The following is a 49,217-nucleotide window of genomic DNA, read 5'->3' as shown; positions in this document are numbered from 1 at the left end:
CGTATTGGGTTTATCGACTTGTAACGACAATCCCATAATAGCTTTCTCACCAATTACATCAGGTAAGGTTTCTTGTCTGTGGTGTTCACTTGCATGAGTGTGTAAATAAACAGGATTCTGATATGGGTCATTCTCCACAAAATACCGAGCCATAGCTCTCACCTGCTCTGGTTTTTGTCCAACGGGAGAAAAATCAACCGGTCCGTTTTCTTCACCCAAATTCCAAATTAGCGCTAAATGATGACCAAAGCGAGCTATTAGTTCTTGATAATAAAGTTGGCGATGAAAGCCAACATCACCACCATCAAGCATGGTTTCATTTTCAGTTTCTTGCGTAATAACATGCAAGGCTAAGCCCTTTTGCTGCATATGCTCAAACAAGACATTCCACTGTTCTAATTTACTGACATCAAAACGTTCTCTTTCATCATAATCAGTGTAAGGCCATACATCTTTGCCATCTCCACCAATATTCATAGTCAGAAAATAAACCGCATTCATACCGGTGCTTGCCAAATAATTCGTCGCACCGACAATATTCTTACCCTTGCCTTGACCCCAAGTCGTGTCACCTTCTTGCCAATCATGGGCATGTGGCTGATATTTGTGTAGAACATCAGCCTGCGGAGCATCTTCATGTTGGTGCTCTAATGCCCCGCGATAAGTGCCATCAAACTCTTCGTAGGCAAGAAAATTCTCAGGACTGTTAGCACCGGTTTTTAACCAGACTTTTTCTTCACTAGCAAAACCTAAATATTTACCTTTTCGAACTAATTGACCTTTGGCTCGAAAATCTCGACCATTCTTGTCTGAGGGAGTGACCGAAAACGCACCTGTACTGTTTTCTAACTGGGTGGCAGTTCCTTCTTCGAGTGATTGGCTAATGGCAATATTCTCTCCTGTATGAAAAAAAGCATCATATTTCCAATCACCTAACAAATCCGGGGTAAACCTAACTTGCCAAACCGCCCCACTATCAGCACTTGTATTTGCAGCATTACCATCAGCTGCATAAAAGCCCCTAATTAAGTAACTTTTATCTTGATGGGTAAAACGCACTAAAAGCCTAGCATCGGTAAAAGGATTTACTTCAGCGCTTTCACTGATTTGCTGTGCATTAAAAGAAGGGGCATTAAAAGAAAGCGTCATGGTATGCCACTGTTGATGTTCAACTTGTTCTTTTTTCACCGTATCGCAAGCTGTCATGATCAGCGCAATACATAAACCAGTAAACAAGCTACCCAAATTATTTTTCATGACACTCCTACCAATTATTATTTTTATTAAAGGCTACAAGTCGCGTTACTTTGATTATCAACTAACTTCACAGCACTTAATTGAATTGTTAAACCAGCATCTGAGGTTAGCAGAAATGGAAAGTTAACGTCAGATAAATTACTTCCTTTATCAGTAAAACAACTTAACTTTATTTGTGCTGTTTGCCAGTCACCGGCCACATTAGCTTTTAGTCCTTCAGTCACGTCAATTGCACCTTCACAGTCCTGACCACAACCTACTGCCAAAGTGACTTTGCTAGCTGAATGTGCAACCACCTTGTAATCGAACTCTAATACTTTTCCCTCTTCGGCTAAACCAGTTAAATCCACAGGGTTACCCTGTACAGACAAATTGGCGTCACCCGTCCAAACAGCTTCAATGATATCTTCTTGTGCCTGATAATCGGTTGCTTTCACCAATAATTTAGACATCGAACTGGCTTGAACATTTGAGCTGACCTGAGTATTTCCACCTTGGTCGTTCAACACCAAGCGCCAAGGTTGGACTGGATCACCAGCAAATAGAAATTGAGAGTTATTCACTTTTATCACTGAAGAATCTAAGGTTTCATCCACGCTAGCTAACTGCCCGTCTTCTTCAACAGATAAACCATAACCATAGGCAAACAAAGGATCATATGGTTCATTTCCATGATTTAATTCAACATCTAGAGGATCCTTTGGCCAAGAAAAAGACAAACGACCTACAAAATCGTATTGTAATTCATCATTCTTATCTTTAAACAAAACATCTGCTACACCAGCCCCCTCAGTGCCAGGTAACCAAGCAGCAACAAAGGCGTCTGAAGCATTTAGTTCCGGGTTTACCCACATAGGACGACCTGACAAAAATACGCTAACAGTTGGAATACCTTGTGATTGCAATTGTTTTAAGATTTCTAATTGTTTTTCTGGTCTAAAATCTAGATCAGTCACGTCACCTTGGAATTCCGCATAAGGTTGCTCACCAAATACCACAATTGCCACATCTGGTTTTTGCTCATATTCTCCATCAATATTAAGCTCTACTGAGCCACCTGCTGATTCAACAGCTTGAGCGATACCTTGATAAATAGAATCTCCATTTGGAAAGTCTGAGTTCTTATTGCCTGTGCCTTGCCAAGTTAAAGTCCAGCCACCTGATTGTTGACCAATATCGTCAGCCGCATCACCAGCCACTAAAACCTTTTGTTTAGCAGACAGAGGTAAAACCTTATTATTATTTTTTAACAGAACAAGAGATTTACGAACAGCTTCGCGAGCGACTTCTCTATGTGATGCCGACCCCAGCAACTCAAATTGTCCAGCAAACTTTCGACTAGAAGGTAAACCTGCTTCAAACAACCCTGCACGTAGTTTCACTCGTAAGATACGAGACACAGCTTGATCTAATCGAGCCATGCTAATTTCACCCGACTTAACTTGTTTTAAAGTATTTTTATATAACCCTTTCCAACTATCTGGAGCCATAAACATGTCTAGGCCGGCATTAAATGCTTTGGCGCAAGAAATATTTGAACACCCTTTAACTTGACCATGACCATTCCAATCACCTACAACAAAGCCGTCAAAGCCCATACGGTCAACCAACACATCACTTAGTAAAGGTTTATGGCCATGCATTTTTTCGCCAAACCAACTATTGAAAGACGCCATAACCACCAAAGCGCCACTTTGAATTGCTGGCGGGTATCCAGCGGCATGGACATCCCTTAATTCTTCTTCAGTCACCAAAGTATCACCTTGGTCTACACCATCTTTTGTTCCACCATCGCCTACGTAATGCTTAACGTTAGCCAGTAAATGCCCACCGGTTAAAAAATCAGGTGCATTCACTTTACCTTGAATGCCTTCCACCACTCTTCCAGCATAACTCGCCACTATGCCTGGTTTTTCAGAATAACTTTCAAAAGTACGACCCCAGCGATCATTTTGTACCACTGCAATAGTCGGAGCAAAAGTCCAATCAATACCAGTAACCAATACTTCTTTGGCTGTCACAGCGCCAATTTTTTCCATTAGCTCAGGTGAATTAGCTGCACCTAAACCAATATTGTGAGGAAATACAGTTGCGCCAGATACATTATTGTTGCCGTGCACCGCATCAATCCCCCACAAGGCAGGAATCCCCATAAAACCATCAGACGTATCAGTTGAGGCCAACCAAAATTTGTCGGCTAACTTTAACCAGTCTTCAGCTGGAGAACGGTTGTCGCCGTTTGGTGCTGAATTACCACCATTTAAAATAGAACCTAAATGATATTTTTTGACATCTTCTGGCGTTACAGAAGCAATATCACCTTGAATAACTTGCCCGACTTTTTCTTCTAAGGTCATTTTCCCCAACATTTCAGCAATTTTAGCTTCTTGTTCAGGATCGCGCTTTAGAGGCGAAGATTGTTTAGGCCAAAGCTCCGGATGGATAACCCCATTTTCAGAATTAACTTGTTGGGGTGTATCTTTCTCTGACGTATTTTGGCTAGGCTGACAGGCAACCAATACTGCGAAGAGCGGAACGATGAGATGTGTTTTCATTTTATTATTCGGCCTATTTATTTGGATTAACAAAGTTAAAAATTTACCAACTATTTTCTAGTCACTATTTACCGTTACAGATATGTCTTAGATATTCGTCATGTGAAGGCATAACTTCCGCACACCTTTGAGTAGCACGATGCAATTCAGCCATTCTCTTCTCCAATCTGTCATCATCAAGTATGTCGGCCAAAGGGTGGTAACGTTCGGGTTCGATATTTTGACCACTAAAAACTGCAAACCAACTTACTGAACTAAATAATTCTAAATCTTCTCGATATAAACGCGCATTTTGTTTGTATATCGCTATTCTCTCTTCAAGAGTTTTTGGAATTTCCATGGTTCGACAATAATTCCAAAAAGGACTGTCATCACGTTCAGTGGCACAATAATGCAAAATCAAAAAGTCACGGACTTGTTCGTACTCGGCTTGTGTTTTCCTATTGAAATAATCAATATCTGGTTGATTAAATGATTTATCTGGCCAGTTAGTCATCAAACGCGCGATAGCACTTTGAATCAAATGAATTGAAGTGGATTCTAGAGGCTCTAAAAAGCCAGCCGAAAGCCCAATAGCAATTACGTTTTTATTCCAAGTTTTCTTGCGCACGCCAGTGTTAAATCTCAAAAATTTGGCCTCTGCTATGGCCGGTGTATCTAAATCTTTATTGAGGCTAGCTAAGGCTTCTTCGTCACTTATGTATTTACTGCAATATACGTAACCGTTCCCTGTGCGTGACTGCAACGGAATACGCCATTGCCACCCAGCTTCTTTAGCAACGGCACGAGTATAGGGAGGAAGCACATCTAGTCGTTCAGTCAGTCTCGCGACCGCTCGATCACAAGGTAAATAATGAGACCAGTCTTCATAACCAGTCTTAAGTGTTTCTTCAATTAATAAACCTTTAAAACCTGAACAATCAATAAAAAAATCACCGCTGACAATAGTGCCATTTTCAAGCTCTAAACTTTCGATATGTCCATTTTCAGCGTTTTGATTAACTTTTACAATTTTACCTTCTGTGCGTTTAACGCCGCGCCCTTCTGATACTTTACGCATATAGTTTGCGTACAAAGCTGCGTCAAACTGATAGGCATAGTCCATTGTGGCCATAGGTGATGCTTTTAAATCAGGACGAGGATGTTGAAACTTGCCTGCTTTAGCCGCTATACCAGGTAAACTAAATTCAGCTATTGGTTTTGCCGTTCCCTTATGTTTTTGACGAAGCCATGTATGATGGAAATGCACGCCTTGCATGTCCATTCCATAAGGTCCAAAGGGATGAATATAACTTTCACCAATATTCCCCCAATTGACGAATTCAATACCCAATTTAAAGGTTGCATTTGTATCTCGAAGGAACTGTTTTTCGTCTAACCCCGCTAACTTATTAAAATATTTAATGTGAGGGATAGTTGCTTCACCAACACCAACTGTTCCAATTGCTTCTGATTCAATCAATTCGATGTTTATGTGGTTTGTACCAATTGTCTTTGAAAGTGCTGCGGCCGCCATCCAACCAGCAGTGCCGCCCCCAACAATAACGACATTTTTTATATTGTTGTGATTCAAGATCTTACTCCGTTCGCATATTTTTGAATGAATTGGGCGTGGGTAGGCATTCTACTCACCGCTTGCCCCATTGCATGATTCATCGAATCAAGACTATGTTTAATTTCGTTAATAGGTATACCCAATAAAATAGGTTCGTATACTTGAGGTTCGATATTTTGACCAAGCATTACAGCAATCCAGTTTGATTTTGCAAATAACTCTTGGTCATCTCGAAAAACTCTGCCTCCAGCTTCAAATAACTCAATTTTGTGTTTTAAACTATCGGGTATAGACATGTTTTTACAGTAATTCCAAAACGGGCTGTCATCTCGTTCGGTGGCGTGATAATGCAAGATTATAAAATCTCTGACTTGAGTAAACTCTCTCGTCATTAAACGATTATATTCGTTTTGTAACACCGCAGACTTATTGTTATCCGGATAAAGTGAAATAAATCTCGAGACACCTTGTTGAATTAGAAAGATCGAAGTTGATTCTAATGGTTCAAGAAACCCACTAGACAAACCTATTCCAATGCAGTTTTTGTCCCAAAATTTTTCACGACAACCTGTTTGAAAATGAATGGTACGTGCATCACCCAAAGGTTTTGCATCTAGCCCTTCAAGCAAGACCTGATTCGCTTCGTCATCAGAAATAAAATCACTGCAATAAATATGACCATTTCCGGTACGCTCTTGAGTAGGAATGCGCCATTGCCAACCAGATTTTTTCGCACTAGAAATAGTATAGGGTAGCAATGGTTCGGTTCGTTCACTCGCCACTGCTTGAGCACGATTACAAGGCAACCAGTGACTCCAGTCTTTAAACTTCACACCAAGTGTCTTATCTAATAATAATGCTCTAAAACCACTACAATCAAAGAAAAAATCTGCTTCGATCTTCTGTCCGCTTTTTAAAATGACACTTTGAATATTTCCAGTTTCATTATCTGTTGCCACATCTTCAATTAAGCCTTCTATTCGAATAACGCCTCGCTTTTCAGAAAATTTACGTAAAAATGCAGCATAGGCCGTCGCATCAAAATGATAGGCATAGCGTAAATGAGACAAAACCGATTTGGGGTTATTGTCTGGCAAAACAAACTTTGCCTGTTTAGCCGCCATTGCACAGATACTATAATCTTCTAGCTTGGCTTTATTGCCATTTTGTCTGGTATGCAACCAATACTGATGAAAGTCGATACCATTCATATCAACACCGTGTGAGCCGAAAGGATGAAAGTATTGGTCGCCTAACTTTCCCCAATCACGAAATTCAATACCTAATTTAAATGTTCCGTTAGTCTCAGCAAGAAACTCTTGCTCATTTATGCCTAACATAAGATTAAAATTAGCAATATCAGGAATAGTCGCTTCGCCCACACCAACGGTGCCGATTTGTTCAGATTCAACCAGTATTATCTTCACATTTTCCGGTAACAACATGCGTGAAAGAGCAGCGGCAGTCATCCAACCTGCAGTGCCACCGCCAACTATGGCGATAGTTTTAATAATATTATTGGCCATGCTGTTGGCTTTTCCTTAGATAACTGATGAATTTTTCTAGATAAATGTGATGAGGCGGCATACTTGACGCAAGGTGAGCGATACCCGCTCGCATCTTATCTAATTGGTTTTGCATTTGATCAAAATCAACTTGATCAGCCATCCTATCGTAGCGCTTTGGTATTCTTCCAAGCCCAGCATGCAGAATTGCCCAGTCTTGTTGATTGAAAGGTTCAAAATCATAACTGCTTAGAATCCCTCGATGTAAATACTGGACTAACTTTCTGTCAAGTTTGTCGCTAGCACTAAAACCTACATCTCGCTGCTGAGCATATAGAGCCTGAAGAAATAATTCTGCATGAATGACATCGTTTTGGAAACGACGATTGTACTCTTGCCTTTCAACTTGAGTATTTGAGTTGACTGGGAACAGTTCTAATAAACGCATGATATCTTTTTTAAGCAGGATATAAGCCGCGGGGGTGCAAGGATCAAAAGCGTAAACAGAATGCCCTATACCGACACAATTTCCCTGCCAAGCAGATTTACGATACCCCAATTCAACTTTACATGCGTCTACATGCTCGTAACCCAAAGAAGATTCGTGAAGTGAAAGTACACTATTTTTTCCTCGTAATGGCGTTATCGACTGCCAACCAAATTTGGTTCCAGTAATATTCCGATTTGAGGTGTTTTGGTCTTTTTCTGAAAACGTTTCATATACAAACTCAGCATTGCGCTGGCAAACAAAGTTTTGACTGAGTTTTGACATTAATTCACTATCAGTGCCGGTACAATCAATAAACAAATCGGCTTCTAAAATTGTGCCATCTTCAAGTTCTACTGATTCAATCTGATCACTAGCATATTTAACCGACTTTAACTCACCACTGACAATTTCAACTCGAGCTTTATCTACTTTTTTGCAAAAAAGGGCTGCCCATTCTGCCGGGTCAAAGTGATAGCCATATTCAGCCCTTGATAAAGCTGATTTTAAATTATCGGTTGGAGGGTGAGCAAATGTGCCTTTTAGAACCGCTTGTGCACTAATTAGAAAGTCGCCTAATCTAGCATTATGCCTGGTCAAATAATGATGTAAATCTACTCCAGAAATGGTTGAAAAAGGTAAATGAAAACATTGTATCCAACTGCGTTCAGACTCCCCCCATTCTTTGAAATGGGTTCCGAATGTAAAAGTGGTATTAGTATTAAGAAAAAGTTCAGGCTCAGTTACACCGTACTGAATATTAAACTCATAGGCTTCAGGTGACGTGATACCACCATATAACAAATCACTTTGGCAAGGCTCTGCTGGTTTAACCCATACAACCTTCACCCCATTGGGAAGAGATTTACTTAATGCCAGAGCCGTCATACTGGCTGCAAATGTGTTACCTAAGATTAAAACTGTTTGTGAAAGTTCTTGCGACATTAATTCACTCTTAACTGTTTGGTGTTTGAAGCAGCATCAATCGCCGCGAGAAAATCAGCATGTGTTTTGGCGCGACCGACTGAATTAGCAATGTCGGTACGCATACTATTAAATTGCTGCTTAACTTGTTCGATTTGGCTCTGGTCTACCCTAGGATCATAATGATTGGGAAACAGGTTTTGACCAATCATTACTGCGATCCAACTTGGGGGTAAAAACGCCCCAAATTCGTAGCGTTGAACATATCCTCTGTGCATCCAACAGTCGATTTTTTCTTGTAAACTATCCGGCAAGGTCATGTTTCTAAAATAACGCCACATCTCACTATCATCTCGTTGAGTCGCTACATAATGCAGTAACAGAAAATCCCGAACCCTTTCATATTGCAAAGACATACGTGAATTATATTCTGCGGCATCTAATGCACTAACGGCATCATGTGGAAACAATTCCAGTAAATTTGTAATACCTTCTTGGATCAGGTGAATCGAAGTGGATTCAAGTGGTTCCAAAAATCCACTGGCTAAACCAATTGCTACTACATTATTTTTCCAAAAGTGATTACGGCGCCCGGTTTTAAAATATAACTGCTTAGGTTCATCAAGTGCTGGACCATCCAAATTATCTAAAAGTAATGACGTGGCTTCATCTTCAGACATAAACTCATCCCAGAAAACATGACCATTTCCTGTTCTGTGTTGTAGGGGGATACGCCATTGCCACCCTGCTTTTCGAGCAGTCGCCCTAGTATAAGGAGTCAAACCTCCTTGCCTTTCGCAAGGTACTGCCACTGCTCTGTTGCAAGGAAGCCACTGTGACCAATCTTGATAACCGGATTTTAACGTTTGTTCTATCAGTACCCCCCTAAAACCTGAACAGTCAATAAATAAATCAGCTTCGATCTGTTGACCATTTTCTAAAATAACAGTCGTTACGTCACCAGAGTCATTATCTTGAAGGACTTCAACTACTTTTCCCTCGACTCGATTGACACCGTTGCCCACCGATAAATCCCGCAAAAACTTAGCATAAAGTGAAGCATCAAATTGATAGGCATAACCAAATGCTTGCTGCAACTCTGTTTTTCCATCACTAGGATATTGAAACTTCTCATTTTTTGCAGCAACTATACCGTAAGCATACTCATCTAATCTGCCAGCATGACCTTTTTGATTCAATTTGAGCCAATGCTGATAAAACTCAACATGGTTAATGGATTGACCAAAATCACCAAATGGATGTACATACTGCTGACCTAACGATCCCCAGTCGCAAAATTCAATACCGAGTTTAAATGTGGCTTCCGTGGCCTTCATGAAAACGTTCTCTTTTATTCCAAGCCCTTCATTGAAAAATTTTATATGGGGTAAAGTCGCCTCTCCAACACCTACAATACCAATGTCTTCCGACTCCACTAAAGCCATTGTTTTTATTGATTTTTTTAACTTTACAGAAAGCGCTGAAGCAACCATCCAACCGGCTGTTCCACCACCAAGAATGCATACTCGCATACAAATATTTTTCCTTACAATTTCAAAATATGTTTCAATTTGTTTACAATTGAGCAACAATAGCACAACACCAGATTCGAAAACCACCCGTAAAAACATAATATTTAGTTTATTTACGGTCAAAAATGTAAACGTTTTCTAAGAGGTGATTTGGCACCTGTAGTTAAACTTATAGGTATTGTAGCAAGGCAAAAATTTTGTTCAGCCCATGTTGCCGCTATTTAATACCGCTTTATCGAAATTATGAGTCTTTACTCTCGATAATATATAAATTAACAACTTGTTAACCAACACAAACAAAGATTAACAACCACAACACAAAAACACACTGGAGAAGACATGAATATGCAAAAAAAATCGTTCCTTGCTTCATCAATGAAAGTAGCCCTATATGGGACTACTGCATTAATGGCAACAGTAGCGGCGCATAATGTATCAGCACAAACTGCCGAAGATGAGTCTGCTGATTCAACCGAAGTCATTGAAGTTACTGGTATCCGAGGCGCTTTAGCCAACGCTGCTGAGCTAAAACGTGAAGCAAATACCTTTATGGACTCGATTACCGCATCGGATGCCAATGCACTGCCTGACTTATCTGTTGCAGAAGCCTTATCACGGGTACCGGGTGTAACCGTAACTAAGTTTGACATTGGAGCCGACGGTGGTGATTTCCCGTCTGCTGAAGGTTCAGGTAACCTAGTTAGGGGATTGGGTTTAATCCGCTCTGAATTAAATGGCCGTGATGCTTTCACAGCTGATGGTGGTCGCGCTTTAGATTGGTCAAGTATCCCTCCGCAAATGATTGAAGGTGTTGACGTTTATAAAAACCAAACGGCAGATCTTATCGAAGGTGGTATTGGTGGTAGCATTAACCTAAGAACTATCGAACCTTTCGACCGTGAAGGTTTTTACGGCGTAGTATCTTTAGATGGCACCTATAGTGACTTGAGAGAAGAAACTACCCCTACTTATAGCGCAATTTTAAGTAACCGCTGGCAAACAGATAGTGGTGAATTTGGATTATTAGGTTCTTTTTCAAGATCTGAATTAAAGTCGTTGTTTAATGGCTATCAGTCTGGTGCGATTGTGCCGGTTCCGGTTGGCTCTGTTGGTGGCGATCAGTTTCCTGATTTTGATGTAGAAGACTTTACAGGTGGTGTAATACCTCAAGAAGGTCAAACAGTGGGAATTGCCAATGGCTTCCAGCTTAGACAAACAGAAGTAGACCGTGAGCGTTCAAATGTCTATCTAGCGGGTCAATGGAAAAGTTCTGACGACTCAGTTAAAGCAACGGTTAAATATGTAAAAGTAACCAATGAAACATTTGATTTAGAGCGCACAACAGAGTGGCATGATGGTGGTAACGCTTACGAATATACTACGGGTGATAGCAATATTATTGCCAGTGATATAACCCTTAGGCCTTTCACATCACCAGGCGTTCCGCGCTGTGGTAGTGGTAATACCGGTGATGACCCATCTAATTTTTGTAGTCAGCTAATTCCTATTGATGGCGGCTTGTTTGAAGAAGGATTAGTATCGTCTAACCTTCGTTCATGGGCTGGCACACCTGGTTTAGAATTGGGTAACCTTGGTATCGGCAGACACACAGAGTCTGAATCAGATGACCTAAGTATTAATGTTGAATGGCAAGTAGATGACCAGTGGTTTGTTGAGCTTGATGCTCACCGTACTACTGCAGAATTAACTAGAAGGGACCAGTGGATAGGTGCATTCCAATACGTTGATGCTATTACTAGACCTGATCTCGACAACCCAACTATTGAGTTTATGCAAAACTCTGGAGTATTAATAAATTCAGGTGTTGATGCTGGTAGTAATGTAGTCGCTGCCGTAACGCCGACTTCAACCTCAGATCCATTAGGTGCCATTGCACCATACGCTGCAGATGATTACCGCGACGGTAGTGGTGACTCTGTTGGCATTAAATTGGATGCTACATACGAGTTTGAAGATAACGACTGGTTCAAATCTGTGAAGTTTGGTGCGCGTCGTTCTGAGCGTGAACAAATGTACCAATCAGCTGGATTAAACTGGCAACAAGTAGCACCAGCTTGGGGTGGAAGTGCACGTTATGGAGCGTTTGATACTGTTGCTCATGAGTTAGTGGACTTTTCTAATTTCCAACGTGGTGGAGTGGTACTAGGTGACGAAACATCTTTCGTTTACGCTCACTCAGACTTTTTAAGAGATCCTGATTCATATTATGACTTCTTAGCCAGTGAGCCAGATTTAGCTGGAGCGGGTTATTCACCATTTAGCAACGACCGCAGAGATGCTAATTACAATGAAAAATACACCGATGCCCAAACCTCAGATTTAGATGAAACTATCACTAACTTTTATGTTCGCCTAGACATCAGTCATGCTTTAGACAACGACATGTATCTTGACGGTAATATTGGTGTTAGGTATGTCAAACATCAAATCGACTCGGTTGGCTCATACCAGTACTCTCCATTTGGTGAAGATGAACAGACTAACCCAGTTGAAATTGAACCGTTTGATAACGTAAGAGATTTTCTTCCTGAAACGGCAGCATTCTTTGACCAAGCACCTTTAGATAGAGTGGTTAGTATCGATGACGATTATTACCTGCCCTCGCTCAACCTTAAGTTGGAACTAAATGACGAGATGCTCATTAGATTTGGCATAAGTCGAGGACTCACCTTACCTAATGTTTCTGATTTAAACGCATCACAAAGTATTGCGGCTCGTAGTAGCGTATTATTTCCGTCTACGGATGACCTAGATCCAGACGGCGATGTTACAGATTTACTTGCAGGCCTAGGTGCAGAAACAGAAGGTATCTACATTACCGGCGGTAACCCAGATCTTAAGCCTACGATTTCGACCAATATTGATTTATCGTTTGAGTGGTATGGTGAAGACGACGCAACATTTAGTGTTTCCTTATTTAACAAGAGTATAAAAGATCTTGTTCAATCGAACACAAATGTTCAGGTTGATGCATATTCATTGGATGGTGACACTATTCCTGTATTCTTTGCTGGCTCCATTAATCAAGCTGAAGCAGATATTACCGGGGTAGAAATTGCTGGACAGTACTTCTTTGATGAGTTAGAAGGCATTTGGTCTAACTTTGGTGTGCAAGCTAACTATACTCACCTAGATGTAGATGCCAATCCACCTAGTACTTTCCTAGATGCAGATGGCGATGGTGAAGCTGATAGTTTTGATGGCATTATCCGAGTCGATAACCTTAACGGGATTATTGGTCAATCAGAAAACTTTGCGAACTTAGTTGGTATCTATCAAGATGATAAGTTCGAAGTGCGTCTAGCCTACCAATACCGTGACGAGTTCTTGAATTCGTACGAGACTTACATCACTGGTAACCCTAATATTCAAGATGATAACTTCTCAATCGACTTATCGATGAAATATCAAATTAATGATAATTTGAAGGTCAGTCTACAAGGCACTAACTTGACTGACGAATTACAAACATCTCAGGATATTCTGAATAACCAAGGACAAAGATACCAACGTTCAAGCTTTATGTTTGACCGTAGATTCCAGTTCGGTGTGCAATACACATTCTAAAATAGGTTAAATTTAGAAATGTAAAACTAAAAACGCCAAACATATTGTTTGGCGTTTTTTTATTTAAACCATCGCTGGCTCATGATCACACGCCAAATCAATACTTAACCCTAACTCAGGGTAAGCTACACCTTTCAATAACGCTATTTGTTCGATCGCGATACTGAGTATCCAACAGCCCAAACCAAAAAAAGCGACTAAATAGCCGCTCTTTTTTGATAGTAAAAACTAGATTAACAAAGGATCAATCCATTTATTTACCTCGCCGGACCAGGAATGGCTACCGCCTTACCCATTTCTACAGTAGGGCGAGTTAACTTTTCCACTTCACGGCGTTCACGCTCTTCAATAAATATATCTACGCCCTTTGCATACCCAGTACCAAAATCTTTATAATCCTTACAAGCCATATAATATTTGCCACTACGCTTTCCTAATTCAACGCCATTGTCATAGGTACAATAAGTCACTAGACCATCTTGAAAGCCTGAATAATAAGCCTCTTTATCTGGAACAACATTCTCCGTTTCACATGCAGCGACGTAATTATTGAACTCTAAAACATCGACACCACTTGCCCCATCCTTAAGGCCTTTTTGTTCCCAATTAGTCGACTTACATTCAGATACCTCTAATTGAGTACTGCCGCAACTAGACAAAACAATTACCATTGCTGAAACAACCATTAATATTTTCATAAACTCTCCTTCTTAAAATCCACTTAACTACTCGTTATAAATGATGTTGCGGTAAAACGCCCCAATTGGGGGTGAGCAACAAATTGATAATCTTTACTTATGTTCCCAGAATGCAAATTTGCACAAGGGTAAAAAACGGCTCGATTAAACTTAGCTTCTACAGAAACAATACGCTCATAGGTTTCTGTATCCCCATTTACGTATCCTTTAGGTTTACCCAACTTGCTAAACTCTTTCTGCTGAGTGTGTAAGTATTGCTCTAGTCTTGTGTTATCTACAAATTCAAACCCCGTTGTTTTATGTCGATATAATGATGTGCCACCAAATTTTTCATCGCATAAATAATGAACAACAGCGATATCAGAGGCGATAGGCCTGTCAAAATGAGGCACCGACTGTTGCACAGTTAAACTCTCCACTGGCGTCGTCACCATGGAAAAACAACTATCACATGAAACAATTTTTTCGGCTGACAAGCCAAAATGAGCATGTGCTTTTTGACGAACGAATTCTAGTAGAAGTTGAGCATATCCAGGAGGAGCGGGAGCTCGTACACCAGGATAATAACCTTGAGCCGGTGCATCGCCACCATTTTGCATTGCATATTCAATCAAATGCTCAGGGTGAGAGGCAAAATTGTCAACGATGACCAAAGGGCATCGCTCTTGACCCACTTCTAAGAATTGGATTTTCATGGTTGGAGAGAAGTGTATTTCATCCATACTCATCTACCTATTACCATCAATATAAGACTTCGCCTTTGCAAAGGCAGCCAGACCTATTTTTTCACCAATTAAACGTCCTCGTATGTCATCAATAGGCGGATGAATTCCCCCCCAAATTCTAGATAGACTGCATTGGTCAGAGGCATCTTGATAGGTAGCCCATTGCAGAGTCATGTTCACACTTGGCCCTTGCTCAAAAACCAAGAATTCATTAACTTCTATCTCAAAACCACTCATACCACCTGGAAAAAATCGACTGCCTGTTAACGCGGTTAATACCTCTGCAGCAGCTCTAGAATAAGTTGAATGCCCAGACACATAACCTGCAAAGGGTGGGGTTACAAAAGAAGGCCTTTGATAGGGCCACCAGTTTTCTGCAAGGATCCACCCAACCCCTGCTGTTTCTTGAACTGGGTCGGCAATATAGTCAGGTCCTTTCCAAGCAAACAATTTGATTTTTCCAAGATGTTCTTGATTGTCTCCCGCCAAAGGGTCATCTACTGTGATCAACTCAATCAATCCGGGACTTAATGGAATCCCATCCACATGATAGGAAGCTTGCGTAGGAAAGCTACTTTGTCCTATGTCTGCCATCGCTCGGATTGCAGATACAGGCCGAATATAGTCGTACCAACCTTTAATACCCCATGCTGCCACAGCCGAATCATGCATAGCTCCAGCCAGAGTAAAATACGCTTTTACATCCCATTCCATAGAGCCTAATAACTCCCCTTTTCCTTCAAACTTAGCTTCAAATAAAGCATGATCTGCCACCTCGTTCAAGATCACAAACCAATGTCCTGGAGGTGTTTCTGAATCAGGACCATCGGCCCAAAATTCAGCTAAGACTCGTGCATAATCTCCTCTTGGCACAATTTGTTCAGCATATGGTGCATTGGTAATAGGATTTACTTCATACCCCACACTGGCATCACCACCTTGTAAGTCATTATAAAATTGGTCATATTGCTCAAAATGAGTAGGGTATGAGTTAATGTTGCCTATACTCGCCGGTGATATATCTATTGATACATTATCATCTGGGCTTAAATGTGATGACCACTTAGCCACTAAAGAGAACCCCCATTTGTATTCTTCAGCAGTATCACCGTTAGCAAATACTGGGGCGCCTGGGTCATGGTACACCTGGTATTCGTATCCATCACGTTCGTAAACAGTTTTATCTTCATCTGTTAATGCAAACGGTTCAACATTTCCCCATTCAGGTCCTAAAAAAGTTGCGCTTCCACCAACGTCTGGATTGCCTGCTTGGTCAATAAACTCGATTAACGCCAGTGGTTGCCATCTATCTCTATCGACAATATCAGGATTGCCAGGTTGAGCCATAATTAAGTTGGGGTTCACATGTTGGTAGTACACATTCTCATAATTAATACGCTCATTTGCCCCATCTTGCATACCATAATTAATGATGCAGTCTGCGATATGGTTTCCTAATCCAATAGCTGAGCCATTCGAATAAAGCCGACTTGTTTGGTTAACATCTAACTTAAGAGTCCTCATTAATTCATCTGCCAAACCATATATATAATCAACCCCAGGAGAATCTCTAAAGCGATGACGAATCAATCTATATACTGCATAACTTAGGGCTTGCTCTCGTGCAATTTGCGGATCTCCAACCAACACTGAACGATTAAATTCACAACTAAAATCATTGTGAGTTTTACCTAACATATATGTACTCGAACTACTGGTATAGGCTGCCCAAGCGTCATACATTGCCATCGAGATGTGATACAAATTTCTAGCATGAATGGTAGGCCGAGCGTAATCGTTACGTATACCTTCTAAAACAACTTCGTTCCACATTCGAGCCACTGATTTAGGCCGGTCATCAGCTACGACTTCTTGAACTGTTTCAATGATAACTCTATTTTCACCACCATCACTGCCACCAGATCCACAGGCCGCTAATAACGAACAAGAAACTAAAAATATGCCCAATCGATACAATTTCGTTAACGTCATAAAAGTGGTCATTCTGATTTACTAATAGTTAAATGTTGATTCGCCACAAGATCAGTTTGCACGGTTTCACTGCCATCTGGCCATACAATCCGAACTAGAGACGCTTGCATATTTTGCCCTAACCCAAAAATCTGCTTTACCGCAGTCTGAGAAGTAAAGTGGCTCCCTAAATTAACCTCGCGCATTTGTGTTTTATTCTCTGTGGTGACATAAACCCTAGCACCAATAGCTTGTTTATTTTTCAGTAATGGCTGACTCAAACTAATCGCGAGCCAATTATTCTGCCCAATGTCATTACGATAAAAACTTACCGCATTATCTTCATTTCTATGAAGTTGTAATAAATCTATATCACCGTCATTATCAAAATCGGCACATAGAATTGCTCGACTACTTTGTCGATCATCTAATCCAAGTAACGCAGCAGATTCCTCAAAAGTGTTGTCACCTAATCCCATAAAAACCCGGGTGGTATCGGTCTCGAAATCAAAATCAATATTGGCGTCTTGGTAAGAAAACGTAAAACCATTACTCATGTAAATATCAAGATTGCCGTCGTTGTTAAGATCTGCAGCACACGCTCCCCACCCCCAACTAGACCTCGCCTGAGCTTGACCAAAAGATGGGTTGACGGCAGCTAACACACTATTATCTGAAAATGTTCCACTTTCATTTTGGTAAAAACGATTTCCGATCTGCCAAAAAGTACCTGTAATGGCTGATACAAACCAATCTAAATCACCATCATTATCATAATCAGCAATGGCAGCGCCCATACCACTATCATCAATTATCACTTCATCATCGGTCACATCTTCAAAGGTGCCATCTTGCTTATTAAGTAAAACACGAGTTAAACCAAAATCTGCAACCACCAGCAAATCTGCATATCCATCATTATTAATATCCGCAAAGTTAGGCGTAAAGGTATAATCATGGTCTTCGCCCAAGGCACTATTTTGGGGTTGTTTTAACAAGGCTTGAGTTACGCCTGTTGCCGCACTTACATCGGTAAATTTAATTTGCGTGTTGTTACTGTCATTACGCCATAAATGCTCAGACTCGCGAGGGTTTTCAACGTCAATTTCCGATCCCCAATGGGTTAGAAACATATCGAGATCGCCATCTTTATCAAAATCCCCAAACGCAGAAGAAAGCGTAAACTCAGATTGTAAAGAGTGTAACCCTGAGGTGGCCGTGACATCATAAAAGATACCGTTGCCTTGATTTTGGAATATGAGGCTGGGATCTCCATTAATACCACCAATAAACAAATCTAGATCTCCGTCACCATCTAAATCAGCAAAAGATGGTCCTGAATGGCGATAGTTATCCGTGTCGGAACGTGTAAATTTCAATCCTGCTTGTGCTGCCACTTCGACAAAGACACCTTCCCCGTCATTTTGGTATAACAAATTTCCACCTAAATCCCCTCGTACAATAAAGACATCTAAGTCACCATCGCCATCATAGTCTCCTAACGCAGCGCCACCAGCAAAAGCTTCCGGATGCTCAGGCATATTACCTGTTTCATCTACATTACTTTCCGGTGAAATATACCCATATTGAAAAGCAATATTAGAGTCCAATAATTCACTAAAGCCCCCACCAAAAGTTAAATCCTCTTCAGGCTCTGCGGGGGGCAAAGGAGGCGTTACCGGCGGTAGTACTTCTACTTTGGTTGTTGTGGTAGGCTGAGTTGAGCTAGATCCTCCACCACAACTAACAATAATCAGCGATAGGCACACCAGCATTAAACACAAACACTTTTTAAAAATATAACCGTTATCCCTCCTCATACAAAACACTCAAATACAAACATGTTAATTATCATTACATGTTTCCTTTAAGTGCTGATACTAAACCGCTATGTTGCATAAACTCTTGCTGTGAAGGCATGGCATCAACGGATTTATCAATGACTTTTTTGATATGTTCTAAACGCCTAGTTAACTCATCATCCGGAACAACATCAACCAGTGGGTGATATCCCTTTGGATGAAAACCTTGTCCGTGAAACACTTCTAACCAACTTGTGTCGTTGAATAGTTCCATATTCGTTCGATGTATTTGTCCATTTTCCATAAACTGAGAAATTTTCTGGTTTAACGTATCTGGCACGGACATAGTGCGGCAATAATTCCAAAACTCAGAATCATCCCGTTGAGTCGCTTTATAGTGCAAAATGATAAAATCACGAATACGTTCATACTCAAAATCGGCTTGTGAATTAAATAAATCGATATCGTGCTGATTAAATTCTCGATTCGGGAACAAGCTCATTAACCTTGCTATGGTACTCTGAATTAAATGTATGCTGGTTGATTCAAGAGGCTCCATAAAACCACTCGATAGACCCACTGCAATACAGTTTTTATTCCATATTTTCTTACGCTTACCCGTAGTAAATTTTAGTAACTTAGGATCTGCAAGGGCTTTAGCGGGTAAATTATTTAATAAAGTGTCTAATGCCTGATTTTCATTCATATATTGGCTAGCAAACACATGACCATTTCCTGTTCTGTGCTGTAATGGAATTCTCCATTGCCACCCCGCACTGTGAGCCGTTGAACGTGTGTATGGCAACAAAGGTTCGGTGCGCTCACATGGCACGGCCCAAGCACTGTCGCAAGGTAACCAATGCGTCCAATCATCAAAACCTGTGTTAAGGGCTTTTTCTATTAACAATCCTCTAAACCCGGAACAATCGATAAACAGATCGGCTTCAATCACTTCACCATCGTCTAGTACGACTGATTCAATAAAGCCATCCGAGGCACGTAATCGGCTTTCGACTACTTTGGCTTGGGTCCTTTTCACATCGTGTTTCAGTGCAAACTCACGTAAAAACTCAGCGTACAAACCCGCATCAAATTGATAAGCGTATACAATATTAGACAAAGGCGAATTACCGGCATCCACTGAGCGCATAAATTTACTTTTTGGAGCCGCGACGGCGTTTAGCGAATAGGCGCCGATATCAGGTGCTTGGCCTTTTTGACGCATCTTCCACCAATAGTGGTAAAACTGCACCGAATCCATGTCGTTACCCACATCACCAAATGCATGGATATAGCTTTCACCAATTTTTCCCCAATTTTCAAATTCAATTCCTAATTTAAAAGTACCTTGGGTACGTCTAATAAATTCATTTTCATCAATACCTAAAGTGCGATTAAACACCTGAATTTGCGGAATAGTCGCTTCACCAACCCCGACTGAAGGAATATCTTCTGATTCAATGAGTCTAACTTTACAAAAGCTATTTTTTAAAAAGCGCCCCAACGCTGCAGCAGTCATCCAACCTGCTGTGCCACCACCAACAATTACAATGTTTCTTAAGTTTTTATCAGACACCAGACTTATCTCTCCGATAACAATAGGTTTGTATATAATCCTTATGGCTCGATGCCGCAGAACAAGCCTGCTGGATACGATGTACGATTTTATCTTGGATATTTAGGATCTGTTCAATAGGCACTTGTCGGGCCATTAAATCAAGTTGTTTGGGCTTATCTGTCATCCCCATTAATAATGAATACTGCTCCGGAATTGGCAATACTTCATTAGCATAACTTGGCATTTTTCCACGATTTTGATAGGTAATAAGTTTGTAATCTAATGATTTGGATACCATTACCTTATTGACCTGCTGCCAAAATGTGCTGCCATCTTGTTCAGCCATATAAAAATGCATCACACTTGCTTCTTTAGCATTATTGTAACGAGCAGACATTAACTCGTTATACTCTTTAACCAGCGCCTCTGAAATATGCTTGGCTGGTAATTTTTGAATCAGTTCTTTTAACCCTATCCAAGCCAAATCCAATTCACTAAAACACATTGGCGGGAGTGACAAACAACCATATCCGATGCTAATACAATTACCTAACCAAGGTTTTGTAAATATTCCAAAAGATAGGCTTTTAGTCGATTGACTAGTTATCTTTTCTTTTGTTTTAGGTACCTGCAAACTAGCATTTTTCGCCGAGTAATAGTGCCGAGTTAATTTTTGTTGAGAAGGTATTTCTTGCTGCCAACCAAAAGTTGTTGCCTTAATTAGGTTATATGTTTGCTCTTTGCTGACTAGCTTACAATCAACACTTTTCACCTCGCAATCTGGTAGCTGTGATGACCATGAATGCCACTCGTTTTGTAACGAATGCATTAAAGAATGGTCAACACTGCAGTCGATAAATAAATCAGCATTCAATATTTTTTCGTGTTCAAGCTGTAATGAAGTAATGACCGAATTTTTACTATCCGTTTCAACCTTAGACAAAGCTTGTTCATGTATATGAATACCTTGTTCAGAACAATATTGCTTAACCGTCAGATAAAAAGCCTCAGCGTTAATATTCCAGCCATAAGATAAGGTCGATAATATTGACATTGGATCGTCATCGGGATGCACAAACTTATTATGTTTAGCTAATTGTGCTCCTAAGTTAAAGGAATCAGCAAAACTGATTTTATTCTGTTCACACAAACGAGCATAAAACTGAGAGAACTGAATATTTTTAACTGTGGTACCACATTCACCAAACCCATGGTAATAGTCTTTGTTGTGGGTATTCCAATCTTGAAAACAATTAGCCAATTTGAAATTCGCTGAACATGTCTGCATGAACTCTGCTTCAGATATACCAATCAATTTTATAAAATCATCAAATTCTGGGCGCAATGACATGTTACCCAAATTATCAGGGACCTCAGCTAAAGTACAAATACTAACTTGAGTACCAAATGGCCTAGTGGCTCGATTGATTGTAGCTGCACTTAACCAAGCACTTAACGAATTACCCACCACCACTATACTTTTTAACATCTGCGTCATGAGTTTGTATTTCCATACAAATTCAGATTTGCTTTTTGGGTGCCTACTTTACCTTGCATCAAAGCACTAATACTGTGTTGGTGGGTACCAATTTCAGCAGTTTTTTGCTTTAAATAACTTCGCATGTTATTCAAACCGGCTTTAACTTCTCCCACATTTTGCATCTCAACTCTTGGATCGACTTTCTTTGGAAGATACCCCTGACCAATAAAGACAGACAACCAACTAGGGGTTAAAAACAGGCCTTCGCTATATTCTGAAAAATAACCAGTTTCTTTAAATAGAGACATTCTTTGTTCTAATGAATCTGGAACAGACATATTATGGCAATAGCGCCAAAATTCACTCTTTTCAGGGTTACTTAACTTGTAATGAAGTATCAAAAAGTCCCGTACTTTGACATATTCATCCTTTACCACTCGATTAAACTCATCGCCGTCTTCTGGACTGAAGTGCATATCAGGCAACATTTCCATTAATTTGTATATGCCCAACTGGATTAGGTAAATACTGGTAGATTCTAACGGTTCTAAAAAACCGCTAGATAATCCAATTGCTACACAGTTTTTTTCCCAACTTTTGTTATACATCCCCGTTCTAAACATTAACTGTATGGGGTCTTTAAGCGGTTTAGCGGGCAAGTTATTTAACAAAATAGATTGAGCTTCATCATTTGACATAAACTCAGAACAAAACACATGACCGTTGCCAACTCTATGTTGTAAGGGGATTTGCCATTGCCAACCTGCATCATGAGCTATGGATTGGGTATAAGGTGCTGGTCCGGTGTTTTTATTCTCACAGGGCACCGCAATCGCTCTGTCACAGGGCAACCAATGAGACCAATCATCAAAGCCGACATTAAGTGCTTTATCCATTAATAGTGAGCGAAAACCTGAACAATCCACAAAAAAATCGCCGTTAACTTGCTCACCATTATCAAGAATAACCGAAGAGATAAAACCGTCTTGTAAGTTTTTAGCCACTTCTGAAATCAAACCAACCACTCTTTTAACACCGCGTTTTTCACTGTAACTACGCAAATATTTTGCGTACAAACCTGCATCTAAATGGTAAGCATATGAAAAGTGAGAAAAGACAGAGGAAGGATCTGAATGAGGAAAACAAAACTTATCTTGTTGAGCTGCTACAACAGCAACTGAGTAATCATCATAGTCACTAGTATCGCCATGATTACGAGCGTGCAACCAATGGTGATGAAATCCAGTATTGTTAATTTCGTAACCATGGGCACCAAAAGGATGAAAATATTCTCCACCGTTTAGACCCCATCCAGTAAATTTTATGCCTAATTTGAATGTTGCTTGAGTATGACGTAGAAAGTCTTGTTCATTAATACCGAGCATTTGATTGAATACACGAATATGCGGAATGGTTGCTTCTCCCACTCCCACTGTGCCAATCTGCTCAGACTCAATTAAGGTTATTTGACAGTATTTAGGATCAATAAAATTGGACAAGGCTGCTGCGGTCATCCATCCCGCGGTTCCACCGCCCACAATTACCAGTTGACGAATTGCTCTATGCTGCATTACCAATACGCCTATGCACTACGTTAATAATGATTATTCTACGCATTTGAAAAGCTGATTGACAACTTCTACGTTATTATTTTTAACGCTTAAAAACAAAGCGCACCAAGTTTGGTGCGCTGAGTATTAAGCTAGGTTACAACTAGAAGTTAGCTCTTATTGCTAGCGAGTAACGTCTGTCACTTACGTTCCAAGAACGCGGTAACTGATTACTACTATCTGCTTTCATGAAAGTAACAACTTGAGTATTCAACAAGTTAACCCCTTGTAGAACAATTTTCACGTTTTCATTAATATTATAACTAACTGATGCATCCATATATCCGGCTGCTTCGTTAAATATAGGTAAGTAAGAAATAACGTCACGAGTGGTTACCAAGAACTCTGAACGCCAGTTATAGGCGATTCGAGCAGACCAATCATCTTTCTCATACATGGCAATTAAGTTAGCAGTGTGATCAGACTGTCTTTCTAGTGGTAAGTTGTCAGTGAACTGGAATTGGTTATCCTGCCCTCTGTTATCAACATCACCCGCATCTATATCTGAATTAGGTACACCTCGAGCCTTGATATACGAGTAGTTGGCTTGTATTCCGAACCCATCAAATGGAGCAGGTAACATATCAAAGAACTGTTGATAACTAATCTCAATCCCTTTCATTGAGCCATCACCGCCATTTAACGGACCGGCCACACTAACAGTATTCGTTACGCCTGTAGTTGGATTAGTAAATTCTCTGTCGTATGCGCCATTAATAAAGAAGTTGGATAAATCTTTATAGAACACAGAAAATACCATCGAACCTACATCAGCAAAATACCATTCTAGTGAAGCATCATACTGTACAGACTCCATTGGTTTTAATAATGGGTTACCTGAATTGGCTTTCCAACCGTAAAGTCGAATTGAGTCCACATCAACCTGTCTATTCTCACTTAAAGGGTCACCATTCGCATCAAGTCTTGGATTACCTTCGGCGTCAAGTGGAATGTAATCTTGTGGGAAAATAGGTGCTAAGAAGTCTCTTTCAATTGAATCACTGACAGTACTAATGTCAGCATAATTCCGCATATTACCTAAATCAGGTAAAGCCATGGCTTTTGAAACTGCAAAACGTGCCAACATATCATCGTTAATGTCTACTTTTAAATTAAAGCTAGGCAACACTTTGGTATAAGAGTTTTCAGCAAAGTTAGGGCTACTTGCATCATTTGCGAAAGCCAAAACATCTGCAGGCAAGTAGTTACCAACATCAGATAAGAAATCAGTCTCATCACTGAATAAATCATAATCAGCTGGGTTCCAATTGTTTGGATCGAACCCTTCTGGGAATGGGTCAGAAGGACGTAAGTCTGGGTAACGAGTAAAACCAGTGGTGTTAGTTTCCATTCTAACGACCCGTACACCAAAGTTACCAGCAACCCTATGATCTTCAAATCCATCATATTCGAAATCTAAGCGCACATAGGCTGCAGTATTAGTTTCAGATACGGTACTCACTTCATTTGGACGGAAGTAACCGTCTAAATCAAGAAGTTCGCAACTACTTGTGTCTCGGCGCATAGCCATAGGTTGCCAATCACCGCATCTGTCATCAAACCCTGCAAATCGAGTGCCCCAATTAGCATAGTCATGCAACAACTCATCAGAGGGGTGTATCATGTAATCACCACCTTGAACTGTTGCAGCGCCACCTCGGTATAATTTACTCCAGTCAACAAGTTGAAAGGCTTCAGCTAAACCAGCTTCTGCGACCTGTGGACTCGTTAACCAACCAGCTTCATCATATATAGGTGCTAATGGTCCCCAATTATAGGTGCTGTTTTTAATATTTTGATCACGTTTAGCGTAACGAACACCAACTTTTACTTGAGTAATAAAGTCATACTCAGTGTAATAAGTAGCGTCAAATCTCGCCGCATCAGACTCACCTACACTGCGGTCATAATGATCCATGGCATGGTTAAACAGGTAGTTTTGCGGTTGAGCAAAGTAATCATCTGTTGCGAAATCACTGCCATCTGCAGCATACGCATCTTTGACTTCTTGAGACGTAAATTGCCAAGGGCTAATTAAATCAAGTTTTGCATGATCGCCAGAAATATCTAAGTACTGATTCGCCCAAGTCGTTAAACCTAAGGTCATATCATCACGACCAGTTTCAGCTTTTATGTGCTGTAAATCTAATTCTAACTTTAACGAATCTGAAGGCGTCCAAGTTAAATTAAAGGTGTAATCATCAACCACAGAGAAGCTTTCACTCAATCGACTTTCTGATTTCATATCTTGGCCAAAATTGGCAACAGGTGCGCCACCCCAACCAGCTGCAACATTATGTGGAACATGATTACCATCACCACGCCAGCCGTCAGCAATATCAGTTAAATAACCGCTGGTAAATACGCCATTAGAATCGAATTCATACTCTTCACCAGGCGAAGGCCAAACACGATTACTATTGTCTACACCATTTGGGCTGATGCCAGTTGCATACTCTTTCCACGATAAGGCGGAGTCTGAACGCATGAACTGAGCGGTAGCTTTTAAGGTTTCATCTGGGCTTTCCCATTGAAAACCAGCTGCGTAACCTTTACGGGTTCGATCATCGGTTTTCATAGTTATCGCGGCACCTTTTGGTGTTAGCACACCTTGGTCACCGACTTCCGTTCCTCCGGGAGGATACGCTAATGAGCCATCGTAAACATAAGGATTAGACGCGTAACCAAAACCAGGGTAATCATGGTTTCCAGTAGAAAATCCTTCTAATGCTCGAAATGCAAAAGTTGAAGAACGTATTTGATGGTTACTTGCTTTAAGTTGAGAATCAGAAAAGTTCAATAAAATACCAAACTTACCAGAATCTGTTTTCCAGTTATTACTATATAGAGCAGAGAAAGTCGGTGTGGCATCTTTCACCATATCACCACGGGTATAATCCAAAGAAACAGAGATTTTTTCTCCGTCACTATCAAAAGGTTTACGCGTACGTAAACTCACAGTACCTGCAATACCGCCTTCGATCATGTCAGCGGTTTGGTTTTTAAATATATCAACGCCACCCATTAATTCAGGTGAAACATCTTGGAAAGATAAACCACGGCTTGAGTTAGCAGTAAAAGAGTCTCGGCCATTAAACTCTGAACGTGTTTGTGTCATACCACGTACAACGGCACCAGAACCTTCTACACCAAAGTGATCAGGATCATTTTTACCCGCATAACGATCAATTGATACACCCGGCAAACGTTGCATTGCTTCAAGTACACTTCGATCAGGTAAGGCACCTATATCGTCCGAAGTAATTGAATCTACAAATGTATCTGCATTTCGTTTTAAATTTTGCGCGCTAAATAAACTACCACGCATACCTTTAACTTCAATTGTTTCAATACCGCTATCTTCTGCTTCAGCAGTCTCGGCAGTATCAGCTTCTTGTCCTGTTGCAGTCGCACAAATCCCCATCATAGCCAACGCCATAATGGATTTTTTGAAGACTGGTGTTTGATTTTTTTTATTGTGTACCGTCATAAATGTTTACCTCTTATGTGTGTAAAAGTCGCATCTAATAATTTTTGTATTGCTCCAGTAAAAACATGAGAAAACGTTTCAATCCACCGGACATAAACGCATTCTGACAGTCTTTTTACAGCTTTTGTTGGCCTAAATCCTTTATTATAAAACGCTCAACAATTACTGTTTTGTATATAAGTTATTACATTTAGAGCAAATTCAGTGATTCACTATGCACTTGAAAACGATTTCAATCAACAGTTATCATACAAGCATATCGAATTAAATTTACATTTGAAACAATTCTTTAACCTTTAAAATTATTTCCAAAGGAATTTTGGTTGAATTATTTATCTAATAATTCCATTTATGAAATTAGTTTCGATACATTGAAAGCGTTTACAGCGCATTTCAATCACAAAATCCTATCCCTTCATTTAGCACAGGTAGGAGAACCTTCTGGTAATAACTCAAGCCTAATATTGGCAACTTGAGCTTCAAATGGTTTATCGGTTGATAACATGAATATTGCGTTAATTTTGCTTAGATCTAAGCCCATCGATGCAAAACAATTAATTGGAATAGGGTAAGTTGTCCATTCATTAATAGGGAGTTTTCGTAAGGTTTTATGAATGCTTAATTCACCACGACAGGGGTAACCACAGTCCATACCTACGGTTACTGCTCCTTTAGGCTTTTTCTTAATTTTGATTTCCATTGTTAATGCGCCGCGTGCGGCAAATTGAGACAAATCTATAGCCGTACCATACAAGGAAAAACTAGATTTACCTTTTTTCCTTCCCCACTTTAAAGCAACGGCATTATCGGGTCCCTTGTATTCAGCTCTAGACATTTTTAAACGATTGCCAGCCGAAGCCCCTTCTTTTTCAGGAACAGGTAACATCCAGTTATTTTCGTCAGACAACACAACTTTCCAACTGCCGACCGGTTCGCCGTCTATAAAATAGGAGTATTTGGGATTGGTAGCTTGACTGTTAGCAGCAGTTTGAAAGGAAACAAATACACAAATTGAAATAAAGATTAAATTAACGACTTTGAAAAAATGTAACCTTTTACCTTTAAACAATTCAAAAAACATTTTCATACCTGAGTAGTTTAACGCCCATTTGTTAACAATATGTTAACAAATGGGCCAGACTAACGGCAATAGATTAAAAATATTTTTTATTTATTCTGTTTCGGTGAAGATTAGGATTGTTCTTCACGGGTAAAAACAAGGTTGTTTCCTTGGCTTTTATCTGCGGAAAATTGATAACCCGCACTATCAAATTTTTTCAATTGTGCGATATCTGTCACACGATTTTGAACAATATACCGAGCCATTAGCCCCCTAGCTTTTTTTGCATAAAAGCTAATCACTTTATATTGACCATTTTTACAATCTTGGAATACCGGGGTAAATATCTGAGCATCTAACAGTTTAGGTTTAACTGATTTAAAGTATTCAGTAGACGCAAGGTTTACTAATACGTTATCACCTTGTTCAGCAATAGCATGATTGAGTTTGCCAGTAATCTTGTCATCCCAATATTGATACAAGTTTTTATGTTCTGCTATATCTAACCGCGTCCCCATTTCTAGTCGGTAAGCTTGCATTAAATCTAACGGGCGTAACAAGCCATATAAGCCTGACAAAATACGTAAATGTTGTTGAGCATAGTCAAAATCTTTTTGCTCAAAACTATTCGCGTCTAGTCCTGAATACACATCGCCGTTAAAGGCAAGTACGGCTTGTTTAGCATTGTCAGTAGTGAAAGGTAATTGCCAGCTAGCGTACCGGTCAGCATTTAATCCGGCCAACTTATCACTGATTTTCATCAAAGACGAAATATTCGCAGGGGTGAGTTTTCGACAACGCTCAATCAATACTTGCGAGTCATCTAACATTTGTGGCTGAGTAAAAACATCAGTTGTTGCTGGAGTATCGTAATCGAGGTTTTTAGCGGGAGAAATAACAACTAACATTTTAATAAGATCCTAACTACAAAAAGATTCAATAACGATATGTGGCGTAAGATAAAAATAACAAGCAAACTCTGTCATAATCTTTGAATTAAGTTCAGCCACCATTAACTTCTAACCTGATATAGTTTCATCAATAAAATTAAATATTTAGGAAAATTATGCGTAAAACTTGTCTAATCTTAACGTTATTAATTTCTGGTTGCGCCAATATGGATAAAGATGACTGCCAGACGGCCGATTGGCGAATTATAGGTTTCGAAGATGGTTCATATGGAAGAAACGAAGCAAGTATATCTCAGCACCGAAAAGAATGCTCAGAACATGGCGTCACACCAAATCTAGACCAATATCGAAAGGGCCACCTTGAAGGCTCAAAACGTTTTTGTACAAACAAAAACGGATTTTCACGTGGCAATGACGGCAAGAATTACAAAGGTAACTGCCCAGTTATATTCGAGGACAAGTTTTTAGCGGGATTTACAAAAGGCCAAAAACTTAATTCCCTAAGGAAAAGTCTAAACATTAGTAAGACGGAACTCGAACATGCTGATGCCCAAATCCACAATCTTACGATTACCATAGAAGAAAAAAACGAATTAATGATTGCTGACGGACTCAACCGTGAACAACGCAAAACAATTAGAGACGAAATTGAGGCTCACAAACAAGAACAAATCGAAATACTCGAATTATTGCCCTTGTTATCAAAAGAATATGATGTAGCGACAGCTAAATATAAATCGGCATTGAGGCGTTACAAAGAATATTTATAGCGAGAACATAATTTCTCTAATACTTGCTATCTTACTATTTTTAACAGTAAGATAGTTGGCCTAATAATTAATAATTCATCATTTAAGTTTGTCGCACTTATTCACAAAAATCCGCAAATATTTAGCCGCATTCATAATGTTAGCTTTGATATTCAATAGCACAGCGCCTGTGCTGGCTTCGTCGTGGAAAGTGAATAATGCTCAACAATTTGTATCTGACGATGCAATGATGATTTGTACCGGCAAAAGTTTCAAATGGATTTCTACTCAAGCTTATTATGATCTTGGTGAATTAGTTTTTATTGATCCACCAGCGGATGCCCCTAGCGATATTAGCAATATTGATTGTGCTTATGGCTTTATTCTCGATCATGAAAAACAAACCAAACAAGATCCTGCGACTCTTTCTCAGAGAGTTGCCTATCAAACCAATGTTTTATCCTTAGCGAAAAAACCTTATACCGCCTATCCCTATCAAACAGCACACACGCGCGCCCCACCACTTATTTAAATCACGTTCAAGTTTATCCACATGTTAACTGACCTTAATTGGTCAATTGGTTCATTGAATTTGTAATTTAAGAAGTAGTACTCATGACAATAAAATTAAACCTTATTGCCAGCGCAATTTTGCTTGGCTTAAGCTCTAATGGCATCTTCGCCAATGAAATATCAGAAACAGAAAAAACGAACACCTACAACACTATCGAAAGCATTACTGTATTAGGCAAATCTAATACCCAAGATGCAGACTTAGGCGGCATTAGCCTTAAAGAGTTAGCCATAAACTCCCATGTGGTTGGCCGCGCAGAAATGGAAAGACTACGTTTTGTTGACCCAGATGAGTTTTTGGATCGCATTCCCGGTGAAACCCAAGTACGTAATTTACGTATTCCCGATGGGGGTAAAAGTTACACTATTCCAATGTTAGATGGTGTGCCATTAGAAAGTCCATATGAAGGGGCTACCCAACGATTAGACCGCACTAATACTTCTGATATTCAACGAGTCGAAGTGCTTAAAGGGCCTGCTTCAGCATTGTATGCAAATAACGCATTTGGTGGGGTTATTAACGTGGTAAGTCGTGATGCGCCAAAAAAACCAGAAACCAAAATATCGCTAGAAGCTGGTGACTTTAATCGTCTTCGAGCCGGTGTCAATACAGGTGGCACCGTAAATAATGTGGGGTATTTTTTCGATTTAAATGCTCGTCAATTAAACGGCCTACGAGACCAAGCAAAAAGCGATCGCCAACAAGCCAGTGGCAAACTTATTTTTAATCCAACAGACATTACAAAAATTAGTACTAGGTTTGAATATCTAGACGAAGATGTTAATGCTCGTGGTGATTTAACCGCTGAGGAGCTGAAACAAGATCCTACCCAAGCGGGTGGCCTGAGCTCATCAACTGATCTGAGTCAATCTGCGGTATCTATAAAAGTCGAACATCTACTTGAATCAGGAAAGATTGAAGGAAATTTAGTTAGGAGGGAAAAAGATACAGTCGGAGAATCTCGATTTAGAGGCCCCCAAGATGAGAATGACCTCGCCTACAGTGGCAAACTTATGTATCTCCATGACCTTGAAAACTCAAATATTATTGTGGGTTTAGATAGATACGACGGAACGCAAGATACCAAACAATTTGAACGTGGTGATTCTTCTTTATCGGGAACATATACCCCTTTTGAAAACGGATTAACGATCAATGCCTATTTTGGCCAATACCAAATTGATGCTACCGATAAAGTATCAATTACCGCAGGTTTAAGAAAAGAAGACATTAAACTTACCTCTAGCCTTTACTCTCAGGCGGCTAACTTTTCTGATGTGTCACCCAAGCTAGGTATCACCTATCAATTAAGCCCAGACAATATGTTATGGCTAGGTTTATCTGAGGGTTTTTACGCGCCCAATATGGACCATTTGTTTGACTTGGAAGATGGCAATCCAGATCTTAAACCCGAAGAAGCTCGTAATATTGAAATAGGATTAAGAGGAAACTGGAATAATTGGCATTACGACACATCCATTTATCAAAACACGATAACTAACTACTTAGTGACTCAAGAATTTGTACGCCAAGTAATAGGTGAAGATGGCGAAAATGCAGAACAAGAATACGAATTGACCACCAACGCTGGGGCAGTGAATATTAGTGGTATCGAAACCGTGATTGAATACACGCCTAAAAATGCTGTATGGAGAGCCGGTTTAACCCATACCTATACCGATAATACCTACGATTCGTTTGTGCAAAGCACGCCAGGTGCTGCAGATGACTTAACAGGAAAAGTATTACGCCGCTCACCGGACCATCACCTAAATGTACGTATTGCTTGGTTGCCGCTAGATGGTCTGTCAGCTGAATTAGAAGCGGATATGTATAGTCATTATTTTGCTGACGCGATTAATTCAGCAGAATCAAAATTCACCCGTGGCGATCGCATAAACCTACGTCTAAATTACGAGTTTGACCAGTGGCGTGTGTGGCTACATGGATTAAACCTAACCGATACCATGGAAGATAGAGCGACCTATAGCCGCGGACAAATGAAATTTAGAACCATAGACGGCCGTACTTTTTACGCCGGTGCTTCTTACACTTTTTAAAAGAGAATAAATACCATGAAAAAGAATGTACAACTCAATCAATGGTTGTGGAAATGGCATGTAATCGCTGGGCTTGTCTCACTTCCATTTATGTTGCTATTGGCAATTACTGGGGTGATCTATTTGTTTAAGGCCGACTATAACCAGCAGGTTTATCAGTCGACTATGCAAGTAGCGCCCGCTACCACTGCCGCGCTAAATTACAACCAGCAGTTGTTGGCGGCACAACAATCAACACAAAAACCGATAGTGGGTGTCACCTTACCGAGTAAAGCCAATCAAGCCACCCTGTTTAAGGTTCAAGGAAAAGGCCGGGCAACAAACACCTTGTACGTTAATCCTTATACTGCTGAAGTGACCGGCGTGGTCGATCAAAAACAAACCCTAATGTATACGGTACGTAAATTACATGGTGAAATTTTACTGAGTAAAGCTGGCACCTTAACGGTTGAGTTAATTGCTAGCTGGTTTGCAGTTCTTATTCTCACGGGCTTGTATGTTTGGTGGCCTAAAGCTGGGAGTGGTGTGGCAGGTTTTTTCCTTATTCGCACCAGCAAAGGTAAACGTATTTTTTGGCGAGACTTACATGCGGTCACGGGCTTTTGGTTATCTTTAGTTATGTTAGCCGTGTTAGCCGGTGGTATGCCGTGGACGGATGTTTTTGGCAGCCAACTAAAATGGGTTCAAGCACAAACTGATACCGGTTATCCACAACATTGGCGCAGTTCCAAGGGCCTAGAATCAAAAGGACTGACTTCAAATTTAATCAAGACACAGCCAACAAGTTTAACTTTGGACCAAGTGGTAACAATCAGTAAAAGCTATAATTTACCTGGTGAACTTTCAATTATTTTGCCAACCACTCAAACAGGTGTTTATAGCCTGTCTAATCGCGCATTTTGGCTAGACGAACAGCAGGTTATTCATTTAGACCAATACAGCGGTAACATTGTTAAGTCTTATACTTGGGATGATGTGGGCGTCTTAATGGAGTTACGACAAGTGTTCATGCGTTTGCACCAAGGAGAATATGGCCCAGCTAATTGGTGGATAATGGTGATGATTGGTTTAGCATTTATCGTCGCCACAACTGCTGGTTTGGTGTCCTATTTAATGCGAAAAACCAAAGGCAGTTGGAGTATTCCCACAGTACCATCTCGTTTTAATGTAGATAAAACTCTAGTGGCTTTCATTATCGGTTTAGGATTGTTGTTCCCTATGTTTGGTGCGAGTTTACTATTGTTATGGTTGTGGGAACAAAAAGGTAAATTCGTGACTAACTCAAACTCGGATTGACCAAGAGTAAACATCCTAGGATCTCAACGGCTATTAATGTTTTAAGATCCTAAGTTTATGCCCGTGAATTTTTATCCCAAGTTCGGGTTTATTAATTTATTTTTGTTCGAAGGTTTCAAACTGATTAGGTAAAAAATCCACTAACCTACCCGACAATCCCACATAAGTTTTTAAAGTTTCTGGAAAAGACAAAAATATTTTAGGCAATAATTGGCGTAATTGATCATTGCCTCTTTTTTCAGCCTGGCTAATAGCAAGTGGCATATCAGCGAATGTAGTAAACATATATAAACAATGAGACAGGTCTTTTTGCAATTGGCGCATTTGTTCTTGCTGCTTAATTTGCATTTTGTCCCATGCATCTTGCCATACCGCTTCTAACTGTGCATGACCAAATAACATGCCCTGACACCATAGAGATAAAGTACTTTGAGTTGAAGTATCACCATCAAAATCCACTCCCTTTGGTAACCCAATCTTTTCATCACTCATATCTTTCAACTGATACTGTAATAATTTAACTAATAGATCGGTTAGTTGATCGGCTTGCTCAACACTAGTTAATTGATTTTTAGTTTTGATGATCCAAGGTAGCCAATCTTCTGGCATAGGGATTTCTGGTGCAGCGCAGGCAGCAAAAACTTGCCCTTGAATAAATGCATAAGGATGTATCACATTACGAAGAGCTAAAGAGTCACATAATTCACTTAACGTATCGTGGGCCGAAGATTCATAGATAGTCATAATTATTAAAAGAAAATCTTCCTTTCATCAGTCATATCTCAAAATTAACCGTATCTGCCAGTGAACACAATCATTAATCCACTTTTGAAAGTTTAGGCCAGCCAATCCAAATTGATAAACAACCAAAGAGTAAGATTAACATGGGGTACCAAGCATAAGGAGTTAATGCGAAAGGCGAGACGCCAGCTAAACTTGCCGCAGCTAACAGCTGGCCGCCATAAGGAACCACTCCTTGAAAACCACAGGAAAATATATCTAAAATACTGGCAGTTCGTTTGGGATCAACGTTAAACGGTTGGCTAAAACTTTTAGCGATAGGCCCAGCAGTGACGATAGCAATTGTGTTATTAGCCGTTGTGACATCTAAAAAGCTGACTAATATTGCACTGCCTGCTTCCGCACCTTTTGCTGATTTTACACGCTTCTGTATTCCTTGAATTAACCATGTTAAGCCACCATAAGACTTCATCAAGGCAACAATTCCGCCTATCATCAATGCTATGGCTACCATGTCCTGCATCCAGCTCATACCAGTTTGAATACTCTGTAACATTGAAGGCAAAGAAAAAATCCCTTTTAATAACCCAATAACACAAGCAGTAGAGATCCCAATTCCCAATACTATGACTACATGAAGCCCACACAAAGCGCTAACAATAATCACTAAATATGGGACAATTAGTCCCAAGTCATAGTCTTGTTGCGATATATCTGCCTTGCCTTCTAAACTCACCGTCATTAACAAAATAATGGTTAAGATTGCTGCAGGGATCACCACAAATAAATTGGCCTTAAACTTGTCTTTTAACTTCACACCTTGAGTTTGAGTCGCGGCAATAGTGGTGTCTGAAATAAAGGATAAATTATCACCAAACATAGCACCACCAACAACAATCCCCACAGTCAAAGGTACAGGTAGTCCTAAACTATTTGCTAAGCCAATTCCAATAGGTGTAATTGCGGTAATTGTGCCCATAGAAGTGCCCATGGCGAAAGCTATGAAACAGGTAATAACAAACAAACCAGGTAATAAAAAAGTAGTGGGAATATAGTGCAGCGCCCAATTGACTGTAGAGTCCCTAGCACCAATGTCGATGGTTACCGAATAAAATGCTCCAGCTAACAAAAAAATCATAGCCAGTAGTATGATAGTTTTTTCGCCCCCGCCCTTACAAAACACTTCTACTTTGTCGGCAAAAGTTAAATGGCGAGTAGGGCTATTGAGTAAAAAAGCGTAGGCAGAACTGATAGTAAAAGCCACAAGAATTGGCATAGTGGTGAAGTCTTGAGTGATAACACTCGATACCACAACAAGCCCTACAAACAAGAGTATAGGGCTTAAACCTAAGGCACTGACTGGTGTTGTTTTAGACATACTGTTACCGTCTAATTTTTATTTCAAAAAAAATAAATAATAGGAATTAAGCTTTAATTCTGGCGATTGCTTCTTCTAACACCGAGCGAGGGCAACCAAAATTGATACGTATGAAGTTCTTATCACCAAAATCAATTCCTGGAGAAGGTCCTACACCTTTATCTTCAAAATATTTTTGCGGATTATCAACTCCTAAACCACTTGCATCTATCCAAGCTAAAAATGTCGCTTGTGGAGGTAATAACTCCAACCCATCGATTCTCTCAATTTCATTAGTTAGATAATCTAAGTTACCGCGCAAATATGTCAATAACTCACCATGCCATTGGTCGCACAAGGTAAAAGCAGCTTCAGTAGCTTCAAGTGCTAAAACTGTCACCCAAGGCACAATACCTTTTGCTGCGGTATTAAATTCAGCACGAGTTTTGGGGTCTTCAATAATGGCAAATGACGCACCTAACCCAGCCACATTAAAGGTTTTACTTGCAGCCATTAAGGTAACAACCTTACCAGAAAATTCAGGCACTTTTCCCGCAGGGATATGTTTAGCGTTTTCATCCAAAATCAAATCACAATGAATTTCGTCAGAACATAAAGTCACGTTATTTTTCACACAAATGTCGGTGATCCGCTGTAATTCATGGGCGCTAAGTACAGAACCTACTGGATTCATTGGATTACAAACAACAAATAATTTAACGGCTGGATCTGCGGCTTGCTTTTCTAACTCTTCAAAATCAATCGTCCAACGACCTTCTTCTTGCACAGTACCAATATCGACACGTTCTAAACCATTAATTTTTGGAGCAGCGAGTAGTGGTGGGTAATTGGGGGTTTGTATCATCACCTTATCACCTGGTTGGCAATAAGCTTTACACGCCACATTAAAGGCCGGCACCACGCCTGGAGTCCAAACGATCCAATCAGCTGAAATTTCCCAACCATATTGACGAGCCAACCAGCTAACTACAGCCTGATTTGCCGCTTCGTGATGAGCTGGTAATGTATAACCCATTAATCCATGTTCAGTGCGAGCATGCAGTGCGTCTAAAATAGGCTGAGCACATTTAAACTCGGTGTCTGCCACCCACAAAGGTAATATATCTTTGCCTTTGTATTTTTCCCATTTGAATGAATATGTTGGTTTTCTATCGATTATTTGGTCAAACTGCATGCAAATATCACTTAAATTAAAGGTTAAATTACTGCGGATGGTAACTGAGAGTTAATCAGCATCTCTGATTAAGCGTTCTACTTTACCTAATAAATTATTAGTATGAAAAGGTTTCACAATAAAATCAGTCGCACCTAAACGCATAGAGTCCACTACTAATTCTTTAGTTGCATTGGCTGTCAACATTAAAAATGGGCAGTCTGGATACTGTTCTCTAAGCGCAGCCAATATCTGTAAACCACTGACATCAGGCATTAACCAATCACACACGACTAAATTTACTGAAGCCATTTCAGTTGATTTAACAAAAGCTAATGCTTTTATGCTATCTGAATAACTGATGATTGTGCCTGAGGTAATTTCCTCCAACACGACTTGCAGTAACTCTAAAGTAACTGTGTCATCATCAATAATTAAGATATTGCTATCGTACATTGGCCTATCCTTATAACTATTATTTCCATTTTTCTACATATATTAAGCGCAATATGATCTAGTCAAAGTCAACAAAACGCTTAACATTTATATCATTACTCTAGCCTAAGCAATCAAAAATGCCTCACGTTTTGTGATCATTACTCAATTAAATTATTAAGTGCTAACCTAATTTGTTAGACGCAACATGATACCTAGGATCTTCGTTTAGATTCATCTCTACGTACTCTTGCGCTTTTGTCATCAACTCACGACATTCAGGGCTAATATGCCTAATGTGTAACTTTTTACCTTGTTCTTTGTACTTGTCGGCTAAGCTATCAATCGCATCTACACCAGAAGAATCCCACACTCTTGATTCGTTAAAATCAATAACCACATCTTGTGGGTCATTCTGCGGGTCAAACAACTCCTTAAAATGTAATACAGAACCAAAAAACAATGGCCCTTCAAGCTCATATACCTTCCAGCCATCTTTATCATCATGCGTTTTAGCATGAATGTGTGTTGCGTGTTTCCAAGCAAAAACTAAGGCGGACACAATCACACCGACGACGACAGCAATCGCTAAATCAGCAATAACAGTAATACCTGTGACTAAAAACAATACAAATGCATCTTCTTTGTTTACACCACGAATAATTCTAAAAGATGCCCACTCAAAGGTACCAATGACCACAATAAACATTACGCCAACCAATGCAGCAAGTGGGATCATTTCGATTAATGGTGCGGCAAACAAAATAAAGCCTAATAAAACAACAGCAGCCGTAATACCAGATAAACGCCCACGTCCACCAGAGTTAATATTAATCATGCTTTGACCGATCATGGCACAACCACCCATACCGCCAAAGAATCCGTTTACAGTATTAGCAAGACCTTGGCCTAAACACTCTCTGTTACCTTGACCACGGGTGTCTGTCATTTCATCTATCAAAGACAACGTTAACAATGATTCAATTAAACCAATCAGGGCAATAATCACAGCTGTAGGCAAAATGATATACAGGGTTTCAAAAGTAAATGGCACCATAGGAATAGAAAATGTAGGTAATTCACCCGCTAAAGTGGCACCTGCTTTTTGGTCTTCAGGCAACATATCACGTACAAAATCAATTACAGTTCTAGCTTCTAAATCTAAGCCATGAACCAAAGCGGTCACACCAACAATCGCCACCAATGAAGCAGGAACAGCTGTGGTTAACTTAGGTAAAAAGAAGATAATAGCCATGGTCAATAACACTAGACCAAGCATGATGTACATCATTTCACCTTGCATCCATTGCAGGTTACCAAAGCTATCTAAAATCTTAAATTGGCCTAATTGGGCCAGAAAAATGACTATAGCTAAACCATTTACGAAACCTAACATAACCGGGTAAGGAACCAGTCGGATAAACTTACCTAACTTAAACACCCCAGCTAACATTTGCAGTAAACCCGCTAACAAAACAGCAGCAAATAAATATTGAATACCATACTGAGCAACCAATGCCACCATAACAACAGCAGTTGCACCTGTGGCACCAGAAATCATCCCAGGTCTACCACCAGCAATAGAGGTAATTAACCCCATCATAAACGCAGCATACAAACCAACCATTGGCTCTACGCCTGCCACAAAAGCAAAAGCAACGGCCTCTGGCACTAAAGCCAAAGCCACCGTAATACCAGACAATACGTCATTTTTCACGTTACTGTCTTTACTGGTAATCAAATCAAACATTTGGATTCCCATTATGTGTTCAAAAATTAGGCGCGGATTCTAGCAGAAATTAACCAGCATTTCTTTTAACAGATTGTTAAATAGTGAATAAATAGCACAATAATTGCGATCATCAGTTCGTAACAGAATCAACTGTGCTTAAAGGCAGCCTTGTATTTCAACCTCAGTCCTTTCTAAGGTTTACTTGTTATATTTCTGTTTCAGCTTGGATTGAAAGAATAGGAAACTTACTTTCGCCAAACGAAACTGTAATGGATTGGATTTCATTACCGCCAAAGTTTAACTTAAATTCTAATGGACTTTTCCTTACACCGTTTGCGAAAGTAGCCATGATATGATCTTGCTCCAACACTCTGTTTCCACTAGAGGTATTTGTTAATGTAAGAACAGCCCAACGCTCACCAAGATCGTTACTCATAATGACATAATTGATTAACTCAAAGTCACTATGCTTTGGCCTTATGCCTTTGTTATTAGGAAAAGAAAATTCAATGTGTTTAGATACTGAGCGATCAACATTCAACACTTCATTTTCATTAGCATTCGTTATAAACGCTGTAAACATTAAGCCTGTGATAATAGATTTGTACATCAGTTCCTACTTTTGTGACTTGTTAGCATTTTATACGTGTAATTCCATTGGTTGAAAACCTATACCATCTTTTTCACCTGCAACATCAGACTCAATAAACCCAAACTTTTTATATACTGGAATTGCAAATAGCGATGATCTAAGTGTATAGACATTAGACACACATACATTAATTGCATACTCCCAAAGCTCTCTTGATATCCCTTTACCCTGATGTTTCTCTGACACAAAAAGATGAAATAAATGGCTATTTCCTTTCATTGCAATGTATCCAACTATTTCATCGCTTATTTCATAAACAAAATTTGAATATTCTGAGTCTTCTACACGCCTTAATAATTCACTACTAGTAAGTGTTTGCTCGAACCATTCAGGTATTTCATGTTTTGGATTATTTAAATAAAAACCTGAAAGTGAAGCAACAAGGCTATTAATTTGAATTACATCATTTTTTTCAGCTACCCGAATTTGCACAAGCTCCCCTTGAACGCTAACACCATTTTCAAAACATAAAAGCCCTTGTTTAAACACAAGCTGTATACGTATATAAATTTTACCTATTTTAGACATAGGCAATAACTCATTACAACACAAAGATTTTCTTAGCTATCAACTTGTCTCAATTGGGAAATGCGGCAACGCCGATGCCCTTGATTCACCCCGGCTCTATGTTCGCAAATAATCTGCATATTTTTGTAGGATGAAACTGAACTCTTTAGCAGCACGGCTTCGCCCAGTTGAGCGACATGGATGTCGTTTAAAATACGTCAAGGATGACGATGAACGAAGTGAATAATAAAGGAAGCGCACCAAAGGACGTAGCGCATACTTTTAAACACGCATAAAAAAGGTCGGCTTTGCCGACCTTTTTTTAATAATAGCGATTAACTAAGCAATGATATCTAACAACTCAACATCAAATACTAAAGTAGCGTGTGGTCCAATTGCACCACCAGCACCTTGCTCGCCGTAAGCTAACTCAGAAGGTACGTGAAGCTTAAGCTTAGTACCCACTTTCATAAATTGTAGCGCTTCAGTCCAACCTTTGATTACGCCATTTACTGGGAATTCTGCAGGTTGACCACGGTCATAAGAGCTATCAAAAACACTGCCATCTAGTAAAGTACCGTGGTAGTGAGTACGTACTGTTGAAGTTAACGAAGGTGTTTCGCCGTCACCTTGAGTGATAACTTCATATTGAAGACCACTTTCAGTTACTGTTACTTCTTCACGCTTAGCATTTTCTGCTAAGTAAGCTTCGCCTTCAGCAATCACTGGAGCAAATTGTTCAGCTTTTGCCGCTTGCATACGTTGGTGAATTTGGTTGAACGCTTCACGTAGAGCATCGTTATCGACTTGTGCTTCTTTTTTAGCGAAAGCATCAGCAAGGCCTTCTTGTACTGCTGAAATATCTAATCCGTCAAAAGGGTTACCAGCTAATTGCTCGCCCATTTGTAAACCGATACCATAACTCGCTTGAGTTTCTACTGTTGTGAATTTATCTGACACACTTGCTCCTAATAAATATTATTTGGTCACGCTTAGGGTAACCTCAAAAAAAGTGGCAGGAGTATAGCACAGAGCGAAACTTGCTTTCACCACTTAGTTCAATGTTCAAATATTGAACTACTATAAAAAAAGTTAATAAGCCATTTACTATTGGTTTAGACAAATGCTGAGCATATGAGTATCTTATCTTTTTACTAAAAAACATTGGAGCCTAATATGTCACAAAATCTTGACTCTCAACTGATTGAAACTGTTCGTAATTTAGGTGTTGTTTTAGGTGAAACTATAAAAGACCAACTAGGTGAAGAATGGGTAGAAAGGATCGAATCGGTTCGTAAAGACGGTAGACTAGCCTATAAAGGTGATCAAGAATCAGCTGATCGTGTAAAGCAGCTTTTTACTGAATTGCCAAATGAAGACTTACTGACTGTAGGTAGAGCCTTTGCTCAATTTCTAAACTTAGCCAATATCGCTGAACAAGAATTTAACAGTAATAATGACCAAGATGACTCAATTGATAATTTATTTAGTCACCTTGATCAAGCCGATATTGAGGCTGATACGTTTGAACAAGCAGTACAAAAGCTTGATATCAATTTAGTTCTGACAGCACATCCAACAGAAGTGACACGACGCACATTAATCCATAAACACAGTGAATTAGCTAAATGTTTAAGTGACGTCCATGCCTCGGCAATCAATCCTGTTCAACGTAATAAAATTGAAACCCGCATTGCAGATTTGATCAGCCAAGCTTGGCATACCGAAGAAATTCGTACCATTCGCCCTACACCAGTAGACGAAGCACGTTGGGGCTTTTCTGTGATTGAAAACTCACTGTGGGAAGCCATACCAGAATTCATTCGAGAACTAGACAGTCGCTTTAACGACAAGTATGGCGTATCTTTTCCACTTGATGCCTCACCCGTGACCTTAGGTTCTTGGATGGGAGGGGACCGAGACGGCAATCCATTTGTAACATCAACAGTGACGGAACAGGTCTTATTACTTGCCAGAAAACGAGCCGCAAAACTTTTTGCTAAAGATATAGACTTTTTGCAAGTTGAATTATCTATGGGTGACTGCGATGACAATTTACGTGCCTTAGTTGGTGATACTTTAGAGCCATACCGTGCTCTATTAAGACCTTTATTAGACAAACTGAAAAAAACCCAAGAAGGCATAATCGACAAACTAGATGGCAATGTAGTCGATCAAGTAAATTGGATTACAGATAAAGACCAACTTCTGACTCCTTTAATGACATGTTATGAATCACTACAAGCTTGTGGCATGTCAGTCACGGCTAATGGCCACCTACTAGATACCATACGTCGCGTGCACTGCTTTGGCGTGCATTTGTTAAAGTTAGATGTACGTCAAGATTCAGAAAGGCATTCAGATGTATTTTCTGAACTCACTCGTTATCTAGGTATGGGTGACTATGGACAGTGGAGTGAAGAGGACAAACAAGCATTTTTATTGAAAGAATTAAGCTCTAAACGACCACTTTTTCCTTCAGCTTGGAACCCCAGTGAAGATGTTCAAGAGGTATTAGATACCTGTAAAGTGATTGCCGAAAATAGTCCACATGGTTTTGGCATTTATATTATTTCTATGGCGAGCCTACCGTCTGATGTACTCAGCGTGATATTGCTGTTAAAAGAGTTAGGTGTAGATTGGCCAATGCCTGTTGCACCTTTATTTGAAACTTTAGATGATTTAAATCAAGCCTCCAATGTAATCAGTAAACTTTTATCTGTGGATTGGTACCGCGGTTACATTCAAGGTCACCAATACGTGATGATTGGTTATTCAGATTCTGCTAAAGATGCTGGCGCCATGGCAGCTGGTTGGGCCCAATATGAGTCTCAAGAAGCACTAGTGGCGCTTGCCGAAGCCAATGATGTGGAATTAACCTTATTCCACGGTAGAGGCGGCACTATTGGACGTGGTGGTTTACCAGCCCATGCGGCAATATTATCGCAACCACCAGGTTCTTTGACTGGCGGATTCAGAGTCACTGAACAAGGTGAAACGATTCGTTATAAATTTGGTATGCCGATTTTAGCTCAACGCAGTTTAAGCTTGTATGCCAGCGCAATATTAGAAGCGTTAGTATTACCACCGCCGGCTCCAAAACAAGCTTGGCGTGATGCGATAGTGAAAATGGCTGCAGATGGACGCGACAATTACCGCAATATAGTACGCCATGACGAAAACTTTGTACCTTATTTTAGAGTCGCGACCCCAGAACAAGAACTTGGAAAACTGCCCTTAGGTAGTCGCCCAGCTAAACGTAAACCCACTGGTGGGATTGAAAGTTTACGTGCCATTCCTTGGATTTTTGCTTGGGCACAAACTCGCATGGTTTTACCTTCCTGGTTAGGTGTAATGAAAGCCGTACAAAGCTCTCTTGATAATGGCAGCCAAGATACTATAGCTGATATGTTGGCTAACTGGCCTTTCTTTAATTCACGCTTATCTATGTTAGACATGGTGTTCGCTAAAGCGGACCCGAGAATAAGCCACGAATATGATCAAAGATTAGTACCACAAGAATTAAGACACTTTGGAGACGCTCTGCGTGATGAATTGCAACTTAGCATAGACTTATTACTCAAGTTGCTTAAGCAAGACTCCGTCATGCAAAGTGATCCTAAAGGCGCCGTTTCCATGAATATTCGAGCCAGTTACCTAGAGCCGTTACACTACTTACAAATTGAACTATTAAGTAGAATTCGTGAGTTGGGCGACGAACACGATCCGACTCTAGAGCGCGCGATGATGGTAACCATAGCCGGTATAGCAGTAGGTATGCGAAATACGGGATAAAGTCAGTATCTTTAGCAGCAACGCTGCGTCTGACTTTATGGTTTTGCAAGGAAGCAAAAGCCGGATGAGGATCATCATGGACGAGTGATTGACTATACCCAAATAAATGCTCGCTTAATCAAAAGCCACACTAAATTAGTGTGGCTTTATTCTTTAAACTCCGCCTTATACCAATACAGTTTATCTCGGCGTCACCGCATAAATTCTAATATTATCAAACAAGGTTTCACCTTCTTGTGGTGTGGTAAATCCCCACTTTGACTTGAAGTGACCCAATCCTCTTGGTTGTTGATCTTCCCTATTGATTTCTGCTCCATGAGCAACTGTTGGTTGAGGTAAAAAGCCCTCTACTTTGCCAGCAGAATCAAGCACTCCTAGTAACTTAGGTTCATCTCCTTTCTCACCTAAGTACAGAGCCATTTTGGTATCTAGCATCACCAACCTCACTGAATACCATTTATGCATATCCAGTGAGTGCTTTTCGTGTACGACTATATTTTTAACGGGGTAATGAGAACGTTTCACTTTTTCAAACATTTCTTTAGTTTGTGTTTTTTCTATTTGTCGCAAACCAAATTGGCCACGAATGTCATCTTCAATTTTAAAAAACTTGGTGCCTATTTGCGCTCGACAAACATGCCCAGCATGGGTATATGTCTTGGAGTAAACATCATCAATGACTATGTTAAATCGACTACCTTTTACAAATTTAAAATCAAACTCAATAATGCTATTAGTGATGTCATTTGGCACTAACTGTTTCGCTTGTGTTCTCTTTTCTGGCGTTTGATAAGCCGTCCAATCACTTACCATTGATAACCTAGCTGTTGCGCCATGCCCAGCATTGGCTGGGGTAGCTAAACTTAATTTTCCGTCGTGTATTTTTCCGCCTGTCCAAAGTTTTCGGTTTCCGTCATTAAAATCTTGTGAATAAACAAGTTTGCCTTTTTTAAAGCTAAAGGTTTCTGAAGAGGCAGATACATTGGATGAAATACAATAGGCCAAGACAATGGCGACTAGTTTTCTACGGTTTGACATAGTAACAACAATTCCCTAATTTTATGGCGCTGAAAATCAACGGACTAGATTTTTAAAGCATTACATTGATTAGTCAAAGGCCTTTACTGATAATTTACGCAGTGAGTAAAGGCTAAAGCTAAGAGTTCATGTTGGATGGCTATTAACCGACGGTAATAAACTGACTTTTTACATGCCTACAAGTCAGTTTATTTTCAATGACGCATAGTTTAACTATTTTAAAATTGGCCCAGATGAAACCAGCTTTTTTCCTTCTTCACTGTCTGTAAACTGCTTAAAATTATCTATAAACAGGCTGGCTAAATCCGTGGCTTTTTTGAGCCATTCATCTTGATGTTGATAGGTATTACGGGGATCCAAAATGCGGTCATCACAATCATGCAAGCTTAGCGGAACCGCGAGATTAAAAATTGGAATTATTTGAGTTTCGGCCTTTTCAATTGAGCCATCCAATATGGCATCTATGATGGCCCGAGTATCTTTTATTGATATACGTTTACCGCTGCCGTTCCATCCTGTGTTCACTAGATATCCTGTTGCTCCCACGGCATCCATCCGCTTCACCAATACGTCGGCATACTTAGTTGGGTGAAGAGTTAAAAATGCCTTACCAAAACACGCTGAAAAAGTGGGCTGAGGCTCTGTTACTCCTCGCTCTGTACCAGCTAATTTTGCCGTAAAACCTGACAAAAAATGATACTTAACTTGATCATGAGTGAGCTTAGATACTGGTGGCAAGACTCCAAATGCATCCGCGGTTAGAAAAATGACTTTTTTGGCGTGACCAGCTTTAGACACGGGTTTAACAATATTATCGATATGGTATATCGGGTAAGAGACACGTGTGTTCTGCGTCACTGAGTCGTCGTCAAAATCAATTTTACCGTTAGCGTCCACGGTTACATTTTCTAATAATGCGTCTCTGCGGATCGCATGGTAAATATCAGGCTCAGCTTCTTTATCTAGAGCAATCGTTTTAGCATAACAGCCCCCTTCAAAATTAAAGACCCCTTCATCGTCCCAACCGTGTTCGTCATCACCGATTAGTTTTCGCCTGTGGTCCGTAGACAAGGTGGTTTTACCCGTGCCTGATAACCCAAAAAAAATTGCGGTCTCTCCATTTTCACCAACGTTTGCAGAACAATGCATAGCTGCCATATCTTTTTGAGGCAGATAATAATTCATCATCGCAAACATGCCCTTTTTCATTTCTCCGCCATACCAAGTGCCGGCTATAATTTGCATTTTTTCAGTAAGGTTAAAAACCGTAAACACTTCCGAATTTAATCCCTGTTGTTGCCAATTAGGGTTAGTGGTTTTCGATCCATTTAACACCACAAAATCAGGCTCTCCATAGTCCTCCAACTCTTCAGGAGTAGGTCGAATAAACATATTCATCACAAAATGTGCTTGCCAAGCAACCTCTACAACAAATCGTACTTTCATTCGAACCTTGGGATTTGCTCCACAAAAGGTATCCACAACAAACAATCGCTGCCCTGACAACTGATCAGTAACGACTTGTTTCAGATCTTGCCAAAGTTCTGGCGTGATTGGTTTGTTGTCGTTTGGAGCTTGCTGACTATTCCACCATAAGTGTTCTATGGTTGAATCATCTCGGACGATATATTTATCTTTAGGTGAACGGCCAGTATATATTCCTGTATGTACATTCACCGCGCCTAACTCTGTGATTTGACCTTTTTCATATCCAACCAATTCTGGCGATGTCTCTTCAATAAAGAGCTGTTCATAAGAAGGATTATAGACAATATTATTTGCTTGCTGGATGCCATATCTTGATAAATCTATTTTTGCTTTCATGTTAATTAACCTCAGTGGTATGGAGGAAAAATTGAGCATTAAATTATGGCCTGTTGACCTTGTTGCTTCCCCTTATAATCTTAGACTACTAGTGGGATTAACACATATACTCAACACGTTTAATTAATTGAATTCGTATGCATTCACAGTCTTCAAAATTTTGATGCTAATACCAGTCTGTAACCACAAAAAAGGCGCCGAAGTTCGGCGCCCATTTTTGAGATTCAATATTGTAAAAATGAATAATGTGAGTTCTAAGGGTTACTCACTGTCAGCATATCCAGAGTGGCTATTTCTTATTTCATAAAATGTAGCTTGGGCAAATTCATCGTCGCTACTGTTGTTGAGATGATATACACCCACTTTGAAATATTGATATTGATCATCTTGATCAAACAAACTGTCGCTCATGTCATGTGTCGCCACAACGTCATCTTTGCCTTCACGAATAATGGTTACAGTTAATAAATTAGACTCTACATTTATGCGATAACTAAACCTTTCGTTTAATGCAATACCGTCAGCGGGATTAGACGCACTGTTATCTCTTGAACCTATCATTTCTATGTAGACTTCATCGGCATTTTCCACACGACTTTCGTGAGCAAAATAGATCGAACCTTTATCGTTTCCGGGTAGTTTTCGATAATACAAACGGATAGGTTCATCATCATTAGCGTGAATTTGTCCTATAACCAAACGGCCAATTTGATAATTTTCTCCTGTCGTAGTCACTTCGTTCACAGCCAAAGTTACATTTAACTCCCCGTCAACACCACCTGCATTAGCCTGCGCTGTCCCCGACGTACTGCCAAACACCCAATTATTTTTATTGACCCCTTGAGTACTGTAGCCAGTGTTTCCGCGGCGTAACATTTCTCTTAATTCAACTCGCACATATTTAGTATTGGTAGACGTTTTGAATCCATAACTAGGAGAACGCATCACTATACCGCCATCTGCAGACGCGTAAAAAAACTCTGAATTGGTATAACCAGCTGCTAGATCTATTTCTTTGATAGAATCGGATTTACCATTATTGTCTTCATCTGTTGGCACACTTAAGTACCAATCAATGAGCTCAATTCCAAGTTCATTTGGGAATTCATCAATAATTTGGCCATCAGCACCTTCACAACTATGCGCTTCTACCTCAACGATACTGTTCCAATCATTTAAGTTATTACCTAAACCCAGTATTTTTATATAACGAGCCACACTTTCGGTTAAGTCTACTTGCTCAAAACCACTATGTTTTCCGCTAGACACACCTTCTTTTAATACATCGTTCCAAGCATTATTGTCAGTTGATGTTTGCACTTCAAAATTCGCTTGTCTGGAAGGCCCATCATGCCACTTTATTTTTAAAGACCCGACACTTTTATCACTACCTAAATCTAAAACAAGTGAATTAGCCGTACCTAACGACGACCATCTAGAGTCTGAACTCGTGTCGCCATCTATCGCATTCTTAGGTTCATAATCACCGTCGAAGGTTCCATCATCAGTGACTGCTGAAATGGCATATTGTTCATTTTGACAACCTACTATCGGAGCCTCTGGCTCAACGACGACTGGAGGAACTTCGACTGGTGGAGTTGCTTTAGGTATATCACTAACAAGGGACCCTCCACCACCACAAGCAGTAAGCAATATAAAAGGTAATGAAAACATGACTTTATAAAGTGACGAATTACGAAACATAAAAATGACCTAAGATTAAAAATAGACGAAGGATAATAAGAAGCCATTTAGCAAAGACTTTACGTCCACCAAATAAACCCAAACCAATTGGTAATTAAATAAATATTACCAAAATAACAAATTGGTAACAACAAAAATAAAAATTATTACAAATTGGTAAACATATGACTTACATTTTGTCTGTTTAGGTAATATTAGGATTTGGAAAAAAGAATTGAGAAGGTATCAGCTCAGGGTACTGTTCAAAAGCTACGGGCAATAAAAAAGGCCAACTAAGTGACCTTTCTTGAGTAACTAGTTTTAGACTAGTCTAAAATCTTAGCAACAACACCCGCAGATATGACCGCAAGGGATTGCGGAAATGCCGATCATGCAGGGACGCAATTATCGGCCTGTACGGCCACGTTATTCCAGGCATCCTGCCTTTCACCCCTTCGGCTGTTCAAAATCATTCCCGACGATTTTGTCACGGAGGTATCCACTCAGGGTACCGTACAAAAGCTGCGGGCAATAAAAAAGGCCACCTAAGTGACCTTTTCTTCAATCAATAACTAAATATTAGTCAAGAATCTTCGCTACTACGCCGGCGCCAACTGGCCACGTTATTCCAGGCATCCTGCCTTTCACCCCTTCGGGGCCAGCCTTCGGCTGTTCAAAATCGTTCCCGACGATTTTGTCACGGAGGTATCCACTCAGGGTACCGTACAAAAGCTGCGGGCAATAAAAAAGGCCACCTAAGTGACCTTTCTTGAGTAACTAGTTTTAGATATTAGTCTAAAATCTTAGCAACAACGCCCGCACCTACTGTACGGCCACCTTCACGGATTGCGAAGCGTAAACCTTCGTCCATCGCGATTGGGTTGATAAGTTC

34 protein-coding genes are annotated in these 49,217 nt (G+C 40.0%); 6 read left to right on the top strand and 28 right to left on the bottom strand.

Annotated features, from left to right (window positions below):
- The 6 genes from ACSHXM_RS06850 to ACSHXM_RS06825 form a co-directional block, all read right to left on the bottom strand.
- Nucleotides 1-1,257 (bottom strand): DUF5060 domain-containing protein (locus ACSHXM_RS06850; protein WP_435688002.1); only part of this gene is annotated, 1,257 nt, incomplete at its 3' end.
- Nucleotides 1,258-1,283: 26 nt separating this feature from the next.
- Nucleotides 1,284-3,812, bottom strand: a complete 2,529-nt coding sequence (locus tag ACSHXM_RS06845) for a glycoside hydrolase family 3 protein (RefSeq protein WP_435688001.1) — start codon at nt 3,810-3,812, stop codon at nt 1,284-1,286.
- A 64-nt stretch (nt 3,813-3,876) separates the two neighbouring features.
- Nucleotides 3,877-5,385, bottom strand: coding sequence for a tryptophan halogenase family protein (locus ACSHXM_RS06840; RefSeq protein ID WP_435688000.1), 1,509 nt, complete (start codon nt 5,383-5,385; stop codon nt 3,877-3,879).
- Nucleotides 5,382-6,893, bottom strand: a complete 1,512-nt coding sequence (locus ACSHXM_RS06835) for a tryptophan halogenase family protein (protein ID WP_435687999.1) — start codon at nt 6,891-6,893, stop codon at nt 5,382-5,384. Before ACSHXM_RS06835 ends, ACSHXM_RS06840 begins: the two co-directional genes overlap by 4 nt.
- A complete protein-coding gene (locus ACSHXM_RS06830; RefSeq protein WP_435687998.1) occupies nt 6,883-8,304 on the bottom strand; it encodes a tryptophan 7-halogenase in 1,422 nt (473 codons plus the stop codon). Before ACSHXM_RS06830 ends, ACSHXM_RS06835 begins: the two co-directional genes overlap by 11 nt.
- Nucleotides 8,304-9,815, bottom strand: a complete 1,512-nt coding sequence (locus ACSHXM_RS06825; protein WP_435687997.1) for a tryptophan halogenase family protein — start codon at nt 9,813-9,815, stop codon at nt 8,304-8,306. Before ACSHXM_RS06825 ends, ACSHXM_RS06830 begins: the two co-directional genes overlap by 1 nt.
- Nucleotides 9,816-10,154: 339 nt before the next feature.
- Between ACSHXM_RS06825 and ACSHXM_RS06820 the strand changes: the two genes are divergently transcribed.
- A complete protein-coding gene (locus ACSHXM_RS06820; protein ID WP_435687996.1) occupies nt 10,155-13,403 on the top strand; it encodes a TonB-dependent receptor in 3,249 nt (1,082 codons plus the stop codon).
- Between the two features lie 257 nt (nt 13,404-13,660).
- Here ACSHXM_RS06820 and ACSHXM_RS06815 read toward each other — a convergent pair whose 3' ends face one another.
- The 10 genes from ACSHXM_RS06815 to yaaA all read right to left on the bottom strand — a co-directional run bounded on the left by ACSHXM_RS06815 (nt 13,661) and on the right by yaaA (nt 28,705).
- Nucleotides 13,661-14,101, bottom strand: a complete 441-nt coding sequence (locus ACSHXM_RS06815) for a DUF2799 domain-containing protein (RefSeq protein WP_435687995.1) — start codon at nt 14,099-14,101, stop codon at nt 13,661-13,663.
- A gap of 23 nt (nt 14,102-14,124) precedes the next feature.
- On the bottom strand, nt 14,125-14,823 hold the full coding sequence (locus tag ACSHXM_RS06810; RefSeq protein ID WP_435687994.1) for a DUF6445 family protein: 699 nt from the start codon (nt 14,821-14,823) through the stop codon (nt 14,125-14,127).
- Between the two features lie 6 nt (nt 14,824-14,829).
- Nucleotides 14,830-16,818 (bottom strand): vanadium-dependent haloperoxidase, encoded by a 1,989-nt coding sequence (locus tag ACSHXM_RS06805; RefSeq protein WP_435687993.1) that lies wholly within the window; start codon nt 16,816-16,818, stop codon nt 14,830-14,832.
- Nucleotides 16,819-16,826: 8 nt separating this feature from the next.
- Nucleotides 16,827-18,572, bottom strand: coding sequence for a CRTAC1 family protein (locus tag ACSHXM_RS06800; RefSeq protein WP_435687992.1), 1,746 nt, complete (start codon nt 18,570-18,572; stop codon nt 16,827-16,829).
- A gap of 79 nt (nt 18,573-18,651) precedes the next feature.
- Nucleotides 18,652-20,175, bottom strand: coding sequence for a tryptophan halogenase family protein (locus tag ACSHXM_RS06795; RefSeq protein ID WP_435687991.1), 1,524 nt, complete (start codon nt 20,173-20,175; stop codon nt 18,652-18,654).
- Nucleotides 20,168-21,655, bottom strand: a complete 1,488-nt coding sequence (locus tag ACSHXM_RS06790; RefSeq protein ID WP_435687990.1) for a tryptophan 7-halogenase — start codon at nt 21,653-21,655, stop codon at nt 20,168-20,170. Before ACSHXM_RS06790 ends, ACSHXM_RS06795 begins: the two co-directional genes overlap by 8 nt.
- Nucleotides 21,652-23,208, bottom strand: coding sequence for a tryptophan halogenase family protein (locus tag ACSHXM_RS06785; RefSeq protein ID WP_435687989.1), 1,557 nt, complete (start codon nt 23,206-23,208; stop codon nt 21,652-21,654). Before ACSHXM_RS06785 ends, ACSHXM_RS06790 begins: the two co-directional genes overlap by 4 nt.
- Before the next feature lie 142 nt (nt 23,209-23,350).
- Nucleotides 23,351-26,737 carry a TonB-dependent receptor gene (locus tag ACSHXM_RS06780; RefSeq protein WP_435687988.1) on the bottom strand — a complete coding sequence of 1,129 codons (3,387 nt, stop codon included), beginning with the start codon at nt 26,735-26,737 and terminating at the stop codon, nt 23,351-23,353.
- Nucleotides 26,738-27,152: 415 nt separating this feature from the next.
- A complete protein-coding gene (locus tag ACSHXM_RS06775; protein WP_435687987.1) occupies nt 27,153-27,818 on the bottom strand; it encodes a putative glycoside hydrolase in 666 nt (221 codons plus the stop codon).
- Nucleotides 27,819-27,928: 110 nt separating this feature from the next.
- On the bottom strand, nt 27,929-28,705 hold the full coding sequence (yaaA, locus tag ACSHXM_RS06770; protein ID WP_435687986.1) for a peroxide stress protein YaaA: 777 nt from the start codon (nt 28,703-28,705) through the stop codon (nt 27,929-27,931).
- 158 nt (nt 28,706-28,863) lie between these two features.
- Here yaaA and ACSHXM_RS06765 point away from each other — a divergent pair, with 158 nt between their 5' ends.
- The 4 genes from ACSHXM_RS06765 to ACSHXM_RS06750 all read left to right on the top strand — a co-directional run bounded on the left by ACSHXM_RS06765 (nt 28,864) and on the right by ACSHXM_RS06750 (nt 33,387).
- Complete coding sequence (locus ACSHXM_RS06765) at nt 28,864-29,478, top strand: DUF2799 domain-containing protein (protein WP_435687985.1); 615 nt, start codon at nt 28,864-28,866, stop codon at nt 29,476-29,478.
- Between the two features lie 136 nt (nt 29,479-29,614).
- Nucleotides 29,615-29,989, top strand: coding sequence for a hypothetical protein (locus tag ACSHXM_RS06760; RefSeq protein ID WP_435687984.1), 375 nt, complete (start codon nt 29,615-29,617; stop codon nt 29,987-29,989).
- 83 nt (nt 29,990-30,072) lie between these two features.
- Entirely contained in the window at nt 30,073-32,091 is a 2,019-nt protein-coding gene (locus tag ACSHXM_RS06755; RefSeq protein WP_435687983.1) for a TonB-dependent receptor family protein, read from the top strand.
- Between the two features lie 15 nt (nt 32,092-32,106).
- Nucleotides 32,107-33,387 carry a PepSY-associated TM helix domain-containing protein gene (locus ACSHXM_RS06750; protein WP_435687982.1) on the top strand — a complete coding sequence of 427 codons (1,281 nt, stop codon included), beginning with the start codon at nt 32,107-32,109 and terminating at the stop codon, nt 33,385-33,387.
- A gap of 96 nt (nt 33,388-33,483) precedes the next feature.
- Here ACSHXM_RS06750 and ACSHXM_RS06745 read toward each other — a convergent pair whose 3' ends face one another.
- From ACSHXM_RS06745 to ACSHXM_RS06710, 8 genes are all read right to left on the bottom strand, one after another.
- A complete protein-coding gene (locus ACSHXM_RS06745) occupies nt 33,484-34,131 on the bottom strand; it encodes a UPF0149 family protein (protein WP_435687981.1) in 648 nt (215 codons plus the stop codon).
- Between the two features lie 73 nt (nt 34,132-34,204).
- Entirely contained in the window at nt 34,205-35,506 is a 1,302-nt protein-coding gene (locus ACSHXM_RS06740; RefSeq protein ID WP_435687980.1) for a Na+/H+ antiporter NhaC family protein, read from the bottom strand.
- 46 nt (nt 35,507-35,552) lie between these two features.
- A complete protein-coding gene (locus ACSHXM_RS06735) occupies nt 35,553-36,680 on the bottom strand; it encodes a MalY/PatB family protein (RefSeq protein WP_435687979.1) in 1,128 nt (375 codons plus the stop codon).
- Nucleotides 36,681-36,731: 51 nt separating this feature from the next.
- Nucleotides 36,732-37,115 carry a response regulator gene (locus tag ACSHXM_RS06730; RefSeq protein ID WP_435687978.1) on the bottom strand — a complete coding sequence of 128 codons (384 nt, stop codon included), beginning with the start codon at nt 37,113-37,115 and terminating at the stop codon, nt 36,732-36,734.
- Between the two features lie 163 nt (nt 37,116-37,278).
- The gene (locus tag ACSHXM_RS06725; RefSeq protein ID WP_435687977.1) at nt 37,279-38,844 is read right to left on the bottom strand and encodes a SulP family inorganic anion transporter; all 1,566 of its coding nucleotides are present in this window, start codon (nt 38,842-38,844) and stop codon (nt 37,279-37,281) included.
- 187 nt (nt 38,845-39,031) lie between these two features.
- Nucleotides 39,032-39,436 carry a hypothetical protein gene (locus tag ACSHXM_RS06720; RefSeq protein ID WP_435687976.1) on the bottom strand — a complete coding sequence of 135 codons (405 nt, stop codon included), beginning with the start codon at nt 39,434-39,436 and terminating at the stop codon, nt 39,032-39,034.
- Between the two features lie 30 nt (nt 39,437-39,466).
- Complete coding sequence (locus ACSHXM_RS06715) at nt 39,467-40,006, bottom strand: GNAT family N-acetyltransferase (protein WP_435687975.1); 540 nt, start codon at nt 40,004-40,006, stop codon at nt 39,467-39,469.
- Between the two features lie 318 nt (nt 40,007-40,324).
- On the bottom strand, nt 40,325-40,945 hold the full coding sequence (locus tag ACSHXM_RS06710; protein ID WP_435687974.1) for an FKBP-type peptidyl-prolyl cis-trans isomerase: 621 nt from the start codon (nt 40,943-40,945) through the stop codon (nt 40,325-40,327).
- 216 nt (nt 40,946-41,161) lie between these two features.
- Between ACSHXM_RS06710 and ppc the strand changes: the two genes are divergently transcribed.
- Nucleotides 41,162-43,780, top strand: coding sequence for a phosphoenolpyruvate carboxylase (gene ppc / locus ACSHXM_RS06705; protein WP_435687973.1), 2,619 nt, complete (start codon nt 41,162-41,164; stop codon nt 43,778-43,780).
- A 180-nt stretch (nt 43,781-43,960) separates the two neighbouring features.
- On the opposite strand, the gene ACSHXM_RS06700 is transcribed toward ppc, so the two are convergent.
- From ACSHXM_RS06700 to ACSHXM_RS06685, 4 genes are all read right to left on the bottom strand, one after another.
- Complete coding sequence (locus ACSHXM_RS06700) at nt 43,961-44,818, bottom strand: hypothetical protein (protein ID WP_435687972.1); 858 nt, start codon at nt 44,816-44,818, stop codon at nt 43,961-43,963.
- Nucleotides 44,819-45,031: 213 nt separating this feature from the next.
- Nucleotides 45,032-46,642, bottom strand: coding sequence for a phosphoenolpyruvate carboxykinase (ATP) (gene pckA / locus ACSHXM_RS06695; protein WP_435687971.1), 1,611 nt, complete (start codon nt 46,640-46,642; stop codon nt 45,032-45,034).
- A gap of 261 nt (nt 46,643-46,903) precedes the next feature.
- Nucleotides 46,904-48,346 carry a polysaccharide lyase family 7 protein gene (locus ACSHXM_RS06690; protein WP_435687970.1) on the bottom strand — a complete coding sequence of 481 codons (1,443 nt, stop codon included), beginning with the start codon at nt 48,344-48,346 and terminating at the stop codon, nt 46,904-46,906.
- Nucleotides 48,347-49,115: 769 nt separating this feature from the next.
- A partial coding sequence (locus tag ACSHXM_RS06685; RefSeq protein WP_435688003.1) for a hypothetical protein occupies nt 49,116-49,217 on the bottom strand: 102 nt, incomplete at its 5' end.

Origin of the sequence: Paraglaciecola sp. (assembly GCF_051252315.1) — a bacterium.
In the GTDB taxonomy this organism is placed as follows: domain Bacteria; phylum Pseudomonadota; class Gammaproteobacteria; order Enterobacterales; family Alteromonadaceae; genus Paraglaciecola.
This window is presented reverse-complemented; position numbering and strand designations above follow the sequence as displayed.

Coding starts and splice junctions, on each gene's coding strand:
- ACSHXM_RS06845 (WP_435688001.1), bottom strand. CDS start 3,812: ATGAAAACACATCTCATCGTTCCGCTCTTCGCAGTATTGGTTGCCTGT.
- ACSHXM_RS06835 (WP_435687999.1), bottom strand. CDS start 6,893: ATGGCCAATAATATTATTAAAACTATCGCCATAGTTGGCGGTGGCACT.
- ACSHXM_RS06830 (WP_435687998.1), bottom strand. CDS start 8,304: ATGTCGCAAGAACTTTCACAAACAGTTTTAATCTTAGGTAACACATTT.
- ACSHXM_RS06825 (WP_435687997.1), bottom strand. CDS start 9,815: ATGCGAGTATGCATTCTTGGTGGTGGAACAGCCGGTTGGATGGTTGCT.
- ACSHXM_RS06820 (WP_435687996.1), top strand. CDS start 10,155: ATGAATATGCAAAAAAAATCGTTCCTTGCTTCATCAATGAAAGTAGCC.
- ACSHXM_RS06815 (WP_435687995.1), bottom strand. CDS start 14,101: ATGAAAATATTAATGGTTGTTTCAGCAATGGTAATTGTTTTGTCTAGT.
- ACSHXM_RS06810 (WP_435687994.1), bottom strand. CDS start 14,823: ATGGATGAAATACACTTCTCTCCAACCATGAAAATCCAATTCTTAGAA.
- ACSHXM_RS06805 (WP_435687993.1), bottom strand. CDS start 16,818: ATGACGTTAACGAAATTGTATCGATTGGGCATATTTTTAGTTTCTTGT.
- ACSHXM_RS06800 (WP_435687992.1), bottom strand. CDS start 18,572: ATGCTGGTGTGCCTATCGCTGATTATTGTTAGTTGTGGTGGAGGATCT.
- ACSHXM_RS06790 (WP_435687990.1), bottom strand. CDS start 21,655: ATGACGCAGATGTTAAAAAGTATAGTGGTGGTGGGTAATTCGTTAAGT.
- ACSHXM_RS06785 (WP_435687989.1), bottom strand. CDS start 23,208: ATGCAGCATAGAGCAATTCGTCAACTGGTAATTGTGGGCGGTGGAACC.
- ACSHXM_RS06780 (WP_435687988.1), bottom strand. CDS start 26,737: ATGACGGTACACAATAAAAAAAATCAAACACCAGTCTTCAAAAAATCC.
- ACSHXM_RS06775 (WP_435687987.1), bottom strand. CDS start 27,818: ATGTTTTTTGAATTGTTTAAAGGTAAAAGGTTACATTTTTTCAAAGTC.
- yaaA (WP_435687986.1), bottom strand. CDS start 28,705: ATGTTAGTTGTTATTTCTCCCGCTAAAAACCTCGATTACGATACTCCA.
- ACSHXM_RS06765 (WP_435687985.1), top strand. CDS start 28,864: ATGCGTAAAACTTGTCTAATCTTAACGTTATTAATTTCTGGTTGCGCC.
- ACSHXM_RS06760 (WP_435687984.1), top strand. CDS start 29,615: ATGTTAGCTTTGATATTCAATAGCACAGCGCCTGTGCTGGCTTCGTCG.
- ACSHXM_RS06755 (WP_435687983.1), top strand. CDS start 30,073: ATGACAATAAAATTAAACCTTATTGCCAGCGCAATTTTGCTTGGCTTA.
- ACSHXM_RS06750 (WP_435687982.1), top strand. CDS start 32,107: ATGAAAAAGAATGTACAACTCAATCAATGGTTGTGGAAATGGCATGTA.
- ACSHXM_RS06745 (WP_435687981.1), bottom strand. CDS start 34,131: ATGACTATCTATGAATCTTCGGCCCACGATACGTTAAGTGAATTATGT.
- ACSHXM_RS06740 (WP_435687980.1), bottom strand. CDS start 35,506: ATGTCTAAAACAACACCAGTCAGTGCCTTAGGTTTAAGCCCTATACTC.
- ACSHXM_RS06735 (WP_435687979.1), bottom strand. CDS start 36,680: ATGCAGTTTGACCAAATAATCGATAGAAAACCAACATATTCATTCAAA.
- ACSHXM_RS06730 (WP_435687978.1), bottom strand. CDS start 37,115: ATGTACGATAGCAATATCTTAATTATTGATGATGACACAGTTACTTTA.
- ACSHXM_RS06725 (WP_435687977.1), bottom strand. CDS start 38,844: ATGTTTGATTTGATTACCAGTAAAGACAGTAACGTGAAAAATGACGTA.
- ACSHXM_RS06720 (WP_435687976.1), bottom strand. CDS start 39,436: ATGTACAAATCTATTATCACAGGCTTAATGTTTACAGCGTTTATAACG.
- ACSHXM_RS06715 (WP_435687975.1), bottom strand. CDS start 40,006: ATGTCTAAAATAGGTAAAATTTATATACGTATACAGCTTGTGTTTAAA.
- ppc (WP_435687973.1), top strand. CDS start 41,162: ATGTCACAAAATCTTGACTCTCAACTGATTGAAACTGTTCGTAATTTA.
- ACSHXM_RS06700 (WP_435687972.1), bottom strand. CDS start 44,818: ATGTCAAACCGTAGAAAACTAGTCGCCATTGTCTTGGCCTATTGTATT.
- pckA (WP_435687971.1), bottom strand. CDS start 46,642: ATGAAAGCAAAAATAGATTTATCAAGATATGGCATCCAGCAAGCAAAT.
- ACSHXM_RS06690 (WP_435687970.1), bottom strand. CDS start 48,346: ATGTTTCGTAATTCGTCACTTTATAAAGTCATGTTTTCATTACCTTTT.